Raw genomic sequence first — 52,968 nt, 5'->3', positions numbered from 1 at the left:
CATGCTCGACTGCTGCCTGATCTCGGATGCCGGCGGCGCCTTCATCGTCACCACGCCGGAACGCGCGGCCGACATGCAGGGCAAGCCGGTCTGGCTCGCCGGGATCAGCGAGGCGCATCCCTACGAGCACCTGACCTCGGCCCCGAGCCTCACGGATTTCGGCGCCGAACAGAGCGCGAAACAGGCTTATTCCATGGCCGGGCTCGGGCCCGACGACATGGACCTGGCGATGCTCTACGACTGCTTCACCATCGTGCCGATCATCGAGCTGGAGGAGCTGGGCCTTGCCCCGCGCGGCGAGGGCGGCGCCTTCTTCGCCGAGGGCCATGCAGCCGTGGGCGGCAAGCTGCCGGTGAACACCCATGGCGGCATGCTGAGCCACGCCCATGCCGGCGCGGTCGGCGGGCTGATGGACATCGTCGAGGCGGTCCGGCAGCTCCGCGGCGAGGCCCATGGCCGCCAGGTAGAGGGGGCCGAAGCGGCCGTCGTCCACAATGAAGGGGGCATCCTGTCGTCGCACTGCACCATGGTGCTGACCTCGGAAGCCCGCTGAAGCCAGAACATCAGGAAGGAGACCCCAGATGGCCAGCACGCCGCGCGGGAAATACTACGAGGATTTCGAAGTGGGCGAGGTATTCGAGACGCCGCGCCGCACGGTGACCAATACCGACATCGTCAATTTCGCCTGCCTTTCGGGCGATTTCAACGAGGTCCACACCAACTGGGAATACGCCAAGCAGACGCCCTTCGGCGAACCGATCGCCCATGCGCCGCTGATCTACGCGATCATGGGCGGGCTGAACTACGCGGCCGGCGTCAATGACGGCACGCTGCTTGCGGTGATCGGCATCGACGAATGGCGCATGCTGAAGCCGGTGCTGCATGGCGACACCGTGCACATGCGCTCCACCGTGCTGGAAAAGCGCGAGACCTCGAAGCCCGGACGCGGCATCGTCAAGGTCAAGCGCGACTTCATGAACCAGCGCGGCGAGGTGGTGCAGACGATGATGGCCACCTTCATGTACAAGTGCCGACCGCAGGACTGACCGGGATGGAAGACATGGCAGAGACCCCGCAGGACGAGCTGCTCTTCGAGGTGGAGAACGGCGTCGCCACGATCACGATCAACAGGCCCGACAAGCGCAATTCCTTCCATGACGACATGGTGCGCCAGTGGGTCGCCTGGCTGGAGGAATGCAAGGACCGCGAGGACGTGAAGGCGATCGTCTTCACCGGCGCGGGCAGCAAGTCCTTCTCGGCCGGGGGCGACACCTCGCGGTTCAAGGACAAGGCGGAACAGACGCCGCTGATGGCCAAGGAGGGCATGACCCGCAACACCCAGTCGCTCGCGCGCAAGGTCGCCGAGATCGACAAGCCGTTGATCGCCGCGATCAACGGCATGGCGGTGGGCGGCGGGCTCGACGTGGCGCTGATGTGCGACGTGCGGCTGATGTCGGCCTCCGCCCGCGTCGCCGAGACCTATGCCAAGATGGGGCTGATCCCCGGGGTCGGCGGCGCCTGGTTCCTGCCGCGCATCGTCGGCGAGGCCGCCGCGCTCGACATGTTCTGGACCTCGCGCTGGGTCGATGCCGAAGAGGCGCTGTCGCTGGGCCTCGTCAACCGGGTCTTCCCCGAGGAGAGCTTCGCCGAAGAGGTCCGCGCCTATGCCGAGCAGATCGCCGGGGCCGCGCCCCTCTCGGTGCGCTTCATCAAGCGCATGGTGCGCAGCGCCCGCGACACCGACCTGCTGAACCATCTCGACGCGCTCAGCTCGCATATCGCGCTGGTGCGCACCTCCGAGGACCACAAGGAGGCGGTCGCCGCCTTCAAGGACAAGCGCAAGCCGGTCTTCAAGGGCCGCTGATCCCCGGCCGCGCGCCTCCCTTCACTCATGCGCGCGCCCGGGCCTCCGCCCGTGAGTTCCCGCCGGGCGGAGCCCATGGCGGGGGGCCTCCACCGGCCTCCCGCCCGACATTTCCCATTGCCGCGGCGCCTGCCGCCGCCCCTCTGCCGGAGACCTCCCCATGGATGCATTCATCTGCGACGCCGTCCGCACCCCGATCGGCCGCTACGGCGGCGCGCTCTCCTCGATCCGCGCCGACGACCTGGCCGCGCTGCCGATCAAGGCGCTGGCCGAGCGCCACCCGGATGTCGACTGGTCGGCGCTCGACGAGGTGGTCTTCGGCTCGGCCAACCAGGCCGGCGAGGACAACCGCAACGTGGCGCGCAGATGGCCCAGCACGTCGAGCGACAGGGTCGACAGCGGCATCCTGAGCCCGGTGAACTCGATCCGGGCGGCGGCGGAACCGGGCAGGCGCTTGCCGCGCATCTGGCCGTTCAGATCGGCGCAGGCGGCGCGCAGGGAGGCGGTCTCGATCTCCATCTCAGCGCACCAGCTGGGGCCGGATGCGCAGCCGCGGGCGCTGCGACGGGGCGAGATGGCGGTTGAGGCGGCGGTTGGCCAGCCCGAAGGCGGCGATGACGCAAAGGGTCACGATCACGAAATACCCCGCAACGATCGGATAGGGAATGAACGGGTTGAAGGTCTTGTCGGCGAAGTAGTTGGCATAGTAGAGCGCGTCGCCCTGCTGCTGCCAGGCCGGGAAGCCCGAGAAGAAGACCAGCGTCGTGGCATGGAAGAGGAAGATCGCCTCGTTGGTGTAGGCGGGCCAGCCGAGCCGCAGCATGGTCGGGAAGGTCACCCGGCGGAATTTCTGGCCCGGGCTCATGCCATAGGCATCCGCCGCCTCCAGATCGCCCTTGGGGATGGACCTGAGCGCGCCCGAGAAGATCTCGGCGGCATAGGCGGAGGTGTTGAGGAACAGGACGATCAGCGCCCCGGCCCAGGCCTTGGTCAGCCAGCGCGTGTCGGCGGTCAGCTCGACGATTCCGAGGTTGATCGGGATGCCGTCGCGGGGCAGGAGCACGAAGGCCTGGTAGGCGATGAAGAACTGGATGAAGAGCGGGCTGCCGCGGAAGACGAAGATGAACCATTCGGCGGGCTTCCTCGCCAGCAGATGGTCCGAGTTCTTGCCCATGGCCAGCGCCACCGCGAACCAGAAGCCGAAGAACAGTGCCAGCAGCCCGAAATAGACGTTCCAGATCAGCCCCGAGCCGATCAGCACGAACTGGTCGCAAAGCGTGAAATCGCTGCGCGGCAAGAGCCTTTCGCCGATGCCGATCGCGCGCAGCCCATAGGCCTGGATGGTTTCCACGCAGCTCATGCGGCGGCCTTTCTCAGTTTCTCGCCCGCCGCCGTGGCCTGTCCGTGGCTCAGCCGCCTTGCGAGCCGTGCGAAGACGCGCTCGGACACCGAAGTCAGCAGGAGGTAGAAGACCAGCAGCGCGAGGAAGTACCAGATGCGCCAGTCGGGATGCGGATAGGCGAAGGTCGAGGTCTTCGAGCCGCCGAGTTCGCGCGCCCAGTAGACGATGTCCTCGACGCCCAGCAGGAACAGGAGCGGCGTCGCCTTGACCAGGATCTGCCACAGGTTCGACAGGCCGGGCAGGGCATAGACCCACATCTGCGGCACCATGATCCGCCAGAAGGCCTGGCCATGCGTCATGCCATAGGCCTCGGCGGTCTCCATCTGCGCGCGCGGCACCGCCTTCATCGCGCCCGACAGCACATTGGCCGCGAAGGCGCCGAAGACGATGGCGAAGGCGAGGACCGCGAGCGCGAAACCGTAGCTTTCATGGATCCATTGCGGGGCGGAACTCTGCGGCAGCTTGGCGGCGGCGCAGACCACGAAATCGTTGCCCTGCCGCACCGGCTGGTCCCAGTCCGGGCAGATCGTCTTGTGGCGCAGCCATTCGAAGAGCTGGTCCAGCGCGATCGGCACGAAGAGGAAGAAGATGATGTCCGGGACGCCGCGGACCATCGAGGTATAGGCGGTTCCGATCCAGCGGACCGGGGCGATCCGCGCCCGCGAGGCCATGGCGCCCGCGAAGCCGAAGGCCAGAGCCGCGGGGGCGGTGACCGCGAGCAGCAGCAGGACGGTGCCGAAGGACCAGTAGAAGGCGATATGCTTGCCCGTGGTCAGGTAGCAGGCCATCCAGTGCAGGTCGCCGAGGGCGGAAGGGTCTGAGCAGAACTCGAACATGCGCGGAAGGCAGCGCCCGGGTCAGCCCCGGGCACCGCGTCGCTCTCAGAAATTCGGATCGACTTCCGGGAACCACTTGGCGAGCAGTTCGGCCATCTTGCCGTCCTCCTTCATCGCGGTCAGCGCGGCGTCGATCTTTTCCTTCAGCTCGGCGTCGCTCTCGCGCATGCCGATGCCCATGCCGTCGCCCAGCACCACGTCCTCGCCGAGGAAGGACAGGTCGGCGTCCTCGTCGACGATCGGCTGCAGGAAGGCCTTGTCGGCGAAGACGGCATCGACCTCGCCGTTGCGGACCGCGGCGACGGCCTCGTCAGGGGTGGCGAATTCCACCAGCGTCGCGCCGGTTTCGGCGACATGCGAGGCCTGGATCGTGCCGGTCTGCGCGGCGATCACGGCCGAGGCGACGTCGACCTCGCCCATCGAGGCATAGGCGGAGGGGTCGGCCGGGAAATACGGGACCGAGAAGTCGATCACCTCGTCGCGCTCGTCGGTGATCGACATGCCCGCGACGATGGTGTCGTAGTTGCCGGAAACCAGGTTCGGGATGATGCTGTCCCAGTCATTGGTGACCCATTCGCAGGTCAGCTCGGCGCGGGCGCAGACCTCGTTGCCGATGTCGATGTCGTAGCCGTCGACCTCGTTGGCGTCGTTGATGAAGTTGTACGGAGGATAGGCGCCCTCGGTGCCCATCCGCACCACTTCCTGCGCCAGGGCGGATGTGGCGGTCAGGGCCAGGGCCGCGGCGGCCGGAAGAAGGTAGTTCATCGAAGTCTCCCTGGGTTCTGATTTTCTCGGGTCAGGCGGCGGTGGCCGCCAGGAATTGCTGGAGCCGCTCGGATTTCGGCGCGGAGAACAGCTCGGCGGGCGGTCCCTGCTCCTCGATGCGGCCCTGGTGCAGGAACACGACATGGTCGGAGATGTCGCGCGCCATGCGCATGTCATGGGTGACCAGCATCATGGTGCGGCCTTCCTCGGCGAGGCTGCGGATCACCTTGACGACCTCCTGTTCCAGCTCGGGATCGAGCGCCGAGGTCGGTTCGTCGAAGAGGAGCGCCTTGGGCTGCATGGCCAGCGCCCGGGCGATCGCGGCGCGCTGCTGCTGGCCGCCGGACATCTGGGCCGGGTAGACATCGCATTTGTCGCCGATGCCGACGCGCTCGAGCAGGGCGCGGGCACGCGCCTCGACCTCGGCGCGGTCCTCGTTCAGCACGGTCAGCGGGCATTCCATCACGTTCTGCAGGATGGTCATGTGGGCCCAGAGATTGAACTGCTGGAACACCATGCTGAGGCTGGTGCGGACGCGGCGGACCTGCTTCGCATCGGCCGGGCGGCGCGCGGCGCCCGTGCCTTTCCAGGCGATCGGCTCGCCGTCGAAGAGGATCTCGCCCTGCTGGCTGTCCTCCAGGAGGTTGCAGCAGCGCAGCAGCGTCGATTTCCCGGAGCCCGAAGAGCCGATCAGCGACACGACATGGCCGCGTTCGGCCTTGATCGACACGCCCTTGAGCACCTCCAGCGGCCCGTAGGCCTTGTCAGTTCCCTGATCTCGATGACGGGCGTCTGTGCCACGCTCTGTCCCCCATGCCTCCGGATCATTTACGTCAGCCTTGCAAGCATTGCGCAAGGCCTAGCGTAGCGACACCGGCGGAATTTGCGGGCATCTGCCCGTCTGCCGGGCAGATGCGGAACGGCCCCGCCCCGTCCGGGCTCAGCCGGCGGCCCTGCGGCGGCTGAGGAGTCCGAGCATCGCCAGCCCGCCTGCTGCCAGCGGCAGCCCGGCCGGAAGCGGCACGGCGGCATCGACGCTGTAATAGACCGTCCCGTTCCAGACGCGCGGGACGAAGATCCCGCCGAAGGCATACTCGATGCCGATGCCCTCGTAGATCGTCAGGTCGGCATTCGAGGCCGCCACGTTGCCGGCCGCGGTGCCGTTGTTGTAGGAGAAGTTCGGATTGGCCGTCGCGGTCAGGTAGAACGAATAGACCGTGCCTGCCGCGAAAGTCACGTCGGAGACGTCGAAGGCGGTCGGCGCGTCCTCGGCCAGGCTGGTCAGGGTCGTGGAAGTGACGAAGGTCCAGTCGCCCGGAGCGGCCTCCGACCCTGCATAGCTGCCGGTCTTGTAGTAGAATTCCACCGTCGTGGTGCCGGTTTCGAGGTTCAGGTCGAAGCTTTCGAGCGTAAGGTCCTGCCCGCCGACGAGAATGTCGAACATGACGCCGTCCTGGCTGTTGCCGCCGACGTAGCCGGTGCTGAGGGACGCGGCCTGCAGCTCCAGCGGAAGCAGAGCCAGCGCGAGGGGGGCAAGGGAAAGGGGTCGGAACACGGGAAATCCTTCAAGGAAATTAACACATGTTAATACGTTAACTTCATCTTTCGTTTGGCATCAAGAGTTTCGCTGGCCGGACCTCCTGGCTGCGTCGGTGTGTCCGGGGTGCGGCCGGGGTCAGATCCGGCGTTCGACCCGCTGGCGCGCCAGCGCGCTGTCGCGGTCGTTCACGCCTAGGAAATTGGCGACCATGCGCAGGAGCGAATCCTCCTCGTCGTCGCGGTCGCCATCGGCCAGCACGACTTCCCAGAGCGCCTCGATCACCGTCTCGCGGTCCTCGTAGGGGACGCTGTCCTTGATCGCGCGGGTGAAGCGCACGGTGTCGGGGGCCTGGCGTTCCAGCTCTTCCGCCTCGCGGCGCAGCTTGGCGGCCTCGAAGGGCGAAAGCCCGTGCTTGCGCGCCAGGACCTTGTCGATCCGCGCGATCTCCACATCGGCGTAATCGCCGTCGGAGCGCGCCACGCGCACCAGGAGCGCCGCCAGCGCCAGGCGGGCATCGGGATCCGGCAGGCGCGCCGGGGCGGGGTCGAGAAGGGATTTGAGAAGATCTCCGAACATGACGGGGATTTAGGGTGCCTTGCATGTCCCGCCAAGACACATTTCGGAGACGGGGTCGTTCACGTCGCCGCAGCACGGGCGAGGAGCCGCTCAAGCTGGGCCGCCGAGGGCACGCCGAGGACCAGCGTGCGGCCGACCGCCAGGGCCGGGGTGCCGGGAATGGCGAAGACATGTGCCAGCGCCCGCGACCGGCGCAGCTGCGCCTCGACCTCGGGGCCTTCCGCAGCTGCAGGGGTAATGGCGAGGCGCTTACGGACCGGGGCCACGGCTGCAAGCGGCTGCATGCATTGCTGCGCCGGGAGCGGCCGACGGCCAACCACGAGCGCACCTGCCGGCTCCCCCGGCCGATAGCTTGCAGGTTCGGACCAGGACGCGCCGCGAACGGCCCCGAAGAGACCGGGTTCCGCTGGCGGTGCCGGATCATCCAGTGCTGAGGCGGTCGCTGGATGTCGCCAGCGACCCGCTGGCGGATTTCCGGAAATTCCGGGTTCTCAACATCGTCGATGATTTCAGCCGTGTCTGAACCGGCCAGACCGCCGACGTGTCGATCTCCGGAGCGCGGCTGCGCGGGTCCTGGACGACCTGGCTCCCAGAACCGGGCTGCCGCGGGAAATCGTGCCCGAGCTGCCAATGGCTGCGCCAGCGGTCCGAGCGGCCATTGGCGACGGACCGGAGGGCACCGGCAAGGCCATGTTCGGCTGATCGGAACGGACCGGCGTGCAGACTTCGCCGAGCCCGGCAAGCCGGTCCAGAACGCCTTCGCCGAGAGCGTCGACGGCAAGGTCCGCGACGGATGCCTCGATCTGCACTGGTTCCGGTCGCTCCGGCATATCCGTGGCGAGATCGGCGGGTGGCGGGACCACTGCAATCTCGAGCGCCCGCGTTCCGCGCTCGGAAACCTGTCACCGGCACAGTACATGATGGAAACCGCCGCAGCGTCCCCGAGACTCTTGCGGTCTCGCCGCCGCTCACCCCCAGCCGGAGGATTGCAGGTCAGACCGGCCCGGCTAACGTAGAGGCACCAGTAAAGGCGCAACCGACCGCAACCAATACCTGCTCATCGACTGCCACAACAGCCTGATGTCTTTTTCGGATTCAGTGGTGAGCCGTACAGGATTCGAACCTGTGACCCACTGATTAAAAGTCAGTTGCTCTACCAACTGAGCTAACGGCCCACTCTGTGTTCGGGCTCTCTAAAGTTACCGGCAGATCCCGTCAAGCACGTTCGTGACGGTTTTGCGAAAAACTCGCAAAGCTTGCGTAACGTCACCGCAAATCACGGCAAACGCGGCCGGAATCCCGGACGAAGCGGAGGCTCGACAGCAGCCGCCCTGGCCGCCTAGGGTGACGCATTCCGTTTGCGCATTGCGAGGCCGCCATGGACAGCCCCCCGACCGATCCGGAACTCGACGCCGCGCTGCGGGCCAACCCGGCGCTCGGCGATGCCGACCGCGCCACGCTGGCCGGGGCGCTCGCCGCGCTCGAAGACCACTGGCCCCAGATCGTCGGGGCGGGTCACCCCGGCCATGTCGCGGCCCAGAACCACCGTATAGGGCCCGGCCCGCCCGGTCAGCACCAGCACCCGGTCCAGCGCCTCGCCGCGGATCGTCTCGACATCCCCGGCCACCCGCCAGATCACCGGCGCCGCGGGCAGGACCGCATTGGCGGCGACCACGCGGTTGCCCTCGTAGACCGCCACCACCATGTTCGCCGCGGCGAAGCGGCGGGCGAGATCGGAGACGGTCTCGGCGAAGGCTTCCGGCTCGTTGGCCGCCGCCATCTCCTGGACCAGCGCCATCTGCGCGGCCAGACCCGCCTGGATATCCGCCGTCACCGCCTGGCGCGCGGTATAGAGCACCGCCACCCCCGACAGGAACAGCACGCCGCAGAAGGCCGCGATGCCGTAGAGCGCGCCGCGGAAGGCCGCGCCCGAGGTCAGGCCCGACGTCAGGCTGTTGCGCAGCCCGGCGGCCGCCCTAGCGCGGGCCATGCATCACATAGCCGTAATTGCGCACGGTATGGATCAGCGGGCAGTCGAAGGGCTTGTCCACCTTGGCGCGAAGGCGGCTGACATGGGTTTCCACCACCGTCGTGCCCGGCTCGAAATTGATGTTCCACACCCGGTCGAGCAGCATCGAGCGGGTCACCACCCGCCCGGCATTGCGCATCAAGAGCTCCAAGAGCTGGTATTCGCGGGCATGGAGCTCGATCTCCTGCCCGGCCCGCATCGCCGAATGCGCCATCAGGTCCAACGTCAGGTCATGTACCTTCAGCACCGTCTCGGGCGCGGCCCCGCCCTTGCGGCGGCCGAGCGCCTCGACCCGCGCCAGCAGCTCGGCGAAATGGAACGGCTTGCCGAGATAGTCGTCGGCACCGGCCTTGAAGCCCTCCACCCGCTGGTCGACCTGGTCGAGCGCGGTCAGGAACAGCACCGGCATCGCCTTGCCCGCCGCGCGCAGCGCCTTGACCAGCGACAGCCCGTCGAGCCCGGGCAGCATCCGGTCGATCACCGCCACGTCGGGATCGGCATCGAGGCAATGCGCCAGCGCGTCCTTGCCGTCGCCGAACCGGTCGACCGCATGGCCCTCCTGCGCCAGCCCCTCGGCGACGAATTGCGCGATCCTCGCGTCGTCCTCGACCAGCAGAATCTTCATTCCGGCTCCTTTGCGGGCTGTGATCCCCAATCTAGGCAGCCGCGCCGGAATGGCCAGAGCGATCCAGATCAAGACGCCGGGGGCGCCCGGATGCTAGGCTCGGGAGGCCCTGCCTGCCCGGAGACCCGCCATGCCGCCCTTTCCCGCCCTGCTCGCCGCCCTGTCGCTCGCCCTGCCGCTGGCTCTGCAGGATTGCGGCGGCGAGACCGGGCTGGCGCTGGGGATGACCTCGCGCGAACGGGTGGCGCTGACCGCGACCGCCCCCCCTAGATTTGCGCAACAACGCCCCCGCCACGCTCACGAGCTACCGCCGCGAGATGCGCTACATCACAGACAAGAACGCCGACAAGCCGGTCTCGGGCCTGACCCGCGCCGACGTCCGCGCCGCGCACGCCAAGCTCGCCGACACGCCTCGCAAGGCCGACTGGCGCGTGCAGATGATTTCCAAGCTCTGGAACTATGCGGTCGAGAAACAGGACTGGCCGCTGGGACCGAACCCCGCGAAGGGGATCGACCTCTACGGCACCCGGAACCCGTTCGAGCCCTGGCCGGAGTGGATGGTCGATGCCCTAGAAGACGCGCCCGCCCGCGTGCGCACCCTGTCGAGGCTGATCCTCGGCCGAGGCGAACGTCCAGGCGCCGCGGTGATGGCCCGCTGGGACCATTTCCGGGGTGAATGGATGACCGTCACCGACGAGAAAACAGACACCACCTACGAGGTATTCTGCCCGCCGAACCTGTCCGAATACCTCGGCACGATCCCGCGATCAGGCGCCTATGTCCTGGCGAAGAACCTGACCGAGCCGACCGGCTATGATGCGATCGAAAAGGAATTCAGGGCGTGGCGGAAGACACTGGGCCACGAGGCAAAGCCATTCGTGCTGCACGGATTGCGCAAGCTCGCGATCGTCCGCCTGGCCGAGGCCGGATGCAGCGACGCCGAGATCCAGGCGATCACCAATCAGACGCCGGAGACCATCGCCTACTACCGATCCCGTGCGAACCGCAAAATCATGTCGCGCAACGCGCACCGGCGCGGAACGAACAGAGAATGAACGAACCGTGAAACTAGGACACGGTTCTGGGACACGCAGGCACAGAGAAGGCCGCCAACATAGCTCGAAGACCACATAAGTCATTGAAACTGGGCTGGTACCCGAGGTCGGACTCGAACCGACATGACCGCAAGGCCGGGGGATTTTGAATCCAATGTTTATCACAAAATATCAATATCTTACCCGAAAAATGTCTAATGGACAAACCGGAAACGAATCGGGAAAGTTACACAGGGAAAATCGAGGCCCATGAAACCGTGAGACAGGAAGCGACGATGCAGCTCAATCGCGAAATGGCCGAGAAGATCCTCGCAGCCTTCGATGACCCGGAGGTTGCTGAAATGAACGGCGCCGAGCTTCAGGTGCGCGTCACCGAGGGTAGCTGGGACGGCGCCGTCTACTTCGAGGACCGAAAGGCTGGCATATGGAAAGGCAAGCTCGTCGGACGGGCCTACAATTCTTGCGACGAGGTGAGCCGGTGACCCCCACCCCATCTCCAACGAAACCCGCGTCCTCGCCAAGGATCAGCCGGAATACGAGCCGCTGCACATCTGCGACCAAGCATTCGGTCACGGTGGCAATGCCGTGGTCAGTCTGTGGCAGCCGACCGAGGAGGAGCCGCAGCGATAATGGCTGTCGATACAGAGCTTCGCGCATACGGCTGTGCCGATAAAGGTGTGGACGGGCGCGCCGAGAACGAGCGCTGACACGCAGCTTTGCGCAGTTTGCAGCCTCCCGGGCGCCCGCCACCTACTGGCGCTTCCGGCCCAAAGCCGACGCTCCGCAACATTCTCAGCACTGGTATGTCTGCAATAGAAAAACCTTGCACTTCACCCCAGACTTCCTGTCGGATGAGATGGAATATCTTGGCCTCTTGCTTTCAGAGACGAAGGTACCCCAAGTCGGACGCAAGATGTTCTGAAACATTTTTAGAAACGGAAGGTTGGAGCAAGATGCTCTCAGAAAAAGTCATTCGGATAATGCGTAAGAAAGAACTGTCCATTGAGCCTGGCATGACAGAGACACAGGCTTGGAATGCCGTCTACGCTCACGACAAGCAGAACCGCAAGCCACGGCCATCGATCAATATCTGCTTTACAGGCTTCACGGCATCCGCGGCATCGAAAATGCGAGAACTAGCTACAACCAATGGTTTTGGAGTTAATTCAAGTGTCGTCAAGGCGACCACTCACCTTTGCTGCGGTTCCAACGCGGGCCCTAAAAAGGTTGAGGCAGCGAGATCAAGAGGCTTGAAGATCCTTAGCTACGAAGAGTTTCAGTACATGATAGAAACAGGCGAGTTGCTTTGAAGCCAGGGCAATCAACTAGTTGCACCGCCATATTCGGCCCTTTGCGGACATTAGCCGTTGCCTGATGCGACAGTGAAGCACCCCCCAAAGCGGTCGTTAAATTTTCGCGCGCAGCCACCTTGGTATCAAAGCAATACTGAAGAATTTTGGGCGGTCAGTTCTTCAGGTAGTCCATGGTGGCTGCACCATCGCCCCGCTTGTTGGTTTGGCCATTCACAACGGCATCGTTCATGCCTGGTAGGTCATTCGCCCATCCCCATATGGAGGCCGCACCCGTGCAAAAGCGAGCAGCGGCCATCCCGATTTCTTTGCCCCACTTGCCGCCAGACCTGTGGCAAGTTTCGTAAAGGTCTTTGTAGGAGATGGTTTCATTGGCTCGGTGCTTCGCCGCAATTGTGCTCAGCAGTTTTCCCGCGTCAAAGCCCTGAGCTTCAATATACTCTTCGCAGTTTGCGGATAGTAGCGCTTTGCCTTGAGCGACCTTTTCAGGCTTAGCCGTGTCCAGAGCTTTCTCGATGCGAGACTGATGCTCTTTTAACTCGGGGAATGTTTTACCCATGGTCTCTACTCCTTTCACATGGCCGACACCACATCCTTATCGGGTCCTGCCAGACCGGCCAAGAGACCAAAACTTCTTGGACATTCCCAAGGTATGAACGCAGAGCATCAAAGCACCAATCTCAAATAATCCGCTGTAGCTAGCCGACGCGAACGGCCCCTACCGGACCTTGGAAGGGACGATCAACGCTGCGATGCAGCTTCCCCTAAGCGGTCGTTCATGTTCTGGCGAAGCATATGCTGGGAGGCCAAGGTCCGCAGTGCCGACGAAGGTGTCATTGGCAGAATTGTCGCCTTGGGCAACATGTTCAGTTTCTATGATTTGTGCAATTTGCCGAGAGCGGGATTAGGGCAAGAGTATGTCAGATCGCGAGCTTTCGCCCAACCATGGATGAACTGACGAAGTTCCTCGCTTCGTTGCTGCGGCTGCGCTTTGCCGTCACGTATGGCGACGGTCGCTTCGTGCCCGACGAGCCAAGGGAGCAAACCTAAACTGTCGAAGTTCTCGCCTGCATCAAAATGACCTGGATTTAGCCATTGCACGAAAATGTCAAACTCATTCCCAACGACGTAATCGAGCGTATTACGCACTATCTCGGTGTATTGGATTGAGCACAAGATAATGCGACAGTCCTGCTGTTCGAGAATTTCTCCAGCGTAGAGTTGACGCTCTTCAGGTGATCCGCTGATCAAAAAAACCTCAACACACTCCCCGCCGTAGAGGGTTAGAGTTCGAGGGTTCTTGCCTGTGCGCACCGTCGCATTGAACAACGTATTCCACGTAGTCGATTTACCTGAGTTCCGGTTACCGAGAACTCCAACGAAAAGGCGATCGATCAAAGCACCCTCCTGATCTTGACGGTCGCTACATAAAGACAATCACGAGCCTTGCGCAAATCCTGAATTTTGTGTCCGTAGATCAAGGTCGGCTATTCGACCTGTTGCGTTAAATTGGTAGGTTGGGCTCAGTACCGACCATCGCTACGCCGCAGGGCCAAGTAGCGGATCGCCTGTCGCGCTGCGTCGCTCCCGGCCCTTAGCGGATCTTGCCAATGTGAACAATCGCTGCGGTGCAGCTTTCAGAGAGCGGACATCTACAGCCTCAGGCTTTCGGCGTGACCCCGCCCTTTTTCAGAAGTGCTGCCCCGATTCGGAAGAGGTCGGGCATATCGTAGCGCCCGTCTGGACGACTTGTGATGACTCCCATCTTAGTTAGGCGATCGGCGAGCTCAGGCTCTCTACCAGACAGATCAGATTTCCGGGATGAAGCGATGGGCACTGGAGGGAGGGCATTCTCTTTTCGCGCAATTTTCACAGCGGCTTCCACCGTGGAAGCCTCTGTCCATGCGTCAAAGAAGACCTGCGGCTCTGCCGGCACCCGTAGACCCGCGAGCGGTTGAAGAACCCGCTTGATCCAAGGGTATTCCGTGTTGAGCTGCTCGATGCGGACTTTTGAAGCTTCCCGGAGCCCATCGCGGATCGTTTGCGGCAGAAGGATGAGGGCGCCTGCATCTCGGGATTGGGACCGGTCCGCGGCATTCTGCATCAGGATGAGAAAGCTGCGTGGCGTCACATCTCCGAGGCCATCTGCCAGATGGTTATACGGCCAATCGAAGGTTTTTCCCTTTCGCGGTCCTGCGCCCATGAAGTTGCCCGCCATGGCCTCGAAAGTCTTTTCTTGCTGGGTCTCATTGCTGGACAGCTTCCAGGTCCGAAGCTCTTCTTGTTTTTCCGGCGGCTTGCCCAAGCCACGGGCCTCGAGGAAACGACCGAAGGGCTCCGCCGCCTCTTCGTCAAAAGCCAATCTCGCAAACATCAGCCCGTAGAGATCCGCCTGCCCCCACCCGAGTTTGGCCGCTCCGCTGCGCAGCTTCGGCAGTTCCACAAATCGTAGCGTGAGCTCGCTCAACTGGTCCGGTCTCATGAAGAGCTTGGCGCGGATCGCATTGAATCCGCGCAACTCCCAAACCGAGCGCATCAGCGCGTCAATGAGCCCGCTAAGCCGTCCCCAATCCTCCGAGATTGCATCAAGCGCGTCAAAGACGATGAGGAGAGTCTCGCCCCGGTTGGTAAGTTCGTCATCAACCTCCGCCATGGCATCGGCCCAATCCTGGGGATCCGCGAAACGGTCAAGCATGTCCGTGGGGGGGTGCTTCTGATCAGGCTCGGTCACTTTGAGCGCCGCGCCTGCTATGATGGCTTGCCAGAAGGGGTCTGCGGTCGTCTTCTCCTGCCCTTGGGGCACCAGTTCGTCGATGACGGCCTTGGGCACGCCCGCGCGGCCCACGCCGCCAAATCCGATCTCGACCCGGAGCCTGTCGAGTTCCAGGCGCGGGTAGAGATCGGCGGCGAGCTGCCTGGTGTCCTGGTTATAAAGCACGCTCGCCCAGAAGCTCTTACCCGCCCCGCGCGCGCCGAGAACAAGCGTGGTCGCGGGATCGAGCGCTTTGCTGTGGGCCGTGGGCGCGAAGACGTCCCGCAGCTTGGCCTTGTCCGCTCCGACAATTGTCGTCGACGCGCTGGGGTCAAACCGAGCGATGGCCTCGCGGATCGCGGAGATATCCTCCGGTTTGGGGCGGCGGGATCTTTTGCGAATGGTCATTTGCCCAATTCCATCTGATCATCGAACCAATCCAGAAGCCCCCCGAACGTCGAGCGCACGAGCTGCTCATCGAGTTGGACGCGGTTCTCAACCGGATTAAAGCTGCGGTAGCGCTCATCGTTAAGGATGCGTAGGAGCGGCACCGATTCCTTGGGCATGGGGGTCGGAGCGTCAGTGTCCGCCCAGACCAACTCGAGATCGTCCGGCCCGAGCTTTTCGGGCTTTGCAAGCGGCCCCTCCTCCATACTCCAAAGCGCGTTAAAACGCTCCTGAGCAATCTCCGCGTCCCCGGGATCCGCTTTGGCCTGCACGAACCAAGCGTTCTCCTCCCACTTCGTTCCGCCCGGGATACGTTCGCGGATGTGAGCTAGAAGGAAGGCATAGCCTTGGAAGGTCTGCGGCTCATTGATGCCAAAAAGGAGCACTTTCGCTCCGAGCCCAAGGACCGGGGCCGCCGTCGTTTCATGCAGGCCTGCGCGGCCGTCGATCAACACAACATCATAGTCGCCGGTAGCCTCAAAGCTACTGAGCATTTCTTGCAGTTGGCCGCGAAGGGGCAAGGGGGTGCCTTCGCGCATGTCTTCGAGGCTCGCCCGGGCGATCTTGGCAAGCGCATCGGCGGGGTGTGCCAGGGTTTGGCTACCAAAGGCGGGCACGACCGAAATTCCATCCAAAAGGGAAGACCTGCCAATGCAATCGGCGCGGAACGTGCCATCAGTCCCGGAAAGCCCGTTTTCGACGAGCCAATCTACGACACCATACGTGGGCAGTTCGTCTGGCTTCAAGAGTGTCGCGCCGAGCCCTGGAGCTTCGAGGTCGAGATCCACGGTGAGCACCCGCAAACCCGTTCTGGCCAGATGCGTCGCCGCAATTGAAAGAGCCGTGGAACGGCCAACACCGCCCTTGATGCTGATAAACGCAATCCGGGGGATCGCGCCTGGCTCGAGCACGGGACGCGCCATCCAATCTGCACCGACAATCCGGCGGTCGAGAAGTCGGAGGTTCACTCCCTCAATCTTCAGAACGGGTGCGGTTTGGGCCTCCGCGACGATCCGGGAGACGCCAGCCTCGTCGCGTCCACGCACGGGGTCTTCGGGGCGGGCATATGGGCCAAGACGCTTGGCGACCGCACTATTCAGACCGTCGAGATCTGCTCCGGAGATGTCCATTATCACGCCAAGGCGGCCTTCAAAGTCCCGGATCACGATAGGTTCTGCGGCGGCCAGATCTCCAGGATATGCAGCTTTCAGACTGGCCACGAACTGAGGAAGGCTGGTATCGAAACGAATTGGGTTTCTCATAGCAATTCAGCCCGAGCTACTTCTGCATCCGAGCGCCATTTTTCCAAGGTTGCATTGTCCGGGCGCTTGCCATCGCTATATCGGATATCGATAGCCCAGCCTTCCATAAAATGTTGATCGGCAAACCGCGCGAGCTGCGATGCCCCGCGCCCAGCAATCGCGTCGCGGAGTTTGGCTTTGAGTGAAGGGAAGTGAGCGTATACAGGCCCATCTTTGCTGTCGGTGGTCCAAGGAATACTGCGGAACGAAGCCTTGATCGCGCACTCTGCGGAAATCCCATAGAGATAACCCGCGGTCGTGCGGTCAGGTGCTGCTGCGTTCCTGTTTCGCTCAGCAGCTTCCCAATTGCGATGGGCGGCCTTGGTCATGTTGGGCGTGAATTGGCTCATGGACATTCCGTAGCCTCTGGCGCGCCGGTTGCCAAGCCTCGTGCTGCGGGCGCATTGATCTTAAAGACCCCAAAAGCAGAAGTTTGAAAGCAGACGCAGCGAAGGACCGCTCCCCGCCCTTCTTAACCGATGCTGCAGTAGGTGCGTCCGGCTGCAAAGGGCTGAGTGCGGGCGTGGTAGCCTGACCTATGGCCGCACCCCGCCGTTCCGGCGGGCCTCCCGAGGGTCAATCGCCTAATGGGGCCTAAACTACCCCACTCGGAGGCAATCTTCATGCGCTGGCTCTCAGCCCTACTCACCGTTCTCACCCTGCTTTCCGGCTGCGTACAGCCGACTCCCCCGGTGACCGACGCGACCCGAGCCCCGTACCCAGGCAGCGCCGAGTTCGCCGGATGGGCTGCCGCCTCTGACGGATGCGGCAACAAGCGTGCTGAAATCCTGCGCATCAGTTCGTCCGCGCCGGTGACCTATGACCGTCTCGGGAGCAGCTGCACGGTAGATACCGGTCGCTGGCTCGATCCGTACACGGGAAAAGCCTTCACGGATGACGACGACATCGACATCGACCATGTCATTCCGAAGAAATGGGCTTGGGAACACGGCGCTTGGAGCTGGTCCCCGGAGATGCGCGAGCGCTTCGCGAACGACAACCAGAACCTGCTCGCTGTCGAGGACTCGGCGAACCGCAGCAAGAGCGACCGCGGGCCCGACGAATGGATGCCTCCTCTGGCCTCCTACGGCTGCACCTACATCAACCTGTTCGTCTCGCTGGTGGCCAAGTACGATTTGCAGCTGTCACCCTCGGAAGACCGGGAGTACGATCGGCTCCAGGAGGAAAGCTGCCGGGACAGCACACCGCTGATCTGAACCTGTTCCGTCCTCTTTCGTGACGGCGGAGGCTTGGCGTGCTCGCGACCTACGCTTTCCGGTAATGGGGCATTACCGGACACGCGCTCCCGCCAGCTGCCGCGGCGGTTTCAACCGTCGCCCTGCCCCAGCGGCCGCAGGATAACGGTGTCAGGTCAAGGTGCGGACATTTTTCGAATTGCGCATTGCGGCCTCAATATGATCAAGCATCTGTCTAAAATCTCGAAGAACCACTGCAAGACCCCGGCCAAGACTGATTTCTCTTGACCGTCCCGATTGCGCCCCCACCTTATGCTTAAGTATTTAATATTCTGGAGAAAGAAATGAAGTCGTTTAGCACATTGGCTTTTGCCGTATTATCTCTTTCACCGTTGACTGTGAATGCAGCTACCGTACATAGCCAGCCCTCGCCCGCAACACCGTCAGGAATTGTATCATTTGTTGATTGCAATCCTGTATCTGCGTCCCTGGGACAAACGCCTCAAGCAAGCGGGACGCAAACGAAGTCTTGCTCTGACAATGGAGTCACAGGACGTTCAAGCACGTCTTTTGATACCGTTAAGACTTTCGTAGAGGTTTCCGGAACTTCGCCATCTACCGAGTCGTTCAGCGGATATAGACAGTCCGGACACATCACAGACAGCATCTTAATTACTCCTTCAGATCCATCAAAAGTAGGAAGCTCTGGACAAGTTGCAATCACGATGCATTACGACGGCACAATGGCCGGAGATGTAGGATTTGAAATTGGTTCGTCTTATTATATCAACAATTTCAATGGGACAGTCACAAGGAACTATGTGCCAGAACTTTTTTCTAATATCGACATATTTGATGCAGGCGGCAATCTAGATTCGAGCTTTGGGCTAGGCGCCCCCAGTACCACCGGACGCTTTGGATACGGAACCACAACGACTGAGGAATTCTATATAGTTGGATACTCGACAGCTGTGTTCGATGTAACCATTGGGGATTACCTAACCTATGAATGGGTATTTTCAGTTTTGGGTTTCAATCTATTCGGCACCGGTGGTATCGCTGATTTTGAAAATACGGCCTTGCTAAACAGCTTCTCTCTATTTGACGATTCAGGAAATGAAATCGCTGCTACATTCACGTCGTCGTCTGGTGAAGTGGTTGCTTTGCAGACAACAAGCCCATCAGCGATCCCGCTTCCCGCTGGGTTGCCTTTGCTTCTGGGTGGCTTAGCAGCATTTGGCTTGATCCGTAAAAGCCGAGCGGCGACATAACTGCTCTCTCCGCCGCACGCCGAGCAGCGGAGGCGCGCCACGACCGCGGACCGGTCGAACCGCGTTACGTCCGGTACGGGCACCCGGCCCCAGTGGCCGCAGCGGCAGAGAGCGTGGAGATAGTGGGGCATGACGACTCGCAGAACAGATGGCGAACACCATGGCACTTCCGCCGCCGGAGGTCATCCCCCTGCGGTCGCCCACCATTCGGCCGCCGCCGCATCCAGCTCGGCCTCCTGCGCCTCGCTCAGCCGGTCCATCAGCCCGTTGAGCCGCCGCATCACCGTCGAAGCATGCACGCCATGCTCCCGCGCGACCGCGCGCAGCGACATCTCCCCCACCGTGTGCGCCGCGTACCAGGCAAGCGTCTCGCCGTCCCAGGCCGCAACCTCCGTCAGCCGGTAGCCCGTGCCCCAGACCGTTTCGATCGCCCAGGCCCTGCCGGTCAGCTTCGCCCGCAGCTTGCAGACCGACACGTCGATCATCTTGAGCGACGGCGCCTCGTCGATCCGGCCCCAATAGGCCCGCCGCAGCAGCGTGTCCTTCAGAACCACTTTTCCCAAGTCCGCGTGGAGCGCCGCGAAGACCCGCGCCTCGATGGGCGCGATCCCGAATTCCTGCCGCCAGCGCACGTGGTCTTCCGGGGCGCCGGTCAGGAACTCGATCTCCTCCGAGCGATCCTCCCGCTCCGCATGGCCGCCGCCGATCTCGATCAGCGCGTCGAGGATCACCTTCAGCACCTGCTTGGCCGAGCGTGCGGGCCAGCCCCGCTCCTTCTCGAGCTTCTCGACCGGCATGTTCTCCGCCAGCAGGTCATGCAGGATGCCGTGCAGCGACGGCGCCAGGCGGTAGCGCTCGGGCGCCATCAGGTAGCGCTGCGCGGTCAGCAGCTGGCGCTCGGTCACCTGCCATTTCCGCGCCATCTCGACGAGACGGTCCATCCCGCTCACCAGAACGCCACCAGCGCGGCCGCGCTGGTGCCCGTGGCCCGCACCTTGCGCGCCCTGAGCGGATAGATCATCCCCGCCTGGACGTTCTGCAGCACCAGCACCTCGCCCTCGGGCGCCTCGGCCAACTCCACCGCGAGGCTGCCCCCCACCCCGACATAGAGCGCCCGCGACCAGGTCGCGAGCTCGTCCGCATCGCTGGGCACCACCGCCATGCCGCCCGAAGCCGGGCTGGTCAGCCCTGCGGCATGTGTCCTGAACTTGTCGCTCATCCTGCTCTCCTGTCAGTAGCCGCGCGCGGCGGCCTGCACATGCATCCAGTCGTAGTTCCGGTCCCGCCCGAGGCTGGTCCAGCCCTCTGCCTCCCAGGCGCGCCAGAACGGCTCTGCGTCGGGCTGCGCGAGGCGGGCCGTCCGCTTGTCGGCGCGCAGGGCGTTGCGCACCGGGTCGAAGTCGATGGCGATGCCCCAGCTATGCAGGGAATAGCGGTCGGCGCCGCGCATCTTCCGCGGGGCGTAATCGCCGCCGAAGATGTCGAGCCCGAGGTCGCGGATCTCTGCCCCGGTGTAGCTCGCCGCGATGCGCCCCAGCGCGCGGGCGGCGCTCTCCGCGGCTTTCTCGTGGATCCACAGGAAGGAGCGCGTCGCCGAGCTGTCCCAGGCCAGCCGCATGACCCACGGGACCGGCACCTGCACCAGCGGCGGCCGGTAGCCGCCCTGCCGTCCGGCCAGCCCGTAGAAGGCGACCAGCTCCTGCTGCCCTCGGCTCTCGACCGGGAACGGCTCGGGCTGCGCGGCGTCGACCAGGAGGGCGCCTTCGGCATCGACCTCGACCCAGGCGCGGATCCCGGGCTCGGCTTCGGCAATGCGCGCGAGCCGCGCTTCGGTGGCCGCGAGGGCCGTGAGCCGCCCCGACGCGATCGCGTCGCGGGTGGCAATCGCCCCGGGGGGCCTGTCGTCAGATGTCATGGAGCAGTCCGGAGGTTCGTTTTTCGGTGTGCCGCCATCAGCGGGGAACAGTGTATCTGGCCTCGATCCGCCGCGCGGCGAGCGAGACAGGCCAGCAGAGCAGGAAATAGATCACCGCCACCATGCCGTAGACCTTGAAGGGCTGGAAGGTGGTGTTGGCGATGGCATTCCCGGCCTGGAAGAGTTCGACATAGCCGATGATCGCGGTCACCGCGGTCGCCTTCATGATGTCGACGAGGAAGCCGACGGTCGGGCCGACGGCCAGGGTCAGCGCCTGCGGCAGGATCACGTAGCGCATCTGCTCGAGATAGCCCATGGCGAGGCTCGAGGAGGCCTCCCACTGGCCGCGCGGCACCGCTGCGACGCAGCCTCGCCAGATCTCGCTGAGGAAGGCCGCGCTCCAGGCGATCAGCGCGATCGCCGCCGCCGCCCAGGTCGGCAGCCGCACGCCGAGATAGGCGATGCCGAAGAACAGCAGGTAGAGCTGCATCAGGAGCGGCGTGCCCTGGAAGAAGGCGACATAGGCGCCGAGCAGCCGCTGCAGCAGCCGGCTTTTCGACAGGCCCATCACGAGCAGCAGCAGCGCCAGCACCCCGCCGCCGATCGCGCCGACGAAAAACAGCACCAGCGTGTAGCGCGTCGCCAGCAGCAGGGCCGCGATGATCTCGGGATTGGTGTAGCTGATCATGCCCGCATCCCCCGCGACAGGACCCGGTCGCCGAAGGCCAGGAGGCTGCGCCGCAGCGCGTAGGAGATCGCCAGGAAGACGAGGCTCGAAAAGAAGAAGGTCTCGAAGGACCGGAAGTTGCGCGTCTCGATGAAGGTGGTCACCCAGGTCAGGTCCTCCACCGCGATCAGCGAGACCACGGCGGAATCGAGCAGCGCCATGGTCGCCAGCGAGCAGAGCGCCGGCCAGACCCGCGCCAGCGCCGGGACCAGCGTGACATGGCGGAAGGCCTGTCCTGCGGTCATGCCGAGGCTCGCCGCCGCCTCGTGCTGGCCGCGCGGCGTGGCGCGCAGGCCCGACTCGACGATCTTGGTGCCGAAGGCCGCCACCATCAGGCAGAGCGAGGCTATCGCCGCGCCGAACGGGTCGAGCCCGATGCCGAAGCGCGGCAGCGCGAAGAAGATGAAGAACAGGTGGATCATGTAGGGCGTGTTGCGGAAGAGCTCCACATAGGCGTTGATCGCCGCCCTGCCCCAGCCGGGGCCGGACACCAGCGCCCATCCCAGGAGGACGGACACCGGCGTGGCCACCGCGATGGCCAGAAGGGTGAGCGCAATGGTCCGGAGCGCCCCGCCCAGCAGGATGTCCCAGTACTCGATGATCCAGTCGAACGGCATCTTGCGCTTCCTTCCCTTGGCCTGTGCCGGATCAGAACCCGGCCGGCAGCTCCGCCTTCATCCAGCGCTTGGAGATCTCGTTGAGCCGGCCGTCGGCCTTGGCCTCGGCAATCACCCCGTTCAGGTAGTCGGCCATTTCCTGGTCGCCCTCGCGCACGCCGATATAGCACGGCGAGCTGTTGATCAGGAATTTCGGCACGATCTCGCGCGGCAGCGACGGGTTCTCCATCAGCGCGGCAGCAGTGACGTTGCCGGTGGCGAAGAAATCGACCGCCCCAGAGAAATAGGCGCTGAAGCCGCTGGCACCGCTTTCGAAGCGGGTGATCGTCACGTCTTCGCCAACCTTTTCGGTCAGTTCCAGATCCTCGATCGTGCCCTTGGTCACGCCGACCGAATAGCCGGCCAGATCCTCGGGGCCGTCGACCTCGACATCCGCGGGGCCGAAGACGCCGTTGTAGAAGGGCGCGTACTGCTCGGAGAAGTCGATCACCTCGTCGCGCTCGGCATTCTTGCCGAAGCTCGAGATCACGATGTCGACCCGGCCGCTGGTCAGCAGCGGCACGCGGTTGCCGCCGACGGCATTGGTGACCTCCAGCTCGACGCCGAGGTCGTCGGCGATCAGCTGCGCCATCTCGACGTCATAGCCGACGAGGCTGCCGTCGGGGGCCTTCATGCCGAAGGGCGGCGAATCGGAGGGCAGGCCGACGCGGATGGCGCCGCGCTCGCGGATATCGTCGAGCGTTCCGGCCTGCGCACCGAAGGCGGCAAGGCCGGCGGCCGCGGCCAGGACGGCGGAACGGATCAGGGAAAGGGAGGTCATGGAAGAACACCTTCGTTTCTGCGGGCCCGTCCGCGGGCGGAGCGGACCCGACGCGTGTCGGAACATCGTTGCCGGTCCATCAAGCCCGGAGCAGCGGCGGCGATCCAGCGCCCTGCCCCTCCCGGCCGCGCCGTGGCGCAAGATACTGCGGATCGCGGGTCATTTTCGCGCAGCCTGCTCTTTTGTTATGCATTGTAGTAACAATTAGACCGCTTCCGGCGCCCCGGCAAGCGCCGCCAGCCGCTCCGATGCCAGCGCCACCCACCAGGCGCAGCCGGCCGGGATGATGTCGTCATTGAAGTCGTAGAGCGGATTGTGCACCGCCGCGGACGGGCCGTTGCCGATCAGGATATAGGCGCCGGGCCGTTCCTCGAGCATGAAGGCGAAATCGTCGCCGCCCAGATTGTAGCCCGCCTCGGCGCAGCCGCCGGACACCGCCCGCGCCGCCTGCCGCGCCGCCTCGGTCTGGGCGGGAGCGTTGCGCACCACCGGGTTCTTGCGGCGGTAATCGAAGGCGATCTCCGCCCCGGATTGCCGCGCGGCGCCCTCGCAGACCTCGCGCATGCGCCGCTCGATCATGTCCTGCTGGCCGCCGTCGAGCGTCCGCGCCGTGCCGCGCAGATGCACCTGGTCGGGGATGATGTTATAGGCGGTCGAGGAGGTTTCGAAGCTGGTCACCGAGATCACCGCCTGCAGCGTCGGGTCGGCATTGCGGCTGACGATCATCTGCAGGCTGCCGACCAGATCGCAGGCAGCGGCAACCGGATCGATCGTGTAATGCGGCTTGGCGCCATGGCCGCCGCGGCCGGTCACGACAATGTCGAAATGGTCGGTCGAGGCAAAGAACGGCCCCTGGCGGATGGCGAAGCTGCCGGCCTCGATCCCCGGCCAGTTGTGCATCGAATAGACTTCCTGGATGCCGAAGCGCTCCATCAGCCCGGCCTCGATCATCGCGCGGCTGCCGGTGGCGTCTTCTTCGCCCGGCTGGAAGATCAGCACGACGGTGCCGGGAAAACTGCGCTCCGCCGCCAGATGGCGCGCGGCGCCGAGCAGCATCGCGGTATGGCCGTCATGGCCGCAGGCATGCATCCGTCCGGGCGTCGCCGAGGCATGGCCGAAACCGTTCTGCTCCTGCATCGGCAGCGCATCGGTATCGGCCCGCAGGCCGATGACGCCCGGTCCCTCCTTCCCGCGGATCACGCCGACCACGGCATTTTCGCCGACATCGCGGAAGATCGCGTCGCAGCCGAAGCTCCCGAGCAATTCGGCGATGCGCGCGGCGGTGCGCGCGGTGCCGAGGCTCAGTTCGGGATCGGCATGGAACGCGCGGCGCCAGCCGCGGATCTCGGGAAGCGCGGCTCCGAAATGCTGCTGCAGGTCGGTCATGACATCTCCTGTGGACGTGGGGCGCGGCTAGGGCGCGCGAAATTGGCGTGACAAAATGGCTTTCGCGCCGGACCATCCGGTGCCGCGCGATCCATCCTGCGGCAAGCGCTAGGCTTTTCAGGCGGCCGCAGACAGCAGGATCGGACGACGAGCGCCGAAATCCCCGAAAAATTCGGCATTTCCGCCCCAAAATCCGTCAGGTCGCCGAAATTATCAGCATAATGTCCCGACCTAATGACATTTAGCGCATAGATCATGTCATTGTGCTGGGCCGCTTGGCGGACGCTTCCTAGACCTGTCCCCGGAACGCATGACCCCCGGCAGTCCCTGCCGCCCTCCCAGGACCAACAGACAGGAGCATCCGCATGAAACGCAGGACTTTCTTCCAGGCCGCCACCTCGGCCGCCCTCCTGGCCGCGGCGCGCCCCGGCGGCGCGCTGGCCCAGGCCGCGCCGCGCACGCTGCGCTTCGTCCCCGATGGCGACCTGACCAATTTCGACCCGATCTGGGGCACCGCCTATGTGGTGCGCGACGGCGCGATGCTGGTCTGGGACACGCTCTACGGCGTCGACGACCAGCTGGTCCCGCAGCTGCAGATGCTCGAAAGCGACAGCGTCTCCGAAGACGGGCTGGTCTGGAGCTTCACCCTGCGCGGCGGGCTGATGTTCCATGACGGCACCCCGGTCACCGCCGAGGACGTGGTGGCGAGCCTCGACCGCTGGAAGCAGCGCGACGTGATGGGCCAGCGCATCGCCGAGATCGAGGAAGGACTGGCCGCGACCGGCGAGAGCACCTTCGAATGGCGCCTGAAGGAGCCCTTCGCCAAGATGCGCTTCGCGCTCGGCAAGGCCAATGCCCCCTGCGCCTTCATCATGCCGGCCCGCATCGCCGCCACCGACCCGTTCGAGCAGATCACCGAATTCGTCGGCAGCGGCCCGATGCGCTTCGTCGCGGAGGAATGGCAGGTCGGCGCCCGCGCGGTCTTCGAGAAATTCGAAGGCTACGTGCCGCGCGACGAGGCGTCGAACTGGCTGGCCGGCGGCAAGGTCGTCGCCTATGACCGGATCGAATGGATCACCATCCCGGACCCGGCGACGGCGGTGAACGCGCTGATCACCGGCGAGGTCGACTGGGTGCAGGCGCCGCTGCCCGATCTGGCGCCGCTGCTCGAGGCCAGCCCCGATGTCGAGACCGGCATCGCCGACGCGCTCGGCACCGTCAACGCGGTGCGCTTCAACCACCTCCAGCCGCCCTTCGACAACCCGGAGGTGCGCCGCGCCGTGCTGATGGCGATGGACCAGCAGGACTACATGGTGTCCCTGGTCGGCGACCGCCCCGATTACTGGAAGCCGATGGCGGGCTACTTCACGCCCGGCACGCCGCTCTACAACGAGATCGGCGGCGAGATCATGAAGGCGCCGCGCGACTTGGAAGCCGCCCGCAAGATCATCGCCGATGCCGGCTTCGCGGGCACGAAGATCACCGTGATGGTGGCACAGGACCTCGCCAACAACCGGGCGATCGGCGACGTGACCACCGAGCTGATGCGCCAGCTCGGCTTCGAAATCGACTATGTCGCAACCACCTGGGGCAACATCCAGGTCCGCCGCCAGAGCAAGGCGCCGGTCGAGGAGGGCGGCTGGAACATCTTCCACACCTCGCATTCGGGCACCGACTGCGTGAACCCGGCCGCCTATATCGGCCTGCAGGCCGGCGGCGACGATGCCTGGTTCGGCTGGCCGGAAAGCGCCGAGGTGCAGGCCGGGATCGCCGAGTGGTACGCCGCCGAGACCCCCGAGGCCGAACGCGCCGCCGCCGAGAAGATCAACGCCGCGGCGATGGAGACCGTGGTCTTCGGCCTCGCGGGCTTCAACCTCGAGCAGCAAGCCTGGCGCAACTCGATCACCGGCATCGAGGCCGCGCCGCTGCCGCTCTTCTGGGGTGTCGAGCCCGCGTGATGGCGCTGGTTCTCGCAAGACGGCTGGGATCGGGGGCGGTCGTCGCGCTGATGGTGGCGCTGACCGTCTTCGCCCTGCTCCACCTGTCGCCGGGAGACCCGGCGGCAGTCCTCGCCGGGGACAATGCCACGGCGGCGGACATCGCGCGCATCCGCACCAATCTCGGCCTCGACCGGCCGCTGCATGTGCAGTTCGCCGCCTGGCTCGGCGCGGTGCTGCAGGGCGATTTCGGCAATTCGCTGTTCTCCGGCCAGCCGGTCGCGGCGCTGATCGCCGAGCGGATGCAGCCGACCCTGTCGCTGATGGTGCTGACCACGGCGATCGCCGTCGCGGTGGCGATCCCGGCAGGCGTGCTGGCGGCCTGGCGCCCCGGCTCGATCCTCGAGCGGAGCATCGCGGCGATCTCGCTCACCGGCTTCTCGGTGCCGGTCTTCGTCGTCGGCTACTGCGTGGCCTTCGTCTTCGCGCTGAAGCTGCGCTGGCTGCCGGTGCAGGGCTATGCGCCGTTGGAAAACGGCGCCGGCCCCTGGCTCGCCAGCATCCTGCTGCCCTCGCTGGCGCTGTCGACCTCCTATATCGCGCTGATCGCCCGCACGACACGCGCCGCGATGATCGAGGTGCTGGCGCAGGACTACATCAAGACCGCCCGCGCCAAGGGCTGTTCGGACCTCTCCATCCTCTTCGTCCACGCGCTGCGCAACTGCGCGCTGCCGGTCTCGACGGTGATCGGCATGGGCATCGCGCTCCTGATCGGCGGCGCCGTCGCCACCGAGAGCGTCTTTGCCATTCCCGGACTCGGGCGGCTGCTGATCGACGCGATCCTGCGCGGCGACTATCCGGTGATCCAGGGGATCGTGCTGTTCTTCAGCTTCGTCTACGTCGCGATCAACCTTTGCCTCGACCTGCTTTACGGGGTCTTCGACCCGAGGGTGCGCCTGTGACCCGACTGTCCCTTCCCGCTCTTTCCGTCCTCCGGTTCCGCGGCAGCGCGCGGCTCTGGTGGGGCGGCGGCGCGCTCCTGCTGATCGCGTTCGCCGCGGTCTTCGCGCCGTTCCTTGCCTGGCACGATCCGGGCCAGATCGCCCCGACCGCGCGGCTGCGCGATCCGTCCGCCGAGCATTGGCTCGGCACCGACATGATGGGCCGCGATCTCTGGGCCCGGCTGGTCTACGGCACCCGCGTCTCGCTCGCCACCGGCCTGTCGGTGGCGCTGGCCGCGACGCTGGCCGGCGGGATGCTGGGCCTCCTGGCGGGCTTCCTGAAATGGCTCGATCCCGTGGTGATGCGGATCACCGACGGGCTGATGGCGATCCCCTCGCTGCTCCTGGCGATCTGCTTCGCTTCCGTGGCGGGCAGCGGGCTCGGCACGGTGATCCTGTCGATCACCCTCGCCGAGATGCCGCGCATGGTCCGCGTGGTGCGCGCCGTCACGCTGAGCCTGCGCTCCTCCGTCTTCGTCGATGCCGCCTGGCTTTCGGGCAGCTCGGCCACGGCGATCGTGCTGCGCCACGTGCTGCCGAACACGCTGGCGCCGCTGTCGGTGCAGGCGACCTTCATCTGCGCCTCGGCGATGGTGACGGAATCCGTGCTGACCTTCATCGGCGCGGGCACCCCGCCCGACATCCCCTCCTGGGGCAACATCATGAGCGACGCCCGCGCGCTGTGGCAGCTGAAGCCCCTGGCGATCTTCGCCCCGGCGGCAGCCCTGACGGTCACGATCCTGGCCGTGAACACCATCGGCGACGGACTGCGCGACCATTTCGACCCGCGAAAGGCCCGCGCATGACCGGCACGCCGCTTCTCGACGTCCGCAACCTCTCGGTCGCCTTCGACACGCCGCGCGGCCGGCTGCAGGCCGCCTCGGACGTCTCCTTCACCGTCGCCCGCGACGAGACCCTGGCCATTGTCGGCGAATCCGGCTGCGGCAAGTCGGTGACCCTCTCGGCGATCACCGGCATGCTCGGCGCCGCCAATGCCGGGATCACCGGCGAGGCGCTGTTCGGCGCGACCGACATGCTGACCGCCAGCCGGAAGGAAGCCCGGCGCATCCTCGGCAAGTCGATCGGCATGATCTTCCAGAACCCGATGACCAGCCTCAACCCGGTGCTGACCATCGGCTACCAGCTGGCCGAGCCGCTGCGGCTGCATACCGGCCTGTCGCGCAAGGCGCGCCGGGCGCGGGCGGTCGAGCTGCTGGCGCAGGTCGGCCTGACCGATCCGGAAAAGCGCATGGGCCAGTATCCGCACGAACTGTCCGGGGGCATGCGCCAGCGGGTGACCATCGCGATCGCGCTGGCCTGCGGGCCCGAGCTGATCGTCGCCGACGAGCCGACCACCGCGCTCGACGTGACCGTGCAGGCGCAGATCCTCGACCTGCTGACCGATCTGCGCCGCGCCTCGGGCGCTTCGGTGGTTATGATCACCCATGATCTCGGCGTGGTCGCCGCGATCGCCGACCGGGTGGCGGTGATGTATGCCGGGCGGATCGTCGAGACCGCGCCGGTCGCCACGCTCTTCGCCGCGCCCGCCCATCCCTATACCCGCGCGCTGATGGCGGCGGTGCCGGACCCGACCGCCGCAGCCGGCACGCCGGCGCGGGCATCGCGGTCATGGACTGTCCTCCGGGCGCCTTCCCGGCGCCGCGCACCGGATCTAGCAGCCGGACCGCGGCCGGTCGAGGTCCGCAGGCCTGGCGGCCCTGCGGCAAATGTCCGACCGGTCCCCGCTTCGATGTCGGCGGGGCCTGCGGCGCCTCTGTCTTTTCCGGAGCAAGTCCGGGAGGATAACCGGCATGCCGGGGCGAACGGGAACGGGCGGCGTCCAGCCGGGCTTGCCGCCCGGCGTCTTTACTTCTGCGATGCGGTTCCTGCGGCCGCCGTTTGCGCCGACCGTCCGGCAAGGCGCGGTGGCTGGCGCATTCTTCCGTCCGCCCGTGCGCACGCTGCGCAGCTGCCAGATGATCCCGCTCGAAATGCCGCTCCGCATGCGGCGCGGAAGCAGGGCCGGTCGCCGTCCGGAATGACGGTGTCATGGCCAGCCTGCGGCAACTGCGACTGCCTGGAGCCGGGCAGTCCGCGTGCAGCCGCCGGGCGGTGCCTGCGCGGGAGCCGTGTGCCGTGCCGGGCAGATCGGGGAAACCTCCGTTCGTCCGGAAGACCGCCCGGGTGCTGGACTCGGGACAGGTTGGGCCTGAGAGACGCCCTCCCGCCTTGAGGTGCCCGGACTGTGTCTGGCGACAGTCCGCGCGCTTGCAGCCGGTGCGGCGCAGTTTCGGGGGAGGGGCCGGAGCTCTGGCGGGCGCGCTCGCTGCGCGTTGGCATGGAGGCCGCGCCGGGCGATCGCCCGGACGGGGCCGTGCTCCCCCCGCCCACCCCTTTCGCAGGCAGGCCGCGGCCATTTCCGGCGCTCCAGCCGCATGGCGGGACCGATCTGGCGGCCGGTATGTCACGGCCGGACAACCTCGCATCAAGATCGCGCCGGAACATCCACGCCGCCGCGCAGTCGGACAGTCCGGAAACGTCGCCGGGTGTTCCGGAGGGTGCAGTCACGATCGGCCTGCGCTCTTCCCGGGCGGGCTCAGACGGGCAGGGGCTCCAGATCGGCCTCTTCGCAGACGGCGCCGATCTGGCCATGGCGGTCGCGGCCGGCACGGGCGGCGGTGACCAGCGCGCGGAAAATCCGGCGCTGGCGGCGCAGGTAGAAGAGGTGCTCGGGGTGCCACTGCACGCCGAGGGCGAAAGGGTCGCGGATCCGTTCGACCGCCTGGATCATGCCGCCCTCGTCGCGGGCAGCCACCACCAGCCCGTCGCCCAGATCCTTGACCGCCTGGGAATGCAGCGCATTGACCCTGAGGCCGGTCCGGCCCATCAGCCGCGCCAGCCGCGAGCCCTTCATCGTGCTGACCGTCTTGCGCGGCAGTACGGTCCAGACATGGCGGCTGGTGGAATAGACCTTGTAGGCGTCCTGGTGAAGCGTGCCGCCGAGCGCCACGTTGATCATCTGCGCGCCGCGGCAGATGCCGAGGATCGGGGTGTTCTGCGCCCAGGCCTCGGAGACGAGGCGGCGCTCCAGCTCGTCGCGCGCCGGGTCGAGACGGGCGGAGGTGACGAATTCGCCGCCGTAGAAATCCGGCGAGATGTCGTCGCCGCCGCCGATCACCAGCCCGTGCACCGCCGAGACATCGGCCTCGCGCCCGGCCTGCCAGCGCACGGCGCGCCCGCCCGCTAGCCAGATGTTGAAGGCGACCAGCGGAAAGATCCGCCAGCCGGAGCGCCGCGAAACGGTGACGCCGATCAGGGGCCTGGCCATGCTGCGCTCCGCCTCAGTGGTCCCGCAGCACCCGGTCGAGCCGCTCGACCCAGGCGCCTTCGGAAAACGGGCGGCCGCGGAAATTCTGCAGCCAGTCGCGCGCGGTCCGCTCCAGCAGGCGCGGCATCGCGGCCAGCGCCTCGACCGTGCGCCATTTTTCCCATTCGCCGGTGACCGTCCAGCCGGGCTCGTCTATGCGGCTCGAGGGCAGGCGGAAATGCCAGGTCGGCCGGGCCGAGGGCGCGTCGGCGCCGAGCCGGGCGGTTACCCGGTCCTCGTCGATCGAGCGGAAGAGCGGCAGCATGTCGAGGCCGAAATTCCGCGACGGCGCGTGCGTCAGGTAGAGGTCGATCAGCTCGGACATCTGCGTCCGTGCCGGGTCGAGCTGCAGCAGCGCGGCGCGCAGAGCCTCGGGCCAGGGCGAGGTGAAGGGCAGCGCACGGCGCGCGATGCTCATCGGTTCGTGCTGCCGGAACCACGGCTCGAGCACCGCCCAGGCCTGCATCACCGGCAGGATCGCCGACACGTCGGCATCGGTCTGTTCGGGGTTGAAATGCACGCCGAACCCGGCGGTCAGGCCCGAGCGCGTGCCTTCCGCGCCGGCCTCGCGCATGATTTCCGCCAGCTTGTCCAGTTCGGGCAGCGCGGTTTCCGGCAGCGGGCCGGTGATGATCTCCGCCGGGATCACCTGATGCGCGAGAGTGCCGACCAGTTCGGGCGCATTGGCCAGCTTGTCCTTGAAGGAGGTGTCGAGCTCGATGCGGATGTCGCCCAGCCGTGTGCCCTTGACCTCGCGGTCGAACCGTCCGGTCCGGGTGATCTCGCCGCCGAGATGCCCGGCGACGAGCTCGGCCACGCGGTCCTCGCCGAGACCGGCGAATTCGATTTCGACGCCGACGCGGCGCCCGGCGGGCGTGTCGGCACGTGCGGGGTCGAGCAAGTCCAGATGATCCATCTCGTCACAACGCGGCAGATCTCCGCCGGTTCCCTGCTTGCGGGTCATGCGGGCGACAGCTCCTCTTCGCCATCCTCTTCGGGCAGCGTGCCATGGGCGGGCTCCTCGTGGAAGCCCTGCACGACGAAGCGGCAGGTCAGGCGGTAGGCCTGGCCACCGTCATCGATCTCGGCCGCGGCGCCGAGCTGCGAGGCGAAGGCGCGGATCAGGTTGGTGCCGAGCCCCGAGGAGCCGACCGCCTCGCCCGGCATGACCGGAACGGGGCCCTTGGAATTCTCGACGGTCAGGCAGGCATGGCCGCCGCCCTCGTCGATCAGCGTTACCCGGATCCAGCCCGGGCGACCCTTCTCGTTACCGGCATATTTCAGCGCGTTGGTGATCGCCTCGGTGGTCAGCAGGCTGATCGGCACCGCTTGGTCGGGATAGAGCCGGATGCGGTCGAAGCGGGTCTCGATCTCGGTCTTGCGCGCGGGGCCGGCGAATTCGGCGAGCTGCTCGACCAGGTCCTTGAGCAGCGGCCCGGCCTGCACGGCGCCGAGATTCTCGGTGCGGTAGAGCGTGCGGTGCACGGTGGCCAGCGACAGCACGCGCGCCTGCAGCCGCTTCAGCGCATGCTTGGCCTCGGGCGCCTTCAGCTTGCGCATCTGCATGTTCATGATCGACGAGATCAGCTGCAGGTTGTTCTTCACCCGGTGGTGGACTTCCTTCAGGAGCACGTTCTTGTCGTGGATCAGCATCTCCAGATCGGCCTCGTCGCGCAGGATGGTCTCGCTGGCGGTGAGGAACGTGTCGAAGATCTCCGCGATCTCGGCGGGCATGTCGCGGGTCGAGCCCAGGGGCAGGCTGCGGTTGCGGGCAAAGCGGCGCAGGTCGTAGCGCAGCCGCCGGACATGGCGCAGCACCAGCCGGTCGACGGCGACATAGGCGACGAGCAGGCTCGCGAGCCACATCAGGATCGGGAAGAGCGGGATCGCCACCGCCATGCCGACGAGGCCGGGCTGGGACACTTCGGGGGCCCAGATGCCCACCGCATAGACCGTTCCGTCGATGATCGGGCTGACCGAATAGACCTGCGGCACGCCGCTGCGGCTCTCGGCGCGGAAGGTCATGCCGGTATCGGTGGCCAGCGAGGCGAGTTCGCGGTCGGCGGGCAGCAGGCGGCTGGCCTCCTCGTCGCCGTCCGAGCTGGTCAGCACCGTGCCGTCGCGGTTGAAGGTCTTGAACACCGCGCCGGTGCCGCTGTCGCCGGGCGGGGCGATCATGCCGTGCTCGAGCGAGACGAAGAGGAAGGATTCCAGCGCGTCGCCCTCCATAACCGGCACGATCGCGGTCAGCACCGGACGGTGCGACACGGCCGGGTTGGCGGCATAGTTCACGTAGGGCCGCGGGCTCTCGCGCAGATCGGCCAGCATCGGCCAGTCGGACACGTCGTAGAATTCGCCGGTGGAGGCGCAGCGGACCTGGCCGTCCGGCAGCAGGAGCCCGGCCGAGGCGACCTCGGGATGGTCCTCGGTGAAGGTGCGCATCGTCTCGATGCAGCTCGCCGTGCTGCCCGGGACGGCAGAAACCGCCTGGCCGAGGCCGGCGGCGGCACCGAAGGCCCACAGGATGTCTTCGCGGCTGCGGCGGGCGGCGGCACGGGTTTCGTCCGCCAGCCGCGCTTCGGTCTGGGCCGCGATGCGGTGGACCACTTCGCGGGTCTGCAGCACGGCCAGAAGCCCCACCGGCACGAGGGCAAGCGACAGGAACAGCATCAGCCGGACTGTCAGGCGCCGATGGAACTTCACTGGGGACGTGGGCACGGGCGGAATTTCCTTACGCGGTGGCGGTCCGGCCGGCGGAGATCACCGCCATGGTCGCCGGATCGGTCATTTCCATCGCTTCGTTCTCGCTCAGATGCATCAGCTCGGCGAGGCGGGCCCTGCCGCGGTTGATGCGGCTCTTGATCGTTCCGACGGCGCAGCCGCAGGTCTCGGCGGCTTCCTCGTAGGAGAAGCCGGACGCCCCGACCAGGATCAGCGCCTCGCGCTGTTCGTCGGTCAGCTGGTCGAAGGCGACGCGGAAATCGCGCAGCGCAAGGCGGCCGTCATGGGCGGGCTTTTCGGACAGCTGGGCGGTCAGCACGCCGTCGCCGTCCTCCACCTCGCGCACCTTCTTGCGGCGGTCGGAGTAATAGGTGTTGCGCAGAATGGTGAAAAGCCAGGCCCGAAGGTTGGTCCCGGTCTGGAACTTGTCGAAGTTGCTCCATGCTTTCAGCACGGTGTCCTGCACCAAGTCGTCAGCCGCGGCAGGCTGGCGGGTCAGGCTCATCGCGAAGGCGCGCAGCGAAGGCAGAAGCGCGATCAGTTCTTCCCGGGGATCGGGGTGGCTCATTTTCGGGTCTCCTGCTCTCGCAGCTTGTCGAGAAGCTGGGTGAGCTGATCGGGAATGGGCTCGTTGGCAGTCTCTTCGAAAATCTTCCTGAGATTCTCGTCGATCTGTTTCTGGACTGCATCCTTGTCTGGCGTGGGGCTTGCCATCTGGTCCTCGTGCAATATTTTTTTGGCCGCGCGGAACAAAACGCCTGCGATAGGGTTCGGTTCCCGAGTGCATCAAAAAAAGTTGGAAGCTATGAGCCAGGACATCAATCTCGCAGACTCGGTCGCGGCGGAACTTCCCTATCTGCGGCGCTACGCCCGGGCCCTCACCGGCAGCCAGGCCAGCGGGGACCAGTATGCGGTGGCCACGCTCGAGGCGGTTCTGCAGAATGCCTCGGCCGTGACGGAAAGCTCGTCGGTGCGCGTCGGCCTGTACCGCACCTTCCACGCCATCTGGGCCAGCTCCGGCCGCCAGATCGAGGCGGGCGAGACCGGCGCGATGGCAAAGGCGCAGCGCCGTCTCGACCATCTGACCGCCGGCACGCGCGAGGCGCTGCTGCTGTCGAGCATCGAGGAATTTTCCGATGCCGAAGTCGCCGAGATCATGGAGGAGACCGTCGACGCGGTGCGCCTGCTGATCGAGAAGGCGCGCGACGAGATGGCCGACCGGGCCGCGGGCCGCGTGATGATCATCGAGGACGAAACCATCATCGCTATGGATCTCGAGGGCATCGTCTCGGGCATCGGCCACGAGGTGACCGGCATCGCACGCACCGCCAGCTCGGCGGTGGAGCTCGGCAAATCCGAAAAGCCGGACCTGGTGCTGGCCGACATCCACCTGGCGGATGACAGCTCGGGGATCGACGCGGTCAACGAGCTCCTGGCGCATTTCGGCGAGCTGCCGGTGATCTTCATCACCGCCTATCCCGAGCGCCTTCTGACCGGCGAACGCCCGGAGCCGGCCTTCCTGATCGCCAAGCCCTATAACGAGGACCAGGTCCGCTCGGCGGTCAGCCAGGCGCTGTTCCTGTCCTCGACCGAAGAACTGTCCGTCTGAACCGCGCGCCGGCGCGCTTGGAAGGGGAGGGGTGCGCGCCGGCGGCCCTCCCCTTTTTTCCGGGCATCCGGAAGGTCTGCCGGACCGCGCCCCGTTGCCCGGAGCTGCGGGGCTTTGACCGCGCGAAGACGGCATGCTGCAGTCCGGAGATTTCGATTGCGCGGGACCTCGGGATTGCGGGCGGCAGCCGCTGGCCGGTTTGCCGCAGGCGGATCGCGGAGCGGGGCCATGGCGCCGCCGGGACCACCGGCGCCTTGGAGCCTTGCGGCACAAAGGAGATCAGGGGGCACCTCGTGGCTCCGATGCAGCAGCCGGGCGGCATGGGCAGACCTCCGAAGACGGCGTGCAAGACCGCGAACTCGCGCTGCTGCAATCAGGCGTTGAGGCAGCGAGGCCATCCGGTCGGCGTGGCCGCCAGCAGGCAAGCCGCGACGCTGCGATCCGGGCCTGCAGCCGCCTCAAGGTCCGCCTTGGCCTGCCGTTTCCCAGGGGCGGGCCCGCTGGCGAACGGGGTCATGGCAAGCCTGCCCGAGCTGTCCGTGCTTGGCCTTCCTCCTCCTGTCATGTCGCCGGAAAACCTTGGAAGTCACCATCCCGCATCGCTGCAAAATGGCGCGTTTCTCCCGCTGCGGAGGATTTGCCGCTGGCGCGGACCGGCCCGGCCGTCCCGGACAGGCGCGGCCATGGCGCAAGAGGAAGCCCTGCCGGTGCTGCCGCGCCTTGCCCGTGGCGCGCATCGCCTTGCCCGGGCGCACGGCGACTGGCAGACGCCGCCCGCGGAGCTCTTGGCGGGGATCCGCGGCGCGGTGCTGCTCTATCCCTATTGCGGGGCGCTGAACGGCGCGGCGCGTACCGGCTGGGCGGCCGCGCCGCCGGCGCTGATGATCCTCGGCGGGCAGGACAGCATCGTCAGCACGCCGGATTGCCGCCGGATGGCGGAGCGGCTGACCGGGCAGGGGGCGCGGATCTCGGTCGCGGAAATTCCCGAAGCCGATCACGGCTTCGACCAGCGCGAGAAATCCTTCCTCTCCTCGCTGGTCTTCGATGCCGGGCTGCGCGGGCGTGCCCGGGAGGAAGTGGGGGCTTTCCTCTCCGGGCTGCCCGCTCCAGGCAGGTAGCAGGTGATGGCGGTGCGCATCTGCATAGGCCTGCGGGGACAGCAGGCAGATCCGGCCCGCCGCACCTGCCGGACTAGCGGCTTCCGCCGCCGGGAAACGTGCGAATTCTCACAAAGAAAAGAAAATTTGCCGGATTTCGCCGGTGCATGGCCCCGCCCGCAACCGCAGGCGGTGGCAGGCGGTCCGGCGGCCCGTCAGGCGCGATTCCGCGCGCGTTCAGGGCTGGGGCGCGGTCCGCGCGTCATAGGCGGCGCGGGCGGCCTCGACCTGCGGGAGGCTGTCCCAGGTCCAGCGGTAGAGCGCCTTGAAGGGCGGCAGCAGCGAGCGGCCGAGATTGGTCAGGTCATAGCGCACCGAAACCGGCGACGTGTCGAGCACCTCCCGCGAGACCAGCCCGTTGCGCTCGAGCTTGCGCAGCGCATGGGTCAGGGATTTCTGCGACACGCCCTCGAGGCAGCGCTTCAGCTCGTTGAAGCGGTGCGGCGTGCCTTCGAGCACGGTCAGGATCATCATCGACCATTTGTCGGCGATCTCGTCGAACAGCGCGCGGCAGCCGCAGCCGGCCGAGAAGGTGATCTGGCAGGTGCCGTCCATGGGCGGTTACCTCGAAGTGACCTGGGGCGGAAAAGGTGCCCTCTTGAACCCAGGTATCCGAAAGTTACCTTGGCTGCAACGCAGCAATCCCAGAGGAATCGCAATGTCCCTTGACCAAGTGAGCGTCGGCACCGAGGTGCTGTTCCGTCCGTTCCGCCTGAACGGGCTGGAGCTGAAGAACCGCATCGTGATGGCGCCGATGACCCGCGGCATGGCCCCCGAGGGCATCCCGGGCGCGGCGAATGCCGACTATTACGCCAAGCGCGCCGCGGGCGAGGTGGGCCTGATCCTGACCGAAGGCACGGTGGTCGACCGTCCCGCCTCGCGCAACCTGCCGGGTATCCCGTTCTTCCATGGCCCGGCGCTCGACGGCTGGAAGGTCGTCGCCGATGCCGTCCATGCCGCGGGCGGCCGGATCGGCCCGCAGATCTGGCATACCGGCTCGACCCGCGGCGGCGAGTGGGAACCGGAGGCGCCGGTCGAAAGCCCCTCGGGCCTCGTCGGTCCGGGCGACAGCCGCGGGACCGAGATGACCGAGGAGGACATCGCCGACACGATCGCCGCCTTCGCCTCGGCCGCCGCGGAGGCCAAGCGGCTGGGCTTCGACGTGGCCGAGCTGCACGGCGCGCATGGCTACCTGATCGACCAGTTCTTCTGGGAGGGCACCAACCTGCGGACCGACCGCTGGGGCGGCGCGACCCTGCCGGAGCGCGCGCGCTTCGCCGCCGAGATCGTCAAGGCGGTGCGTGCTGCCGTCGGCCCGGATTTCCCGCTGCTGCTGCGCGTCAGCCAGTGGAAGCAGCAGGACTACAAGGTCAAGCTGGCCTCTGACCCGGCCGCGCTCGAAGCCTGGCTCGGCCCGCTCGCGGATGCGGGCGTGGACGTGTTCCACTGCTCGCAGCGCCGCTTCTGGGAGCCGGAATTCCCCGAGATCGACGGCGGGGAGGGGCTGAACTTCGCCGGCTGGACCAAGAAGCTGCTGGGCAAGCCGACGATCAGCGTCGGTTCGGTCGGGCTCGACGGCGAGTTCTTCGGCGCCTTCCGCGGCGAGGGCTCGGGCGCGACGCCGCTCGATAAGCTGGTGGCGCGGATGGAGCGCGACGAGTTCGACCTGATCGCGGTCGGCCGGGTGCTGCTGACCGATGCCGCCTGGGCGGAGAAGGTCAAGCGCGGCGCAGCCGGCGAAATCGGCGGCTTCAACCCGGCTTCGCTCGGCGTTCTGGCCTGACCGTCCGGCCGCGCGGGGCGCCAGGCTGCGCACCCAGTCGAGCAGCGGCCGCCCGGTCCCCGCCAGCATCTGGTAGCGCCCGGTGCCCTTCGGCCCGGTGAGGACCGCGCCCTCGACGCAGAGGATGTCGAGCGGCAGTTCGCCGGTTTCGACCCGCTCCAGCAGCGCGCGGACCTCGGCCCCGGTCGCCTCGGAAAGCGACGGATGCCAGAGGAATTCCAGACCCGCGCCGTCGAAGAGATCGAAGACCCCGGGGCTTTCGGCGCAGAGCAGCGACATGGTGCAGCCGCCGCAGCCGGCCGCCTGGAGCCATAGGATGTTCATGCCGCGCCCTCCGCCGCTTCGAGTTCCAGCCGGAAGCAGGCCCCCGCGCCCTCGTCGCGAGCGCCAGCGCGCCGCCATGCTCCTCGGCGATCTTGGCCGAGATCGACAGGCCGAGCCCGGTCCCCTGCCCCACCGCCTTGGTCGTGAAGAACGGGTCGAAGATGGTCGAGCGGTGCTCGGGCGCGATGCCGGGGCCGTTGTCGCGCACGGTCAGCACGGCGCGGCCGCCCTCGTTGGCCAGCGCCATCTCGAGCCGCGCCCCGGATGTCCCGGCCATCGCATCGACCGCATTCTGCACGAGGTTCATGATCACCTGCTGGATATGTCCCATCCGCCCCTTGGCCATCAGCGCCGCGGGACCGGACCAGACCACGTCGACCTTGTGCTCGGTGCCGCGCTCGATCCAGCGCAGCGCGGTGCGCGCGCAATCGGCGAGATCGAAGACCGCCATCTCGCCCGAGCCCTCCGCCGACAGGCGGCGCAGGTCCTCGACGATGTCGCGCACCCGCTCGGCCCCGTCGCGGGCGCCGTCGATGGCGTGGCGCATGTTGCGGATGTCGCGGTCGAGCCGCAGCCTCTGGCGCAGCTCGATCAGCTCCTCGCGGCTGGCGCCGTCCTGGACGCGGTCGAAATATTCCTCGAACCGGCCGACATATTTCCCGAGCGCGTGGGAATTGGCATAGACGAAACTGATCGGGTTGTTCAGCTCATGCGCCACCCCGGCGAGCAACCGGCCGAGCGAGGCCATCTTTTCGTTGCGCACCAGCTGGCTCTGCGCCTGTTTCAGCGCCTCGTGGCTGGCCTCGAGCTCGCCATAGGCGCGGCGCAGCTCGCCCAGCGGCCGCCCGGTCAGCACCGCGCCGGTGGCGCTCCGCGACCGGCTGCGCCCCGGCGCGCGCGAAGCGGTCGAAGGGCTGAAGGCGCAGGGGCTGCAGGTGCATCTGCTCTCGGGCGACGCGGAACCGGCGGTCCGGGCGCTTGCCGAGGAGCTGGGCATCGCCGACTGGCGCGCGGGCATCCTTCCCGCACAGAAGGCGGGCTATGTCCAGGCACTGTCGGCGCAGGGGGCCAAGGTGCTGATGGCCGGGGACGGGCTCAACGACACGGCGGCGCTGGCCTCGGCGCATGCTTCGGTCTCGCCTGCCTCGGCGCTGGAAGCCGCGCGGGTCGCCTCGGACATGGTGCTCCTGCATGCAGATCTGTCGGCGCTGCCCGAAGCGCGGGCCACGGCCCGCAAGGCGGTGCGCCGCATCCGGGAAAACTTCCGCATCGCGACGGTCTACAACGTCCTCGCCGTGCCGCTGGCGGTGGCCGGGCTCTGCTCGCCGCTGATCGCGGCGGCGGCGATGTCGGCGAGCTCGATCACGGTCTCGCTGAACGCATTGAGAGTGAGATAGATGGAAATCCTCGCAATCCTGATCCCGGCTTCGCTGCTGCTCGGCGCGGTCGGGCTTGCGGCCTTCTTCTGGACGCTGCGCTCGAACCAGTACGAAGACCCCGAGGGCGATGCCCGCCGCATCCTGTCGGGCGAGTATGACGACAAGCCGAAAGGCGACTGAGCCGCGGCTCAGGCCGGTTCCGAGATCTCGATCAGGTTGCCGTCGGGATCGCGCAGGTAGACCGAGCGGATCGGTCCCGTCGCGCCGGTGCGCATCACCGGGCCCTCCTCGACAGGGATGCCAGCGGCCGCCAGCGCGGCCGTCACCTCGGCGAGCGGCCGGTCGGCGAGGAAGCACAGGTCGAGCGATCCGGGCTGCGGTACCCGCGCCTTCGGCTCGAATTCGCGGCCCTTCACATGCAGGTTGATCTTCTGGTTTCCGAACCGGAAGGCGCGGCGGCCCGTGCCGAAGGTCTCGAGCCGCATGCCGAGGACGCCGGTGTAGAACGCGACGCAGGCGTCTTCGTCCGCCGTGGTCAGCACCAGGTGGTCGAGCGCGCCGATCATGCGGCCGGGCGCGCCAGCGTGCCGATCACCGCATAGTCGCGGTAGAGCGGCTGCACCTCCGCCACCAGCCCGTGCGCCGCGGCGATCCGGGCGAAGGCCGCGGCCATGTCCGGGCGCGGGGTGACGTGGAATTTCGACAGCCACCAGCGCATCAGCCCGCCGAAGGCGCCGGGAAAGCCGCTCTGCAGGCCGAAATCGACCATGTGGATGCGCCCGCCGGGGGCCAGCATCGGCACCGCGTGCTCCAGCGCGGCTTCCCAGTCGGGGATCATCGACAGGCAGTAGCTGAACACGATCCGGTCGAATTGCGGCTGCTTCAGCGTCATCTGGGGATCGAAGCTGCAGGCATCGGCCTTGGCGAACCTGATCCGCCAGTTCATTGCCGCGCGGTAGCTGTTCTTCGAGGCCTGGCGCAGCATCTTGCGGGAAATGTCGATGCCGAAGAGCTGCGCGTCCTGGTAGCGGTCGCCGATCTTGATCAGGTTGCGTCCGGTGCCGCAGGCGATCTCCAGCACGGTGCCCTCGGCGGGCACGTCGAGATCCGCGATCAGCCGGTCGCGCCCCAGCAGGTAATATTTCCGCGTCAGGTCGTAGATCGCCGCCTGGTGCCGGTAGACGCGGTCCATCAGGTCGCCGTGATCGTGATCTTCCTGCATGCGCTGCGCTATCCTTGGAATGTGTATTTGTGGAAGCCGCCATAGATGGCGGAGCGGTCCTGCTGCCAGAAGGCATGGCCTTCCTCGGGGACCGAAATCCAGCGCGCCAGCGTCGCAGGCGCCACCCGCCCGGGCAGGATGTCAGGGGCGCCGCCGGTGCGGAAGATCACGCGCGCGCCGGGACGGGCGGTGCGGGTGATCTGGCTCCACAGGGCGTTGAGCTGGCCGTCGGTCATCCAGTCCTGCGCATCGAGCAGCACATAGGCGTCCTGGCTGGCATCGGGCTTCTCCGCCAGCATGTCGGTGAGGTTGCGGTTGGCCACCTCGGCGCGCGGCGCGGCGGCGCGCAGCGCCTCCCAGTTCTCCGCCATCAGATAGGGCGGCACCGGGCCGGTCCCGTCCGCCTTGTAGCCGCGGTTGAAGGCGGCCCAGGCGAAGTAGTTCTCCGAGATCGGGAAATCGCACATCAGCTTGCGGGTGCGCTCGCGCAGGACCGGCACGATGTCGCCGCCGCCGTCCGCGGCCAGCTTGTCGAACTGCGCGGGCGGGATGCCGAGCCCGAAGAGCGAGGCGCGGCGCCGGGCAAGGAAGCGCACGCCGCGGGTCTCGAACAGGGGCGCGACCTCGGCATTGAAGAAGTCCCGCTGCTCGTCCAGCGTCTTGGCGGCCAGGAGCGGGCGGAAATCGACCCGGCCGAGCCCGGCGACCAGATGCGCGGCGGCGATGAACCGGCCGAGCACGCCGTAGCGGTAGAAGCCGTTGCCGAACATCTCGATGCGGCGGCGCATCCGGCCCTGGCGGGCCTCCCAGAAGGCGCGGCTTTCCGCGTCGAGCGCGGGCGCGATCCAGCGGTCGTAGAGCGCGGCATTGCCCTTGCGGTCGGCATGGCCGAAGAAGTCGTAGAAGGCGGCGTGGTCGGGAAGGGCCTGCGCGGCGGCGAGCTTCAGCCGGTTGAGCGCCACATGGGCCGGGCTCAGATCGACCGCCGTGACGCCCGCAAGCCCGGTCGAGAGATAGCTCATCATGTTGCAGCCGCCCGAGGCGATGCAGACCAGCCGGTCGGAGGGGCCGAGCTCAAGCGCCGCCATGTCGACCACCGGGTCCTCCCAGATCTGGGCATAGACGAGGCCGGTGAAGAGGTTGGAGAAGACCCGTTCCAGCGCGCCGGTGGCCGAGAGCGCGGATTTCTGGTGGACGGCGCCGTTCAGCTGCCGGCGGGCGAAGCTCTGATCTGTCATGTCGGTGTCCCGGTGCCGCCTCAGATGGCGGCCTTTGCCTTCTTCGGTTTCTTCTTCTTCCTGGCCTTGCGCCCGCCGTCGCGCGCCTCGCGGGCATGCTCGCGCACGGCGCAGGCCCAGTCGACCAGCTGCAGCCGGCCGTCATGGTCCTCGATGATGCCGGTGCAGCTTTCGACCCAGTCGCCGCAATTGGCGTAGAGCACGTCGCCCAGGGGAGTCAGCTCGGCCTTGTGGATATGGCCGCAGACGATGCCGTCATAGCCGCCGCGCCGCGCCTCCTCGGCGAGCACCTTCTCGAAATCGCCGATGAAGTTGACCGCCCGCTTGACGCTCTGCTTGGCCCAGTTCGACAGTGACCAGTACTGCCCGCCCCAGAGGCGGCGCAGCCGGTTGTACCAGGTGTTGGCCAGCAGCGTGACGGTATAGGCCCAGTCGCCGATATGGGCGAGCCACTTGGCGTTCATCACCACCACGTCGAACTTGTCGCCATGCACCACCAGCAGGCGGCGGCCGTCGGCGGTGACATGGGTGTCCTCGTCGCGCACCTCGATGCCGCCGAAATGCGTGCCGAGATAGCGGCGCATCAGCTCGTCATGGTTGCCGGGCACGTAGATCACCGGGACGCCCTGATGGGCGCGCGCCAGAAGCGCCTCGATGACGTTGTTGTGGGGCTGCGGCCAGTGCCAGCCGCGCTTCAGCCGCCAGCCGTCGAAAATGTCGCCGACCAGATAGATGCGGTCGGCCTGCACATGGCCGAGGAAATCGAGGAACATGTCGGCCTGGCAGCCGCGCGTGCCCAGATGGATGTCCGAGACGAACAGCGTGCGGCAACGTGCGGGCCGGCCGGGGAGGGGGGCGCTTGGGGTCATCTTGCCCGACCCTAGACACCTCTTCGGTAACATGGGCATGACAGGGCCGTGGGGGCGGCAAGCTGCCGCCGGCCCGGCCCCGCGCGGTCAGCTTTCGGGGCGCCCCGTGAGCCGGATGCGCTCGATCAGATGGAAGCGGTCCTCCTCGTCGGCCCCGGCGAGGCAGAGCGTGTCGATCCGGAAGGGCGCGGGCAGCAGCGGCGTCAGCTCGGGCTCGAGCGGACCGCGGCCACGCGCTGGTCTGCGTGCCGGCGGACCCCGCTGCCGCACTGGCCCTGGCCGACCGGATCTGCGTTCTGGACGGCGGCCGGATCCTGCAGGAGGGCCGCACCGAGGAGGTCTACCGCGCGCCGCGCACCCGCTTCGTCGCCGAGCTGACCGGTCCGGCGAACCTGATCCCCGGCGAGGTTCTGGGCGAGACCGGCCCCGGGATCTGGAGCGTTCGCACGCCCCTGGGCGAGCTCTCGGTCGCGGGCAAGGACCCCGAGGCGCGGCATGTCACGCTGTTCTGGCGCCCGGAACAGGGGCTGGAGGGCGAGGGCATCGCCAACACGATGTCCGGACAGCTGTCGCGGCGCATCTTCCACGGCGCGCTGACCGAACTTGAGCTCGATCTCGGCGGGCTGGCGCAGCGGCTGATGCTGCCGCGCTGCACGGTCCCCGAGGGGGCGCCGGTCACCTTCCACGTGCCCCCGGAAGAGCTGCATTTCCTCGACCCGGCCGCCTGAGCGGGTCCGGGCCTGCTCCGGTCCCGCCGCCCGAGGCAGAGAGACCGCCGCCGGAGGAGCGCCGCTGTTTCCGTGCAGACTCCGCCGCGCCGGCACCGGCATGGCGCCTAGCGGGCGCCTTTGCGGTCGAGAAGCTCGGCCTCCGGATGGATTGGGCGGTAGATCTCCACCCGGTCGCCCTCTTTCACCGGCTTGTCGAGCTTGGCGACCGCGCCGAAGATGCCGACCTTGTTGACCTCCAGATCGATCTCGGGGAACTGCGCCAGCAGCCCCGAGCGCTCGATCACCTCGCGCACGGTCGATCCGTCCGGCACTTCGATCCTGATCCAGACCTGGGCCGACTGCTTGGCAAAGGCGACACCGACATTCATGCGTTCTCTCCTTCTGCACCGGGCTCGAGGACGCCCGCGGCGGTGAAGACCTTCTCGATGCGCGCGTCGAGCGGATCGCCGGCCCGGTCCGCGGCGCGTCTGTCGAGCACCGCCTTCAGCGCCAGCAGGAGCCCCAGCATGATGAAGCCGCCGGGCGGCAGGACCAGGATCAGGAAGCCGCCGTAATCCGGGATCAGCACCTGTTCGAGGAAACCGAAGGCCGGGCCGAGCAGGACATCGGCATTGGCGAAGATCGTGCCTGAGCCTAGGATTTCCCGCGCCGCGCCGAGCAGCACGAGCGCAAGCGTGAAGCCCGCCCCCATCATCAGCCCGTCGAAGGCCGATTGCAGCGGCCCCCGGCGCGAGGCGAAGGCCTCGGCCCGGCCGAGGATCGCGCAATTGGTGACGATCAGCGGGATGAAGAGGCCCAGCACCTTGTGCAGGTCATGCAGCCAGGCATTCAGCGCCATGTCGACCACCGTCACGATGCAGGCAATGATCAGCACGAAGGCCGGGATGCGGATCTCGGGCGTGATCGCGCCCCGGCAGAGCGACACCGCCAGCCCCGACAGCACCAGAACGGCCAGCGTGGCGAGGCCCATGCCGAGCCCGTTGGTCGCCGTCCCGGTGACGGCCAGCAGCGGGCAGAGCGCCAAGAGCTGGCCGAAGACGATGTTGTTGTCCCAGAGCCCGTTGCGGGCGATCTGTCGGTAGACCGGCATCAGCTGTCCTCCTTCGGCGTCAGGATGTCGTCCCTGTGGGCGGCGAAGAACTCGAGCCCGGATTTCACCGCCGCCACCACGGCGCGCGGGGTGATCGTGGCGCCCGAGAACTGGTCGAATTCGCCGCCGTCGCGCTTCACCTTCCAGCGCTCCGGCGCGGGGTCTTCGAGCGACCTTCCCCCGAAGCCGAGGATCCAGTCCGCTTTCGCCGTCTCGATCTTGTCGCCGAGACCGGGCGTCTCGGCATGGGCCAGGACCCGCACGCCGAGGATGCCGCCCGCGGGATCGATGCCGATCAGCACCTTGATCGCCCCGCCATAGCCTTGGCCCGTCCGTTCGAAGGCGGCGCCGGTCACCGCGCCCGCCGCCGTCGCCTGATAGACGGTGACCGGCGTCCCACCGTCCATCACCTCGATCCGGCCGCTGGCCAGGTCGTTGTCATGGATGTTATCCGGGATCACCTGCACCAGAGAGGCGTTCAAATCCTCGGCGGCACGCGCGGCGATCGGCCCGCGGGTCAGCTCGTCCGAGATCGCCAGCACCAGCGCTGTGACGAGCGCGAAGAGCCCGAGCAGCACGCCATGGGCCACAGGCGCCCCGCGGAAGGCCGACAGCCTTGCAGTCAGCGCGTTCATGCCTGGTCTCCCTTGATCAAGAGCGGACGGCCCTTGCGGTCGCGGCCGAAGATGCGCGGACGGATGTAATGGTCGAGAAGCGGCGTGCAGGCATTCATCAGCAGCACGGCGAAGGCCGCGCCCTCGGGGAAGCTGCCGAAGGTGCGGATCAGCACGATCAGAACGCCGGTCATGGCGCCGTAGATCAGCTGGCCCGTCAGCGTCAGCGGCGAGGTGACGTAATCGGTGGCGATGAAGAAGGCGCAGAGCATCATCGCGCCGGAACTCAGATGCCAGGCCGGCGAGGGAAACTGCGCCGGGTCGGCCAGCCAGAGCGCGCCCGAGAGCATCGCCGCCCCGCCCAGCAGCGAGACCGGGACATGCCAGGTGATGACGCGGGTCAGGATCAGCAGCACGCCGCCCGCCAGCAGCATCGCCGCCGAAGTCTCGCCGAGGCTCCCCGCGACATGGCCGAGGAAGAGGTCATGCAGGCTGAAAGTCTGCGGCATGATCGTCTCCAGCGTCGCGCCGCCGCCGAGCTGCGCGGTGACGAAGCCCAAGGTCGAGGCGCCGGTATAGGCGTCGATCTGAGGCGCCGCCCCGAAGGTGATCGCCAGCGCCTCGTGGAGCGACGGCGCCTCCGCCGTGCCCGCGGGGAGCGGCAGCACCCAGGTGGTCAGCTGCACCGGCAGCGCGATCAGCAGCATGGCGCGGGCGACCATGGCGGGGTTGAACAGGTTCTGGCCCAGCCCGCCGAAGACCTGCTTGGCGATGACGATGGCGATGAAGCTGCCGGTGACCCCGACCCACCAGGGCGCCCAGGGCGGCAGGGTCATCGCCAGGAGCCAGCCCGTGAGCACCGCCGAGCCATCGAACAGGAACCGCTCCAACGGACGCCGCGCGATCATCAGGCAGGCCGCCTCGAAGCCCACGGCGCTGGCCACCGTCACCGCGAAGAGCAGCACCGCCGGCCAGCCGAACTGGTAGAACCCCATGCCGGTCGCGGGCAAGAGGCAGATCATCACCATGACCATCGTGTTGCCGACGGTCAGGCGCGAATGGGCATGCGGCCCCGAGACGATGGCATGTCCGGCGGTCATTCTGCGGCCTCCCTCGGTTCGCTGGCGCCGTCCCGCTCCGGCGGAACAGCCGGAGCCTCCCCGGCGTCTGCCTGCGCGGCGGCCTCGGCTTCCCTGCGCTTCTTCTCCCCCGCCGCCTTCTTCCTGGCGGCCTGCGCTGCCTTGTGCTTCTCCATCGCCTTGCGCTTGGCTTCGGCGACGGCCTCCTCGCGCGCCTTCCTGGCCTCGGCGAGGCGCCTGGTCTCCTCCTGCTGATGCTTGCGGCCCTGCAGCACGGCGAGCTTGCCCTTGGCGTAGTTGAAGCTCTGCACCAGCGGGATGTTCGACGGGCAGACATAGGAGCACGACCCGCAGGCGACGCAATCCATCAGCCCGATATCGACCGCCCCCTCCAGATCCTCGGCGCCGATCCGCGCCTGCAGCTCCAGGGGCGCCAGCCCGCAGGGACAGGCCGTGACGCAGCCCGCGCAGCGGATGCAGGGCATCGATTGCCGCGGCCGCGTCTCGGAGCGGTCGAGCGCCAGCACGCCGTTGGTTCCCTTGATCACCGGCACCCGCACCGAGCGGATCGGCATCCCCATCATCGGCCCGCCGAGCAGCAGCCGGTCCGGCTCGCCCTTCAGCCCGCCGCAGAATGCGAGGATATCCGAGACCGGCGTGCCGATCATCACCTCGAGGTTCTTCGGGGTCGCCACGCCGCGGCCCGACACGGTCAGGAAGCGGCTGATCAGCGGCTCGCCATAGCGCACCGCCTTGTGGACGGCATGCGCCGTGGCGGCATTGTGGACGATCACGCCCAGCTCGGCGGTCAGCGCCCGGGCCGGCGTCTCCAGCCCCAGCACCGCGCGCACCAGATGCTTTTCCGAGCCCATCGGATAGAGCACCGGCACCGCGCGCACCTCGGCCTCGGGGGCGGCGGCGAAGATATGGCGGCGCATCTCGGCGATGGCCTTCGGCTTGTTCGCCTCGATGGCGACGATGGCCCGCCCGGCACCGAGCGCCTTTGCCATCATCGCGATGCCGTCGACCACCTCCTCGGCCCGCTCGCGCAGGAGCCGGTCGTCGCAGGTCAGGTAGGGCTCGCATTCGGCGGCGTTGATCACCAGCGTGTGCAGGTCGTATTTCTGGCCGAGCCTCAGCTTGACCGCCGCCGGGAAGGTCGCTCCGCCCATGCCGACGATGCCCGCCTCCAGCACGCGGTCGGCGATCTGCTCCGCGCTGGCCGCCTCGGGACGCAGGCGCGGCAGGCGCGGGCCCCATTCATCCCTGCCGTCCGGGCGGATGGTCACCGTCATCACCGGCAGTCCGCTGGGATGCGGCGCGGCGAACATGCCGACGGCCAGCACCCTGCCGGAAGTCGGCGCATGGACATTGGCGGAGACCGGACCGCGCGCCTTGCCGATCAGCTGGCCCTTCAGCACATGGTCGCCGCGCTGGACCAGCGGCTCGGCCTGGGCGCCGATATGCTGCTGCAAGGGCACGCGCAGGATGGCGGGCACCGGCATCTTCTCCACCGTGCATTCGGCGGTCAGGTACTTGCGGGTCTCGGGATGGATGCCGCCCTTGATGGCAAAGACGCCGGCGGAGCGTTTCAGGGCGTCCAGGGAGAAAAGCTTCATGTCCTGATCCTCATGCTGCCGGATCGAAGGCGCCGGGTTTCGGCCAGTGCCAGTTGCGCAAGGAGCGCGGCTTGCCGCGCAGGATGATCGCCTCGGTCGGGCAGACTTCGGCGCAGGCCTCGCAGCCGATGCAGGCATCGTTGACCACCGTGTGGATCTGCTTGGCCGCGCCGATGATCGCGTCGGTCGGGCAACGCTTGAAGCATTTGGTGCAGCCGGTGCAGTGATCCTCGAAGATGAAGGCGACCAGCGGCTCGGCTTCGGCAAAGCCGCCCGCATCGGCGCCGCCGCCGCAATCGACCCCCATGATGCCGGCGAGCTTCAGCGCGGTCTCGCGCCCGCCCGGCGGACACAGCGTCACCGGCGCCGCCCCACCGGCCACCGCCTCGGCGGCGCCGCGGCAGCCCGGAAAGGAACACTGGCCGCAATTGGTGCCGGGCAGCGCCCCTTCGATCTCGTCGACGATGGGCGGCGTCTCGACATGGAATTTCCGCGCGGCGGCGCCGAGCACGACGCCGAGGCCGAGGCCGAGCGCGGACATGGAGGCAATGGCTGCGATCATGTGTCTATCCCTCAATTGGCCCTCAGTTGGCGGCAAGACCGGCGAAGCCCATGAAGGCCATGGACAGGAGACCGGCGGCGACGAAGGCGATGGGCGGACCCTGGAACGGCCCCGGAACGGCGGTGCGGGCCATGCGCTCGCGCATCCCGGCGAAGATCACCATGACGAGGGTGAAGCCCGCCGCCGAGCCGAAGCCGTAGAGCAGCGACTCCGCGAAATCGTGGCGCTCCTGGATGTTCAGCAGCGCCACGCCCAGCACGGCGCAATTGGTGGTGATCAAGGGCAGGTAGATGCCGAGGCTGCGGTAGAGCGACGGGCTGACCTTGCGGATCACGACCTCGGTGAACTGCACGATGGCCGCGATCACCACGATGAAGGACAGGATGCGCAGGAAGCCGAGGCCCAGGGGCTGCAGCAGCAGCGTCTCCACCGCCCAGGAACAGGCGGCGGCCAGCGTCAGCACGAATGTCGTCGCCAGTCCCATGCCGATCGCGGCATCGAGCTTGCGCGACACGCCCATGAACGGGCAGAGCCCGAGGAATTTCACCAAGACGGCATTGTTCACGAGGGCAGTGCCCAGGAGGATCATCAGATAGGCTTCCATCGGCTCTCCTAGCGGGACAGGGCGCGGTTCGCAGGGACCCGAGCATGCGGCGTGCCATCCGCCTGCCGCGCGCGGACTCCCTCTCCCCCGCCGGGGGAGAGGGTGCATGGGCGCCCTGCGCCGGCGTGTTTGCGGTCGATTGCTTCCGGGGGGCTGTGTAGGACGGGGCGACTTTCTCCGGAGCGCCGCCCGGCCGCGCCTCCGGAGCCGCCGCACGCCTGACGAGGACCGCCATGCCCAATGACTGCCGCCGCCCAGAGGAGGTCCGCCGATGGACCTCGTGATCCTCGCCGCCACCATTGCCGCGGCCGGCGCCGTGGCCGGGGTGATCTCGGGGCTGTTGGGCGTCGGCGGCGGGATCATCCTGGTCCCGGCCTTCTTCCATGCCTTCCACGCGCTCGGCTACGAACCGGCGCAGCTGATGCAGATCTGCGTCGCCACCTCGACCGGAACGATCATCTTCACCTCGCTGCGCTCCGTCACCTCGCATGCCAAGCGCGGCGCGGTCGACATCGCGCTGATCCGCGGCTGGGGGCCGTTCATCGCGGCCGGCGCCATCCTCGGGGTCTTCGCCGCCGCGGCGCTGCGCTCGCAGCAGCTGCAGGTCGTGTTCGGTGCGATCGGCGTGACGCTCGGGCTCTACATGCTGCTGGGCCGGCGCAGCTGGCGGATCGCCGAGACGCTGCCGGGGCGCTGGCTGGGCGGGTTCTACGGCGCGCTGATCGGTTTTTTCTCGGCGCTGATGGGGATCGGCGGCGGCTCCTTCACCGTGCCCTTGCTGACCGCCTATTCGGTGCCGCCGCACCGCGCGGTCGGCACCTCGCCGGGCTTCGGCCTGCTGATCTCGATCCCGGCCTTCGGCACCTTCCTGGCCACCGGCTGGGGGATTGCCGACAAGCCGCCCCTGACCATCGGCTATGTCAACCTGCCCTCGGTGCTGCTGATCACCGGCATGACGCTGCTGACCGTGCCCTTCGGCGTGAAACTGGCGCACCGGCTCAGCCCCGAACGGCTGCGGCTGGTTTTCGCACTGACGATCCTCGTTCTTGCGGGCAACATGCTCAGGAAGGGCATCATCGGCTGAGGGACGGGCGGACATGGCGCAGATCGCGGTCATCGGGGCGGGCATGGCGGGGATCGGCGCGGCGCTGGCGCTGCAGGCACGGGGCCGCGACGTCACCGTGATCGACCGGCTCTGGCCGGGCGAGGGCACGAGCCACGGCAATGCCGGGCTGATCCAGGCCGAGGCGGCCGAGCCCTAACCCCGACCGCCAGACCGCCGAAATCCATATCCGCATCATTCGCGGCTGCGCTCGGACCAATGGCGCTTGCCGCTCATTGATGAACCGCTTCAAGGCCCCCGGCACCTCCGGGATCGAACGCGTGGCCTGACCTCAGATGGGGAAAGGGGCATCACGCCCCGACGCAGACTCCTGCAACAATGCCGGGCTCCCGGGGTTTCTCCGCGCTCGCCGCCCGGGGCGCCGCATGTCTGCGCTCACGGGCGGGCGGATCAAGGCAATGTGCGCGGTCCGTGCCGCGGTCCGGAGGGCGATCTTGCCCGCGCCCCGGCAGGACGCATCCAGCTGTGCAGGGGCCGGGCGTTCTCCGGGTCGATCGTCAAGCCGCTGCGGGTGCGGCGTCCCGGAATGGCGTGCCGGTCCGCCGCATCGCGTGACGCATGGCCGCCCGTTGTCCTGCCGGGCGACCGGGCTTGCCCCCGGCGCCACCCGCCTGCTCTGCCCGGCCCCAGCCGTCGCCCGCTACCAGGGCGGCCCCGGGGACCGGGCCTCCAGCTTCGCCTGCACCGAGGAGTGACCCCATGATCCCGTTTGCCGCCCCCGTCGGGGACATCCTCTTCTGCCTGCGCCATGTCGCCCGCGCGCCGGAGCTGGCGCAGTGGGACGACGAGCTGGCCGAAGGCATCCTCGGCCATTTCGCCGCCTTCGCAGAAGGGGTGATCGCGCCGCTCGACGAGCCCGGCGATGCGGAGGGCTGCCGCCTCGAGGACGGACGCGTGCGGATGCCGGACGGGTTCCGCGAAGCCTATGCCCGTCTGGCCGGAGACGGCTGGCAGGGGCTGACCGCACCGGCGGAACATGGCGGGATGGCGGTCGATCCGCTGACGGCCGCGGGGGTCTCCGAAATCTTCTCGGGCGCCTGCCACGCGCTGCAGATGATCTGCAACCTGGTGCCCGGCACGATCTCGACGCTGCGCGCCTACGGCTCGGCGGCGCAGCAGGCGGCCTGGATCCCGCGTCTCGCCTCGGGCGAGCTTCTGGGCACGATGTGCCTGACCGAGCCCGGCGCCGGATCGGACCTGTCGCGCATCCGCACCAAGGCGCGCCGCGAGGGCGGCGGCTGGCGCATCGACGGCGAGAAGATCTTCATCTCGGGCGGCGACCAGGACCTGAGCGGCGGCATCCTGCATCTCGTGCTGGCGCGGACCGGCGCGCCGGAGGACGGGGTCAAGGGGCTGTCGCTGTTCCTCTGCCCCTCTGCGGATGCAGAAGGCCGCAATGCGGTCACGATCACCCGGATCGAGGAGAAGTTGGGGCTGCATGCCTCGCCGACCTGCCAGATGGCCTTCGACGGCGCCCGCGCCGAGCTGGTCGGGCAGGAAGGCGCCGGGCTGATGGCGATGTTCACCATGATGAACCATGCCCGGCTCGACGTGTCGCTGCAGGGCGTCGCCCATGCTTCGCGGGCGGCGCAGGTCGCGGCCGCCTATGCGGCGGAGCGGATGCAGGGGCGCAGGCCCGACGGCAGCCCGGCTGCGCTGGCGGACCATCCCGACGTGCGTCGGATGCTCGACGAACAGCGGGCGCTGGCGCTCGGCGCGCGGGCCATGGCGCTGATCACTTTCGTCGCGATGGAGCGCGGCGACAGCGGCGCGCTGGTCGATTTCCTGACCCCGGTCTCCAAGATATTCTGCACCGAGGCCGGCATCCGCGCCGCCGATCTCGGCATCCAGGTGCTGGGCGGCTACGGCTACCTGACCGAGTACCGGGTCAGCCAGACCTGGCGCGACGCGCGGATCACCTCGATCTACGAGGGCGCCAACGGCATCCATGCGCTGGCCACGGCGACGCGCGGCCTGAAATCCCCGGCAGGCAGCGAGGCCTTCGCCGCTCTGGTGGCCGATCTGGGCGCCGGATCGCCGGAAATCGCCGCGCTTCTGGAGATCTGGCAGGCGCGCAAGGCCGAGGTGCTGGCCTCTGCCGCCCCGGCCGAGCTGGCGCATGGCTTTGCCGCGCTGACCGGCGAGCTGTTCTGGCGCGCCGCGCCGGTCCGCCGCCCCCGCCGCGAAGAGCGGCGCCAGCGTCCCGACCGGCGGAACCAAGTGGTATTGCAGCGCAGAGCGTCCCGGACCGTCGCCCGTCGCCTTGGCGAACTTGAGCCGGGCGGCGTGCAAGCGCCGGGGCAGACCCAGCGCGGTGCCCGGTCCCAGCGCCGTTCTGGCGGGGTCGGACTCGATCCGGTCGAGCATGGCTGCGGCCTCGTCGAAATTGCCTCGGGCGATCAAGGAGGTTGCTGTCTCCAGAAGTCGCTTTAAAGTCGGCGTGTCGGTCATTGTCGGTCCGGATGGGAAGCGTTCGAGAAAATGGCATGCATGCAAGACGAGCTG

At 67.2% G+C, this 52,968-nt stretch carries 59 protein-coding genes, 1 tRNA gene and 7 pseudogenes (2 of these 67 cut by a window edge); 25 read left to right on the top strand and 42 right to left on the bottom strand.

What is annotated here, in order from left to right:
* The 4 genes and pseudogenes from C7T91_RS18175 to C7T91_RS18160 form a co-directional block, all read left to right on the top strand.
* Positions 1-553, top strand: the 3' end of a protein-coding gene (locus tag C7T91_RS18175; protein WP_108260476.1) for a thiolase family protein. The gene continues 614 nt to the left of window position 1, outside the view; 553 of the gene's 1,167 nt are visible here — the last part of the coding sequence; its start codon lies beyond the left edge, outside the window; it ends in the stop codon at positions 551-553.
* 28 nt (positions 554-581) lie between these two features.
* A complete protein-coding gene (locus tag C7T91_RS18170) occupies positions 582-1,046 on the top strand; it encodes a MaoC/PaaZ C-terminal domain-containing protein (protein WP_108260475.1) in 465 nt (154 codons plus the stop codon).
* A 14-nt stretch (positions 1,047-1,060) separates the two neighbouring features.
* Positions 1,061-1,864 (top strand): enoyl-CoA hydratase/isomerase family protein, encoded by an 804-nt coding sequence (locus C7T91_RS18165; protein ID WP_236638313.1) that lies wholly within the window; start codon positions 1,061-1,063, stop codon positions 1,862-1,864.
* A 160-nt stretch (positions 1,865-2,024) separates the two neighbouring features.
* Positions 2,025-2,228, top strand: a pseudogene (locus tag C7T91_RS18160) (thiolase family protein); the annotation flags it as partial.
* 156 nt (positions 2,229-2,384) lie between these two features.
* On the opposite strand, the gene C7T91_RS18155 reads toward C7T91_RS18160, so the two are convergent.
* The 7 genes and pseudogenes from C7T91_RS18155 to C7T91_RS18125 all read right to left on the bottom strand — a co-directional run bounded on the left by C7T91_RS18155 (position 2,385) and on the right by C7T91_RS18125 (position 7,267).
* Entirely contained in the window at positions 2,385-3,224 is an 840-nt protein-coding gene (locus C7T91_RS18155; protein ID WP_108260473.1) for an ABC transporter permease, read from the bottom strand.
* Entirely contained in the window at positions 3,221-4,102 is an 882-nt protein-coding gene (locus tag C7T91_RS18150) for an ABC transporter permease (RefSeq protein WP_108260472.1), read from the bottom strand. Before C7T91_RS18150 ends, C7T91_RS18155 begins: the two co-directional genes overlap by 4 nt.
* A 45-nt stretch (positions 4,103-4,147) precedes the next feature.
* Positions 4,148-4,867 carry a transporter substrate-binding domain-containing protein gene (locus C7T91_RS18145; RefSeq protein WP_108260471.1) on the bottom strand — a complete coding sequence of 240 codons (720 nt, stop codon included), beginning with the start codon at positions 4,865-4,867 and terminating at the stop codon, positions 4,148-4,150.
* Positions 4,868-4,898: 31 nt separating this feature from the next.
* Positions 4,899-5,695: pseudogene (locus C7T91_RS18140) on the bottom strand (ABC transporter ATP-binding protein).
* Positions 5,696-5,807: 112 nt separating this feature from the next.
* Positions 5,808-6,422, bottom strand: coding sequence for a VPLPA-CTERM sorting domain-containing protein (locus tag C7T91_RS18135; protein ID WP_108260470.1), 615 nt, complete (start codon positions 6,420-6,422; stop codon positions 5,808-5,810).
* A 120-nt stretch (positions 6,423-6,542) separates the two neighbouring features.
* The gene (locus C7T91_RS18130; RefSeq protein ID WP_108260469.1) at positions 6,543-6,983 is read right to left on the bottom strand and encodes a tellurite resistance TerB family protein; all 441 of its coding nucleotides are present in this window, start codon (positions 6,981-6,983) and stop codon (positions 6,543-6,545) included.
* A gap of 59 nt (positions 6,984-7,042) precedes the next feature.
* A complete protein-coding gene (locus C7T91_RS18125; RefSeq protein WP_108260468.1) occupies positions 7,043-7,267 on the bottom strand; it encodes a thioredoxin domain-containing protein in 225 nt (74 codons plus the stop codon).
* 219 nt (positions 7,268-7,486) lie between these two features.
* Here C7T91_RS18125 and C7T91_RS39655 point away from each other — a divergent pair, with 219 nt between their 5' ends.
* A complete protein-coding gene (locus tag C7T91_RS39655) occupies positions 7,487-7,999 on the top strand; it encodes an integrase core domain-containing protein (protein WP_407943316.1) in 513 nt (170 codons plus the stop codon).
* An 83-nt stretch (positions 8,000-8,082) separates the two neighbouring features.
* Here C7T91_RS39655 and C7T91_RS18115 read toward each other — a convergent pair.
* The 3 genes from C7T91_RS18115 to C7T91_RS18105 form a co-directional block, all read right to left on the bottom strand.
* Positions 8,083-8,158 (bottom strand) — tRNA-Lys (locus C7T91_RS18115).
* Between the two features lie 164 nt (positions 8,159-8,322).
* The gene (locus tag C7T91_RS18110) at positions 8,323-8,973 is read right to left on the bottom strand and encodes a hypothetical protein (RefSeq protein WP_108260466.1); all 651 of its coding nucleotides are present in this window, start codon (positions 8,971-8,973) and stop codon (positions 8,323-8,325) included.
* Positions 8,960-9,637, bottom strand: coding sequence for a response regulator (locus C7T91_RS18105; RefSeq protein ID WP_108260465.1), 678 nt, complete (start codon positions 9,635-9,637; stop codon positions 8,960-8,962). Before C7T91_RS18105 ends, C7T91_RS18110 begins: the two co-directional genes overlap by 14 nt.
* A 317-nt stretch (positions 9,638-9,954) precedes the next feature.
* On the opposite strand from C7T91_RS18105, the gene C7T91_RS18100 reads away from it, so the two are divergent.
* The 3 genes from C7T91_RS18100 to C7T91_RS18090 all read left to right on the top strand — a co-directional run bounded on the left by C7T91_RS18100 (position 9,955) and on the right by C7T91_RS18090 (position 12,002).
* Positions 9,955-10,692: a tyrosine-type recombinase/integrase gene (locus tag C7T91_RS18100; RefSeq protein WP_145962934.1), complete on the top strand. Its 738-nt coding sequence runs from the start codon at positions 9,955-9,957 to the stop codon at positions 10,690-10,692.
* A gap of 197 nt (positions 10,693-10,889) precedes the next feature.
* Complete coding sequence (locus C7T91_RS18095; protein ID WP_145962933.1) at positions 10,890-11,174, top strand: hypothetical protein; 285 nt, start codon at positions 10,890-10,892, stop codon at positions 11,172-11,174.
* Positions 11,175-11,645: 471 nt separating this feature from the next.
* Entirely contained in the window at positions 11,646-12,002 is a 357-nt protein-coding gene (locus C7T91_RS18090; RefSeq protein ID WP_161555980.1) for a BRCT domain-containing protein, read from the top strand.
* Positions 12,003-12,156: 154 nt separating this feature from the next.
* Here the strand turns inward: C7T91_RS18090 and C7T91_RS31715 are convergent, their stop codons facing one another.
* From C7T91_RS31715 to C7T91_RS31710, 5 genes are all read right to left on the bottom strand, one after another.
* Positions 12,157-12,561: a hypothetical protein gene (locus tag C7T91_RS31715; protein WP_145962932.1), complete on the bottom strand. Its 405-nt coding sequence runs from the start codon at positions 12,559-12,561 to the stop codon at positions 12,157-12,159.
* Between the two features lie 314 nt (positions 12,562-12,875).
* Positions 12,876-13,400, bottom strand: a complete 525-nt coding sequence (locus tag C7T91_RS18085; protein ID WP_108260461.1) for a hypothetical protein — start codon at positions 13,398-13,400, stop codon at positions 12,876-12,878.
* Positions 13,401-13,662: 262 nt separating this feature from the next.
* Positions 13,663-15,162: a hypothetical protein gene (locus tag C7T91_RS18080; RefSeq protein ID WP_108260460.1), complete on the bottom strand. Its 1,500-nt coding sequence runs from the start codon at positions 15,160-15,162 to the stop codon at positions 13,663-13,665.
* Complete coding sequence (locus tag C7T91_RS18075; protein ID WP_108260459.1) at positions 15,159-16,463, bottom strand: KGGVGR-motif variant AAA ATPase; 1,305 nt, start codon at positions 16,461-16,463, stop codon at positions 15,159-15,161. The genes C7T91_RS18080 and C7T91_RS18075 overlap by 4 nt, the downstream gene beginning before the upstream one ends.
* Positions 16,460-16,852 (bottom strand): hypothetical protein, encoded by a 393-nt coding sequence (locus C7T91_RS31710; RefSeq protein ID WP_145962931.1) that lies wholly within the window; start codon positions 16,850-16,852, stop codon positions 16,460-16,462. Before C7T91_RS31710 ends, C7T91_RS18075 begins: the two co-directional genes overlap by 4 nt.
* A gap of 273 nt (positions 16,853-17,125) precedes the next feature.
* On the opposite strand from C7T91_RS31710, the gene C7T91_RS18070 reads away from it, so the two are divergent.
* Both C7T91_RS18070 and C7T91_RS18065 read left to right on the top strand, forming a co-directional pair.
* Entirely contained in the window at positions 17,126-17,719 is a 594-nt protein-coding gene (locus C7T91_RS18070) for an HNH endonuclease family protein (protein ID WP_161555978.1), read from the top strand.
* Positions 17,720-18,042: 323 nt separating this feature from the next.
* Positions 18,043-18,969, top strand: coding sequence for a VPLPA-CTERM sorting domain-containing protein (locus C7T91_RS18065; protein WP_108260457.1), 927 nt, complete (start codon positions 18,043-18,045; stop codon positions 18,967-18,969).
* Between the two features lie 182 nt (positions 18,970-19,151).
* Here C7T91_RS18065 and C7T91_RS18060 read toward each other — a convergent pair whose 3' ends face one another.
* The 7 genes from C7T91_RS18060 to C7T91_RS18030 form a co-directional block, all read right to left on the bottom strand.
* On the bottom strand, positions 19,152-19,910 hold the full coding sequence (locus C7T91_RS18060; protein WP_161555976.1) for a winged helix-turn-helix domain-containing protein: 759 nt from the start codon (positions 19,908-19,910) through the stop codon (positions 19,152-19,154).
* Between the two features lie 5 nt (positions 19,911-19,915).
* Positions 19,916-20,188 carry a spike base protein, RCAP_Rcc01079 family gene (locus C7T91_RS18055; RefSeq protein WP_108260456.1) on the bottom strand — a complete coding sequence of 91 codons (273 nt, stop codon included), beginning with the start codon at positions 20,186-20,188 and terminating at the stop codon, positions 19,916-19,918.
* A 12-nt stretch (positions 20,189-20,200) separates the two neighbouring features.
* The gene (locus tag C7T91_RS18050) at positions 20,201-20,884 is read right to left on the bottom strand and encodes a M15 family metallopeptidase (RefSeq protein ID WP_108260455.1); all 684 of its coding nucleotides are present in this window, start codon (positions 20,882-20,884) and stop codon (positions 20,201-20,203) included.
* Between the two features lie 37 nt (positions 20,885-20,921).
* Positions 20,922-21,572, bottom strand: a complete 651-nt coding sequence (locus C7T91_RS18045; RefSeq protein WP_108260454.1) for an amino acid ABC transporter permease — start codon at positions 21,570-21,572, stop codon at positions 20,922-20,924.
* Positions 21,569-22,228 carry an amino acid ABC transporter permease gene (locus tag C7T91_RS18040; RefSeq protein WP_108260453.1) on the bottom strand — a complete coding sequence of 220 codons (660 nt, stop codon included), beginning with the start codon at positions 22,226-22,228 and terminating at the stop codon, positions 21,569-21,571. Before C7T91_RS18040 ends, C7T91_RS18045 begins: the two co-directional genes overlap by 4 nt.
* A gap of 31 nt (positions 22,229-22,259) precedes the next feature.
* Complete coding sequence (locus tag C7T91_RS18035; protein WP_108260452.1) at positions 22,260-23,048, bottom strand: transporter substrate-binding domain-containing protein; 789 nt, start codon at positions 23,046-23,048, stop codon at positions 22,260-22,262.
* A gap of 204 nt (positions 23,049-23,252) precedes the next feature.
* Positions 23,253-24,434: an amidohydrolase gene (locus tag C7T91_RS18030; RefSeq protein WP_108260451.1), complete on the bottom strand. Its 1,182-nt coding sequence runs from the start codon at positions 24,432-24,434 to the stop codon at positions 23,253-23,255.
* A gap of 365 nt (positions 24,435-24,799) precedes the next feature.
* On the opposite strand from C7T91_RS18030, the gene C7T91_RS18025 reads away from it, so the two are divergent.
* The 4 genes from C7T91_RS18025 to C7T91_RS18010 are packed head-to-tail and all read left to right on the top strand — an operon-like array spanning position 24,800 to position 29,605.
* Positions 24,800-26,392 (top strand): ABC transporter substrate-binding protein, encoded by a 1,593-nt coding sequence (locus C7T91_RS18025; protein WP_108260450.1) that lies wholly within the window; start codon positions 24,800-24,802, stop codon positions 26,390-26,392.
* On the top strand, positions 26,392-27,333 hold the full coding sequence (locus C7T91_RS18020; RefSeq protein WP_108260449.1) for an ABC transporter permease: 942 nt from the start codon (positions 26,392-26,394) through the stop codon (positions 27,331-27,333). The genes C7T91_RS18025 and C7T91_RS18020 overlap by 1 nt, the downstream gene beginning before the upstream one ends.
* Positions 27,330-28,178, top strand: coding sequence for an ABC transporter permease (locus C7T91_RS18015; protein ID WP_108260448.1), 849 nt, complete (start codon positions 27,330-27,332; stop codon positions 28,176-28,178). Before C7T91_RS18020 ends, C7T91_RS18015 begins: the two co-directional genes overlap by 4 nt.
* Positions 28,175-29,605, top strand: coding sequence for an ATP-binding cassette domain-containing protein (locus C7T91_RS18010; RefSeq protein WP_108260447.1), 1,431 nt, complete (start codon positions 28,175-28,177; stop codon positions 29,603-29,605). The genes C7T91_RS18015 and C7T91_RS18010 overlap by 4 nt, the downstream gene beginning before the upstream one ends.
* A 363-nt stretch (positions 29,606-29,968) precedes the next feature.
* Here the strand turns inward: C7T91_RS18010 and C7T91_RS18005 are convergent, their stop codons facing one another.
* From C7T91_RS18005 to C7T91_RS17985, 5 genes are read right to left on the bottom strand one after another with little or no spacing between them, the layout of a single operon-like run.
* Entirely contained in the window at positions 29,969-30,700 is a 732-nt protein-coding gene (locus C7T91_RS18005) for a gamma-glutamyl-gamma-aminobutyrate hydrolase family protein (protein ID WP_108260446.1), read from the bottom strand.
* Between the two features lie 13 nt (positions 30,701-30,713).
* The gene (locus tag C7T91_RS18000; RefSeq protein WP_108260445.1) at positions 30,714-31,703 is read right to left on the bottom strand and encodes an amidoligase family protein; all 990 of its coding nucleotides are present in this window, start codon (positions 31,701-31,703) and stop codon (positions 30,714-30,716) included.
* Positions 31,700-33,457 carry a sensor histidine kinase gene (locus tag C7T91_RS17995; RefSeq protein WP_145962930.1) on the bottom strand — a complete coding sequence of 586 codons (1,758 nt, stop codon included), beginning with the start codon at positions 33,455-33,457 and terminating at the stop codon, positions 31,700-31,702. The genes C7T91_RS18000 and C7T91_RS17995 overlap by 4 nt, the downstream gene beginning before the upstream one ends.
* A 13-nt stretch (positions 33,458-33,470) precedes the next feature.
* Positions 33,471-34,028, bottom strand: coding sequence for an RNA polymerase sigma factor (locus C7T91_RS17990; protein ID WP_108260443.1), 558 nt, complete (start codon positions 34,026-34,028; stop codon positions 33,471-33,473).
* Positions 34,025-34,174: a NepR family anti-sigma factor gene (locus C7T91_RS17985; protein ID WP_108260801.1), complete on the bottom strand. Its 150-nt coding sequence runs from the start codon at positions 34,172-34,174 to the stop codon at positions 34,025-34,027. Before C7T91_RS17985 ends, C7T91_RS17990 begins: the two co-directional genes overlap by 4 nt.
* Positions 34,175-34,265: 91 nt before the next feature.
* On the opposite strand from C7T91_RS17985, the gene C7T91_RS17980 reads away from it, so the two are divergent.
* The 3 genes and pseudogenes from C7T91_RS17980 to C7T91_RS17970 all read left to right on the top strand — a co-directional run bounded on the left by C7T91_RS17980 (position 34,266) and on the right by C7T91_RS17970 (position 36,187).
* Positions 34,266-35,069, top strand: a complete 804-nt coding sequence (locus C7T91_RS17980; protein ID WP_108260442.1) for a response regulator — start codon at positions 34,266-34,268, stop codon at positions 35,067-35,069.
* 388 nt (positions 35,070-35,457) lie between these two features.
* Positions 35,458-35,550 (top strand): annotated as a pseudogene (locus tag C7T91_RS17975) (IS5/IS1182 family transposase); the annotation flags it as partial.
* Positions 35,551-35,752: 202 nt separating this feature from the next.
* Entirely contained in the window at positions 35,753-36,187 is a 435-nt protein-coding gene (locus C7T91_RS17970) for a dienelactone hydrolase family protein (RefSeq protein ID WP_108260441.1), read from the top strand.
* A gap of 216 nt (positions 36,188-36,403) precedes the next feature.
* Here the strand turns inward: C7T91_RS17970 and C7T91_RS17965 are convergent, their stop codons facing one another.
* Positions 36,404-36,781: a winged helix-turn-helix transcriptional regulator gene (locus C7T91_RS17965; RefSeq protein ID WP_108260440.1), complete on the bottom strand. Its 378-nt coding sequence runs from the start codon at positions 36,779-36,781 to the stop codon at positions 36,404-36,406.
* Between the two features lie 103 nt (positions 36,782-36,884).
* Between C7T91_RS17965 and C7T91_RS17960 the strand changes: the two genes are divergently transcribed.
* A complete protein-coding gene (locus C7T91_RS17960) occupies positions 36,885-38,009 on the top strand; it encodes an NADH:flavin oxidoreductase (protein WP_108260439.1) in 1,125 nt (374 codons plus the stop codon).
* A 9-nt stretch (positions 38,010-38,018) separates the two neighbouring features.
* Here the strand turns inward: C7T91_RS17960 and C7T91_RS17955 are convergent.
* Positions 38,019-38,333: pseudogene (locus C7T91_RS17955) on the bottom strand (NADH-quinone oxidoreductase subunit B family protein); the annotation flags it as partial.
* A gap of 109 nt (positions 38,334-38,442) precedes the next feature.
* Positions 38,443-38,610, bottom strand: a pseudogene (locus tag C7T91_RS39650) (ATP-binding protein); the annotation flags it as partial.
* Between the two features lie 583 nt (positions 38,611-39,193).
* Here C7T91_RS39650 and C7T91_RS17945 point away from each other — a divergent pair.
* Both C7T91_RS17945 and ccoS read left to right on the top strand, forming a co-directional pair.
* A pseudogene (locus C7T91_RS17945) lies at positions 39,194-39,730 on the top strand (HAD-IC family P-type ATPase); the annotation flags it as partial.
* Positions 39,731-39,892 carry a cbb3-type cytochrome oxidase assembly protein CcoS gene (ccoS, locus tag C7T91_RS17940; protein ID WP_108260437.1) on the top strand — a complete coding sequence of 54 codons (162 nt, stop codon included), beginning with the start codon at positions 39,731-39,733 and terminating at the stop codon, positions 39,890-39,892.
* An 8-nt stretch (positions 39,893-39,900) separates the two neighbouring features.
* Here ccoS and C7T91_RS17935 read toward each other — a convergent pair whose 3' ends face one another.
* The 5 genes from C7T91_RS17935 to C7T91_RS31705 form a co-directional block, all read right to left on the bottom strand.
* A complete protein-coding gene (locus C7T91_RS17935; protein ID WP_108260436.1) occupies positions 39,901-40,278 on the bottom strand; it encodes a VOC family protein in 378 nt (125 codons plus the stop codon).
* Entirely contained in the window at positions 40,275-40,934 is a 660-nt protein-coding gene (locus C7T91_RS17930) for a class I SAM-dependent methyltransferase (protein ID WP_108260435.1), read from the bottom strand. Before C7T91_RS17930 ends, C7T91_RS17935 begins: the two co-directional genes overlap by 4 nt.
* Before the next feature lie 8 nt (positions 40,935-40,942).
* Complete coding sequence (locus C7T91_RS17925; RefSeq protein WP_108260434.1) at positions 40,943-42,172, bottom strand: DUF3419 family protein; 1,230 nt, start codon at positions 42,170-42,172, stop codon at positions 40,943-40,945.
* A gap of 20 nt (positions 42,173-42,192) precedes the next feature.
* Positions 42,193-43,041, bottom strand: coding sequence for a UDP-2,3-diacylglucosamine diphosphatase (locus C7T91_RS17920; RefSeq protein ID WP_108260433.1), 849 nt, complete (start codon positions 43,039-43,041; stop codon positions 42,193-42,195).
* An 87-nt stretch (positions 43,042-43,128) separates the two neighbouring features.
* Positions 43,129-43,311, bottom strand: a complete 183-nt coding sequence (locus C7T91_RS31705; RefSeq protein ID WP_145962929.1) for a hypothetical protein — start codon at positions 43,309-43,311, stop codon at positions 43,129-43,131.
* Between C7T91_RS31705 and C7T91_RS17915 the strand changes: the two genes are divergently transcribed.
* Complete coding sequence (locus tag C7T91_RS17915) at positions 43,287-43,769, top strand: ATP-binding cassette domain-containing protein (RefSeq protein WP_108260432.1); 483 nt, start codon at positions 43,287-43,289, stop codon at positions 43,767-43,769. The two genes, C7T91_RS31705 and C7T91_RS17915, sit on opposite strands and share 25 nt — an antisense overlap.
* A gap of 107 nt (positions 43,770-43,876) precedes the next feature.
* Here the strand turns inward: C7T91_RS17915 and C7T91_RS17910 are convergent, their stop codons facing one another.
* Genes C7T91_RS17910 through rsxA form a run of 7 tightly spaced genes read right to left on the bottom strand, consistent with a single transcriptional unit; the run spans position 43,877 to position 49,340 of the window.
* Positions 43,877-44,140 carry an RnfH family protein gene (locus C7T91_RS17910; protein ID WP_108260431.1) on the bottom strand — a complete coding sequence of 88 codons (264 nt, stop codon included), beginning with the start codon at positions 44,138-44,140 and terminating at the stop codon, positions 43,877-43,879.
* Complete coding sequence (locus C7T91_RS17905) at positions 44,137-44,862, bottom strand: electron transport complex subunit E (protein ID WP_108260430.1); 726 nt, start codon at positions 44,860-44,862, stop codon at positions 44,137-44,139. Before C7T91_RS17905 ends, C7T91_RS17910 begins: the two co-directional genes overlap by 4 nt.
* Positions 44,862-45,497, bottom strand: coding sequence for an electron transport complex subunit RsxG (rsxG, locus tag C7T91_RS17900; RefSeq protein ID WP_108260429.1), 636 nt, complete (start codon positions 45,495-45,497; stop codon positions 44,862-44,864). Before rsxG ends, C7T91_RS17905 begins: the two co-directional genes overlap by 1 nt.
* On the bottom strand, positions 45,494-46,576 hold the full coding sequence (locus tag C7T91_RS17895) for an RnfABCDGE type electron transport complex subunit D (protein ID WP_108260428.1): 1,083 nt from the start codon (positions 46,574-46,576) through the stop codon (positions 45,494-45,496). The genes rsxG and C7T91_RS17895 overlap by 4 nt, the downstream gene beginning before the upstream one ends.
* Positions 46,573-48,174 carry an electron transport complex subunit RsxC gene (rsxC, locus tag C7T91_RS17890; RefSeq protein ID WP_108260427.1) on the bottom strand — a complete coding sequence of 534 codons (1,602 nt, stop codon included), beginning with the start codon at positions 48,172-48,174 and terminating at the stop codon, positions 46,573-46,575. The genes C7T91_RS17895 and rsxC overlap by 4 nt, the downstream gene beginning before the upstream one ends.
* 10 nt (positions 48,175-48,184) lie before the next feature.
* Complete coding sequence (locus C7T91_RS17885; protein WP_108260426.1) at positions 48,185-48,736, bottom strand: RnfABCDGE type electron transport complex subunit B; 552 nt, start codon at positions 48,734-48,736, stop codon at positions 48,185-48,187.
* A 22-nt stretch (positions 48,737-48,758) separates the two neighbouring features.
* Positions 48,759-49,340 carry an electron transport complex subunit RsxA gene (gene rsxA, locus C7T91_RS17880; protein WP_201742138.1) on the bottom strand — a complete coding sequence of 194 codons (582 nt, stop codon included), beginning with the start codon at positions 49,338-49,340 and terminating at the stop codon, positions 48,759-48,761.
* Positions 49,341-49,611: 271 nt separating this feature from the next.
* Between rsxA and C7T91_RS17875 the strand changes: the two genes are divergently transcribed.
* The 4 genes and pseudogenes from C7T91_RS17875 to C7T91_RS36100 form a co-directional block, all read left to right on the top strand.
* A complete protein-coding gene (locus tag C7T91_RS17875) occupies positions 49,612-50,424 on the top strand; it encodes a sulfite exporter TauE/SafE family protein (protein ID WP_108260425.1) in 813 nt (270 codons plus the stop codon).
* Positions 50,425-50,437: 13 nt separating this feature from the next.
* Positions 50,438-50,602, top strand: coding sequence for an FAD-dependent oxidoreductase (locus tag C7T91_RS17870; protein WP_108260424.1), 165 nt, complete (start codon positions 50,438-50,440; stop codon positions 50,600-50,602).
* A gap of 560 nt (positions 50,603-51,162) precedes the next feature.
* A complete protein-coding gene (locus C7T91_RS17865; protein ID WP_108260423.1) occupies positions 51,163-52,896 on the top strand; it encodes an acyl-CoA dehydrogenase family protein in 1,734 nt (577 codons plus the stop codon).
* A 29-nt stretch (positions 52,897-52,925) separates the two neighbouring features.
* Positions 52,926-52,968, top strand: a pseudogene (locus C7T91_RS36100) (ATP-binding cassette domain-containing protein) (its annotated part continues 620 nt past the right edge of the window); the annotation flags it as partial.

It is taken from the genome of Mangrovicoccus ximenensis, assembly GCF_003056725.1.
GTDB lineage: Bacteria > Pseudomonadota > Alphaproteobacteria > Rhodobacterales > Rhodobacteraceae > Mangrovicoccus > Mangrovicoccus ximenensis.
This window is presented reverse-complemented; position numbering and strand designations above follow the sequence as displayed.

What these genes read in the sequence shown, in the direction of transcription:
- C7T91_RS18170 (WP_108260475.1), top strand. Translation starts at nt 582, where the DNA reads ATGGCCAGCACGCCGCGCGGGAAATACTACGAGGATTTCGAAGTGGGC.
- C7T91_RS18165 (WP_236638313.1), top strand. Translation starts at nt 1,061, where the DNA reads ATGGCAGAGACCCCGCAGGACGAGCTGCTCTTCGAGGTGGAGAACGGC.
- C7T91_RS18155 (WP_108260473.1), bottom strand. Translation starts at nt 3,224, where the DNA reads ATGAGCTGCGTGGAAACCATCCAGGCCTATGGGCTGCGCGCGATCGGC.
- C7T91_RS18150 (WP_108260472.1), bottom strand. Translation starts at nt 4,102, where the DNA reads ATGTTCGAGTTCTGCTCAGACCCTTCCGCCCTCGGCGACCTGCACTGG.
- C7T91_RS18145 (WP_108260471.1), bottom strand. Translation starts at nt 4,867, where the DNA reads ATGAACTACCTTCTTCCGGCCGCCGCGGCCCTGGCCCTGACCGCCACA.
- C7T91_RS18130 (WP_108260469.1), bottom strand. Translation starts at nt 6,983, where the DNA reads ATGTTCGGAGATCTTCTCAAATCCCTTCTCGACCCCGCCCCGGCGCGC.
- C7T91_RS18125 (WP_108260468.1), bottom strand. Translation starts at nt 7,267, where the DNA reads ATGCAGCCGCTTGCAGCCGTGGCCCCGGTCCGTAAGCGCCTCGCCATT.
- C7T91_RS39655 (WP_407943316.1), top strand. Translation starts at nt 7,487, where the DNA reads ATGATTTCAGCCGTGTCTGAACCGGCCAGACCGCCGACGTGTCGATCT.
- C7T91_RS18110 (WP_108260466.1), bottom strand. Translation starts at nt 8,973, where the DNA reads ATGGCCCGCGCTAGGGCGGCCGCCGGGCTGCGCAACAGCCTGACGTCG.
- C7T91_RS18105 (WP_108260465.1), bottom strand. Translation starts at nt 9,637, where the DNA reads ATGAAGATTCTGCTGGTCGAGGACGACGCGAGGATCGCGCAATTCGTC.
- C7T91_RS18100 (WP_145962934.1), top strand. Translation starts at nt 9,955, where the DNA reads ATGCGCTACATCACAGACAAGAACGCCGACAAGCCGGTCTCGGGCCTG.
- C7T91_RS18095 (WP_145962933.1), top strand. Translation starts at nt 10,890, where the DNA reads ATGGACAAACCGGAAACGAATCGGGAAAGTTACACAGGGAAAATCGAG.
- C7T91_RS18090 (WP_161555980.1), top strand. Translation starts at nt 11,646, where the DNA reads ATGCTCTCAGAAAAAGTCATTCGGATAATGCGTAAGAAAGAACTGTCC.
- C7T91_RS31715 (WP_145962932.1), bottom strand. Translation starts at nt 12,561, where the DNA reads ATGGGTAAAACATTCCCCGAGTTAAAAGAGCATCAGTCTCGCATCGAG.
- C7T91_RS18080 (WP_108260460.1), bottom strand. Translation starts at nt 15,162, where the DNA reads ATGACCATTCGCAAAAGATCCCGCCGCCCCAAACCGGAGGATATCTCC.
- C7T91_RS18075 (WP_108260459.1), bottom strand. Translation starts at nt 16,463, where the DNA reads ATGAGAAACCCAATTCGTTTCGATACCAGCCTTCCTCAGTTCGTGGCC.
- C7T91_RS31710 (WP_145962931.1), bottom strand. Translation starts at nt 16,852, where the DNA reads ATGAGCCAATTCACGCCCAACATGACCAAGGCCGCCCATCGCAATTGG.
- C7T91_RS18070 (WP_161555978.1), top strand. Translation starts at nt 17,126, where the DNA reads ATGCGCTGGCTCTCAGCCCTACTCACCGTTCTCACCCTGCTTTCCGGC.
- C7T91_RS18065 (WP_108260457.1), top strand. Translation starts at nt 18,043, where the DNA reads ATGAAGTCGTTTAGCACATTGGCTTTTGCCGTATTATCTCTTTCACCG.
- C7T91_RS18060 (WP_161555976.1), bottom strand. Translation starts at nt 19,910, where the DNA reads ATGGACCGTCTCGTCGAGATGGCGCGGAAATGGCAGGTGACCGAGCGC.
- C7T91_RS18055 (WP_108260456.1), bottom strand. Translation starts at nt 20,188, where the DNA reads ATGAGCGACAAGTTCAGGACACATGCCGCAGGGCTGACCAGCCCGGCT.
- C7T91_RS18050 (WP_108260455.1), bottom strand. Translation starts at nt 20,884, where the DNA reads ATGACATCTGACGACAGGCCCCCCGGGGCGATTGCCACCCGCGACGCG.
- C7T91_RS18045 (WP_108260454.1), bottom strand. Translation starts at nt 21,572, where the DNA reads ATGATCAGCTACACCAATCCCGAGATCATCGCGGCCCTGCTGCTGGCG.
- C7T91_RS18040 (WP_108260453.1), bottom strand. Translation starts at nt 22,228, where the DNA reads ATGCCGTTCGACTGGATCATCGAGTACTGGGACATCCTGCTGGGCGGG.
- C7T91_RS18035 (WP_108260452.1), bottom strand. Translation starts at nt 23,048, where the DNA reads ATGACCTCCCTTTCCCTGATCCGTTCCGCCGTCCTGGCCGCGGCCGCC.
- C7T91_RS18030 (WP_108260451.1), bottom strand. Translation starts at nt 24,434, where the DNA reads ATGACCGACCTGCAGCAGCATTTCGGAGCCGCGCTTCCCGAGATCCGC.
- C7T91_RS18025 (WP_108260450.1), top strand. Translation starts at nt 24,800, where the DNA reads ATGAAACGCAGGACTTTCTTCCAGGCCGCCACCTCGGCCGCCCTCCTG.
- C7T91_RS18020 (WP_108260449.1), top strand. Translation starts at nt 26,392, where the DNA reads ATGGCGCTGGTTCTCGCAAGACGGCTGGGATCGGGGGCGGTCGTCGCG.
- C7T91_RS18010 (WP_108260447.1), top strand. Translation starts at nt 28,175, where the DNA reads ATGACCGGCACGCCGCTTCTCGACGTCCGCAACCTCTCGGTCGCCTTC.
- C7T91_RS18005 (WP_108260446.1), bottom strand. Translation starts at nt 30,700, where the DNA reads ATGGCCAGGCCCCTGATCGGCGTCACCGTTTCGCGGCGCTCCGGCTGG.
- C7T91_RS18000 (WP_108260445.1), bottom strand. Translation starts at nt 31,703, where the DNA reads ATGACCCGCAAGCAGGGAACCGGCGGAGATCTGCCGCGTTGTGACGAG.
- C7T91_RS17990 (WP_108260443.1), bottom strand. Translation starts at nt 34,028, where the DNA reads ATGAGCCACCCCGATCCCCGGGAAGAACTGATCGCGCTTCTGCCTTCG.
- C7T91_RS17985 (WP_108260801.1), bottom strand. Translation starts at nt 34,174, where the DNA reads ATGGCAAGCCCCACGCCAGACAAGGATGCAGTCCAGAAACAGATCGAC.
- C7T91_RS17980 (WP_108260442.1), top strand. Translation starts at nt 34,266, where the DNA reads ATGAGCCAGGACATCAATCTCGCAGACTCGGTCGCGGCGGAACTTCCC.
- C7T91_RS17970 (WP_108260441.1), top strand. Translation starts at nt 35,753, where the DNA reads ATGGCGCAAGAGGAAGCCCTGCCGGTGCTGCCGCGCCTTGCCCGTGGC.
- C7T91_RS17965 (WP_108260440.1), bottom strand. Translation starts at nt 36,781, where the DNA reads ATGGACGGCACCTGCCAGATCACCTTCTCGGCCGGCTGCGGCTGCCGC.
- C7T91_RS17960 (WP_108260439.1), top strand. Translation starts at nt 36,885, where the DNA reads ATGTCCCTTGACCAAGTGAGCGTCGGCACCGAGGTGCTGTTCCGTCCG.
- ccoS (WP_108260437.1), top strand. Translation starts at nt 39,731, where the DNA reads ATGGAAATCCTCGCAATCCTGATCCCGGCTTCGCTGCTGCTCGGCGCG.
- C7T91_RS17935 (WP_108260436.1), bottom strand. Translation starts at nt 40,278, where the DNA reads ATGATCGGCGCGCTCGACCACCTGGTGCTGACCACGGCGGACGAAGAC.
- C7T91_RS17930 (WP_108260435.1), bottom strand. Translation starts at nt 40,934, where the DNA reads ATGCAGGAAGATCACGATCACGGCGACCTGATGGACCGCGTCTACCGG.
- C7T91_RS17925 (WP_108260434.1), bottom strand. Translation starts at nt 42,172, where the DNA reads ATGACAGATCAGAGCTTCGCCCGCCGGCAGCTGAACGGCGCCGTCCAC.
- C7T91_RS17920 (WP_108260433.1), bottom strand. Translation starts at nt 43,041, where the DNA reads ATGACCCCAAGCGCCCCCCTCCCCGGCCGGCCCGCACGTTGCCGCACG.
- C7T91_RS17910 (WP_108260431.1), bottom strand. Translation starts at nt 44,140, where the DNA reads ATGAATGTCGGTGTCGCCTTTGCCAAGCAGTCGGCCCAGGTCTGGATC.
- C7T91_RS17905 (WP_108260430.1), bottom strand. Translation starts at nt 44,862, where the DNA reads ATGCCGGTCTACCGACAGATCGCCCGCAACGGGCTCTGGGACAACAAC.
- rsxG (WP_108260429.1), bottom strand. Translation starts at nt 45,497, where the DNA reads ATGAACGCGCTGACTGCAAGGCTGTCGGCCTTCCGCGGGGCGCCTGTG.
- C7T91_RS17895 (WP_108260428.1), bottom strand. Translation starts at nt 46,576, where the DNA reads ATGACCGCCGGACATGCCATCGTCTCGGGGCCGCATGCCCATTCGCGC.
- rsxC (WP_108260427.1), bottom strand. Translation starts at nt 48,174, where the DNA reads ATGAAGCTTTTCTCCCTGGACGCCCTGAAACGCTCCGCCGGCGTCTTT.
- C7T91_RS17885 (WP_108260426.1), bottom strand. Translation starts at nt 48,736, where the DNA reads ATGATCGCAGCCATTGCCTCCATGTCCGCGCTCGGCCTCGGCCTCGGC.
- rsxA (WP_201742138.1), bottom strand. Translation starts at nt 49,340, where the DNA reads ATGGAAGCCTATCTGATGATCCTCCTGGGCACTGCCCTCGTGAACAAT.
- C7T91_RS17875 (WP_108260425.1), top strand. Translation starts at nt 49,612, where the DNA reads ATGGACCTCGTGATCCTCGCCGCCACCATTGCCGCGGCCGGCGCCGTG.
- C7T91_RS17870 (WP_108260424.1), top strand. Translation starts at nt 50,438, where the DNA reads ATGGCGCAGATCGCGGTCATCGGGGCGGGCATGGCGGGGATCGGCGCG.
- C7T91_RS17865 (WP_108260423.1), top strand. Translation starts at nt 51,163, where the DNA reads ATGATCCCGTTTGCCGCCCCCGTCGGGGACATCCTCTTCTGCCTGCGC.